The 57,671-nt window shown below is 52.0% G+C and carries 40 protein-coding genes (1 of these 40 running past the window's edge); 16 read left to right on the plus strand and 24 right to left on the minus strand.

The window, feature by feature from the left end; genetic code table 11:
- Nucleotides 1–154: 154 nt before the first annotated feature.
- From EYB48_RS06175 to EYB48_RS06195, 5 genes are all read right to left on the minus strand, one after another.
- Nucleotides 155–2,671: a DUF1631 family protein gene (locus tag EYB48_RS06175; RefSeq protein WP_162019453.1), complete on the minus strand. Its 2,517-nt coding sequence runs from the start codon at nt 2,669–2,671 to the stop codon at nt 155–157.
- A gap of 175 nt (nt 2,672–2,846) precedes the next feature.
- The gene (locus tag EYB48_RS06180) at nt 2,847–5,426 is read right to left on the minus strand and encodes a DNA topoisomerase III (protein ID WP_162019454.1); all 2,580 of its coding nucleotides are present in this window, start codon (nt 5,424–5,426) and stop codon (nt 2,847–2,849) included.
- Nucleotides 5,427–5,590: 164 nt separating this feature from the next.
- Entirely contained in the window at nt 5,591–6,055 is a 465-nt protein-coding gene (locus EYB48_RS06185; protein ID WP_162019455.1) for a Smg family protein, read from the minus strand.
- A 106-nt stretch (nt 6,056–6,161) separates the two neighbouring features.
- Nucleotides 6,162–7,262: a DNA-processing protein DprA gene (gene dprA / locus EYB48_RS06190; protein ID WP_235934944.1), complete on the minus strand. Its 1,101-nt coding sequence runs from the start codon at nt 7,260–7,262 to the stop codon at nt 6,162–6,164.
- Between the two features lie 20 nt (nt 7,263–7,282).
- The gene (locus tag EYB48_RS06195; protein ID WP_162019456.1) at nt 7,283–8,398 is read right to left on the minus strand and encodes a LysM peptidoglycan-binding domain-containing protein; all 1,116 of its coding nucleotides are present in this window, start codon (nt 8,396–8,398) and stop codon (nt 7,283–7,285) included.
- 154 nt (nt 8,399–8,552) lie between these two features.
- Here EYB48_RS06195 and def point away from each other — a divergent pair, with 154 nt between their 5' ends.
- The 4 genes from def to EYB48_RS06215 all read left to right on the plus strand — a co-directional run bounded on the left by def (nt 8,553) and on the right by EYB48_RS06215 (nt 11,423).
- Nucleotides 8,553–9,080 (plus strand): peptide deformylase, encoded by a 528-nt coding sequence (gene def, locus EYB48_RS06200; RefSeq protein WP_162019457.1) that lies wholly within the window; start codon nt 8,553–8,555, stop codon nt 9,078–9,080.
- Nucleotides 9,077–10,033 (plus strand): methionyl-tRNA formyltransferase, encoded by a 957-nt coding sequence (fmt, locus tag EYB48_RS06205; RefSeq protein WP_162019458.1) that lies wholly within the window; start codon nt 9,077–9,079, stop codon nt 10,031–10,033. The genes def and fmt overlap by 4 nt, the downstream gene beginning before the upstream one ends.
- Nucleotides 10,034–10,293: 260 nt before the next feature.
- Nucleotides 10,294–10,857: a hypothetical protein gene (locus tag EYB48_RS06210; RefSeq protein WP_162019459.1), complete on the plus strand. Its 564-nt coding sequence runs from the start codon at nt 10,294–10,296 to the stop codon at nt 10,855–10,857.
- Entirely contained in the window at nt 10,854–11,423 is a 570-nt protein-coding gene (locus EYB48_RS06215; protein ID WP_162019460.1) for a FlgO family outer membrane protein, read from the plus strand. The genes EYB48_RS06210 and EYB48_RS06215 overlap by 4 nt, the downstream gene beginning before the upstream one ends.
- An 80-nt stretch (nt 11,424–11,503) precedes the next feature.
- On the opposite strand, the gene nhaR is transcribed toward EYB48_RS06215, so the two are convergent.
- The gene (gene nhaR / locus EYB48_RS06220) at nt 11,504–12,397 is read right to left on the minus strand and encodes a transcriptional activator NhaR (protein ID WP_162019461.1); all 894 of its coding nucleotides are present in this window, start codon (nt 12,395–12,397) and stop codon (nt 11,504–11,506) included.
- A 256-nt stretch (nt 12,398–12,653) separates the two neighbouring features.
- On the opposite strand from nhaR, the gene EYB48_RS06225 reads away from it, so the two are divergent.
- From EYB48_RS06225 to EYB48_RS06240, 4 genes are all read left to right on the plus strand, one after another.
- Entirely contained in the window at nt 12,654–13,340 is a 687-nt protein-coding gene (locus tag EYB48_RS06225) for a Bax inhibitor-1/YccA family protein (protein ID WP_162019462.1), read from the plus strand.
- Nucleotides 13,341–13,343: 3 nt separating this feature from the next.
- Complete coding sequence (locus EYB48_RS06230) at nt 13,344–14,303, plus strand: TerC family protein (RefSeq protein WP_202927700.1); 960 nt, start codon at nt 13,344–13,346, stop codon at nt 14,301–14,303.
- 492 nt (nt 14,304–14,795) lie between these two features.
- A complete protein-coding gene (gene metH / locus EYB48_RS06235) occupies nt 14,796–18,548 on the plus strand; it encodes a methionine synthase (protein WP_162019463.1) in 3,753 nt (1,250 codons plus the stop codon).
- Between the two features lie 151 nt (nt 18,549–18,699).
- Nucleotides 18,700–19,803 (plus strand): DUF342 domain-containing protein, encoded by a 1,104-nt coding sequence (locus EYB48_RS06240; RefSeq protein WP_162019464.1) that lies wholly within the window; start codon nt 18,700–18,702, stop codon nt 19,801–19,803.
- A 189-nt stretch (nt 19,804–19,992) separates the two neighbouring features.
- Here the strand turns inward: EYB48_RS06240 and EYB48_RS06245 are convergent, their stop codons facing one another.
- From EYB48_RS06245 to EYB48_RS06255, 3 genes are all read right to left on the minus strand, one after another.
- A complete protein-coding gene (locus EYB48_RS06245) occupies nt 19,993–20,157 on the minus strand; it encodes an addiction module protein (RefSeq protein WP_162019465.1) in 165 nt (54 codons plus the stop codon).
- A gap of 87 nt (nt 20,158–20,244) precedes the next feature.
- Nucleotides 20,245–20,985 (minus strand): AAA family ATPase, encoded by a 741-nt coding sequence (locus EYB48_RS06250; RefSeq protein ID WP_162019466.1) that lies wholly within the window; start codon nt 20,983–20,985, stop codon nt 20,245–20,247.
- A gap of 140 nt (nt 20,986–21,125) precedes the next feature.
- Entirely contained in the window at nt 21,126–21,857 is a 732-nt protein-coding gene (locus tag EYB48_RS06255) for a hypothetical protein (RefSeq protein ID WP_162019467.1), read from the minus strand.
- 421 nt (nt 21,858–22,278) lie between these two features.
- Between EYB48_RS06255 and EYB48_RS06260 the strand changes: the two genes are divergently transcribed.
- Nucleotides 22,279–24,414, plus strand: coding sequence for a S46 family peptidase (locus EYB48_RS06260; protein ID WP_408058271.1), 2,136 nt, complete (start codon nt 22,279–22,281; stop codon nt 24,412–24,414).
- A gap of 377 nt (nt 24,415–24,791) precedes the next feature.
- Nucleotides 24,792–26,177, plus strand: a complete 1,386-nt coding sequence (dbpA, locus tag EYB48_RS06265; RefSeq protein ID WP_162019468.1) for an ATP-dependent RNA helicase DbpA — start codon at nt 24,792–24,794, stop codon at nt 26,175–26,177.
- On the opposite strand, the gene EYB48_RS06270 is transcribed toward dbpA, so the two are convergent.
- From EYB48_RS06270 to EYB48_RS06290, 5 genes are all read right to left on the minus strand, one after another.
- The gene (locus tag EYB48_RS06270) at nt 26,174–26,962 is read right to left on the minus strand and encodes an arylamine N-acetyltransferase family protein (RefSeq protein ID WP_162019469.1); all 789 of its coding nucleotides are present in this window, start codon (nt 26,960–26,962) and stop codon (nt 26,174–26,176) included. The genes dbpA and EYB48_RS06270 overlap by 4 nt on opposite strands.
- A gap of 90 nt (nt 26,963–27,052) precedes the next feature.
- Nucleotides 27,053–27,454 (minus strand): hypothetical protein, encoded by a 402-nt coding sequence (locus tag EYB48_RS06275; RefSeq protein WP_162019470.1) that lies wholly within the window; start codon nt 27,452–27,454, stop codon nt 27,053–27,055.
- 327 nt (nt 27,455–27,781) lie between these two features.
- Nucleotides 27,782–30,118 carry a penicillin-binding protein 1C gene (gene pbpC / locus EYB48_RS06280; protein ID WP_162019471.1) on the minus strand — a complete coding sequence of 779 codons (2,337 nt, stop codon included), beginning with the start codon at nt 30,116–30,118 and terminating at the stop codon, nt 27,782–27,784.
- Nucleotides 30,115–35,880, minus strand: a complete 5,766-nt coding sequence (locus tag EYB48_RS06285; RefSeq protein ID WP_162019472.1) for an alpha-2-macroglobulin — start codon at nt 35,878–35,880, stop codon at nt 30,115–30,117. Before EYB48_RS06285 ends, pbpC begins: the two co-directional genes overlap by 4 nt.
- A gap of 1,049 nt (nt 35,881–36,929) precedes the next feature.
- The gene (locus EYB48_RS06290; RefSeq protein WP_162019473.1) at nt 36,930–42,461 is read right to left on the minus strand and encodes a fibronectin type III domain-containing protein; all 5,532 of its coding nucleotides are present in this window, start codon (nt 42,459–42,461) and stop codon (nt 36,930–36,932) included.
- A gap of 722 nt (nt 42,462–43,183) precedes the next feature.
- On the opposite strand from EYB48_RS06290, the gene EYB48_RS06295 reads away from it, so the two are divergent.
- From EYB48_RS06295 to EYB48_RS06320, 6 genes are all read left to right on the plus strand, one after another.
- Complete coding sequence (locus EYB48_RS06295; RefSeq protein ID WP_202927701.1) at nt 43,184–43,726, plus strand: phage tail protein; 543 nt, start codon at nt 43,184–43,186, stop codon at nt 43,724–43,726.
- A 10-nt stretch (nt 43,727–43,736) separates the two neighbouring features.
- On the plus strand, nt 43,737–44,273 hold the full coding sequence (locus tag EYB48_RS06300) for a phage tail protein (RefSeq protein WP_162019475.1): 537 nt from the start codon (nt 43,737–43,739) through the stop codon (nt 44,271–44,273).
- 17 nt (nt 44,274–44,290) lie between these two features.
- Nucleotides 44,291–44,803 carry a phage tail protein gene (locus EYB48_RS06305; RefSeq protein WP_162019476.1) on the plus strand — a complete coding sequence of 171 codons (513 nt, stop codon included), beginning with the start codon at nt 44,291–44,293 and terminating at the stop codon, nt 44,801–44,803.
- Between the two features lie 51 nt (nt 44,804–44,854).
- Nucleotides 44,855–45,157 carry a DUF6916 family protein gene (locus tag EYB48_RS06310; protein WP_162019477.1) on the plus strand — a complete coding sequence of 101 codons (303 nt, stop codon included), beginning with the start codon at nt 44,855–44,857 and terminating at the stop codon, nt 45,155–45,157.
- Nucleotides 45,154–45,651, plus strand: coding sequence for a GNAT family N-acetyltransferase (locus EYB48_RS06315; RefSeq protein ID WP_162019478.1), 498 nt, complete (start codon nt 45,154–45,156; stop codon nt 45,649–45,651). The genes EYB48_RS06310 and EYB48_RS06315 overlap by 4 nt, the downstream gene beginning before the upstream one ends.
- 142 nt (nt 45,652–45,793) lie before the next feature.
- Nucleotides 45,794–46,468, plus strand: coding sequence for a Bax inhibitor-1/YccA family protein (locus EYB48_RS06320; RefSeq protein WP_162019479.1), 675 nt, complete (start codon nt 45,794–45,796; stop codon nt 46,466–46,468).
- 64 nt (nt 46,469–46,532) lie between these two features.
- On the opposite strand, the gene EYB48_RS06325 is transcribed toward EYB48_RS06320, so the two are convergent.
- The 10 genes from EYB48_RS06325 to atpA form a co-directional block, all read right to left on the minus strand.
- On the minus strand, nt 46,533–46,880 hold the full coding sequence (locus EYB48_RS06325; RefSeq protein ID WP_162019480.1) for a YkvA family protein: 348 nt from the start codon (nt 46,878–46,880) through the stop codon (nt 46,533–46,535).
- 249 nt (nt 46,881–47,129) lie between these two features.
- Nucleotides 47,130–49,181: a primosomal protein N' gene (locus EYB48_RS06330; RefSeq protein WP_162019481.1), complete on the minus strand. Its 2,052-nt coding sequence runs from the start codon at nt 49,179–49,181 to the stop codon at nt 47,130–47,132.
- A gap of 542 nt (nt 49,182–49,723) precedes the next feature.
- Nucleotides 49,724–50,812 carry a uroporphyrinogen decarboxylase gene (gene hemE / locus EYB48_RS06335; protein WP_162019482.1) on the minus strand — a complete coding sequence of 363 codons (1,089 nt, stop codon included), beginning with the start codon at nt 50,810–50,812 and terminating at the stop codon, nt 49,724–49,726.
- A gap of 415 nt (nt 50,813–51,227) precedes the next feature.
- Complete coding sequence (locus tag EYB48_RS06340; protein WP_235934946.1) at nt 51,228–52,007, minus strand: SGNH/GDSL hydrolase family protein; 780 nt, start codon at nt 52,005–52,007, stop codon at nt 51,228–51,230.
- Between the two features lie 3 nt (nt 52,008–52,010).
- Nucleotides 52,011–52,835, minus strand: a complete 825-nt coding sequence (locus EYB48_RS06345; RefSeq protein WP_162019483.1) for a PPK2 family polyphosphate kinase — start codon at nt 52,833–52,835, stop codon at nt 52,011–52,013.
- A 24-nt stretch (nt 52,836–52,859) separates the two neighbouring features.
- Entirely contained in the window at nt 52,860–53,294 is a 435-nt protein-coding gene (locus tag EYB48_RS06350) for a CoA-binding protein (RefSeq protein ID WP_162019484.1), read from the minus strand.
- Nucleotides 53,295–53,376: 82 nt separating this feature from the next.
- Complete coding sequence (locus tag EYB48_RS06355) at nt 53,377–53,799, minus strand: F0F1 ATP synthase subunit epsilon (protein ID WP_162019485.1); 423 nt, start codon at nt 53,797–53,799, stop codon at nt 53,377–53,379.
- Nucleotides 53,800–53,870: 71 nt separating this feature from the next.
- Nucleotides 53,871–55,274 carry a F0F1 ATP synthase subunit beta gene (atpD, locus tag EYB48_RS06360; protein WP_162019486.1) on the minus strand — a complete coding sequence of 468 codons (1,404 nt, stop codon included), beginning with the start codon at nt 55,272–55,274 and terminating at the stop codon, nt 53,871–53,873.
- 30 nt (nt 55,275–55,304) lie between these two features.
- The gene (gene atpG, locus EYB48_RS06365) at nt 55,305–56,174 is read right to left on the minus strand and encodes a F0F1 ATP synthase subunit gamma (RefSeq protein ID WP_162019487.1); all 870 of its coding nucleotides are present in this window, start codon (nt 56,172–56,174) and stop codon (nt 55,305–55,307) included.
- A gap of 29 nt (nt 56,175–56,203) precedes the next feature.
- Nucleotides 56,204–57,671, minus strand: the 3' portion of a protein-coding gene (gene atpA / locus EYB48_RS06370) for a F0F1 ATP synthase subunit alpha (protein ID WP_162019488.1). Its footprint extends 74 nt past the window's final position; the window shows 1,468 of its 1,542 coding nt (coding positions 75–1,542); its start codon lies beyond the right edge, outside the window — the gene reads right to left on this strand; the stop codon is at nt 56,204–56,206.

A 57,671-nucleotide genomic window follows, 5' to 3' on the forward strand; every position in this document is an offset into this window, starting at 1 on the left:
GATTATGAAGCTTAGCCCGCTTTGTGTCAACACCCTTCGATGAATTATGCTGAAATCCCTTAAAAGCAGGTGTTGAGTGTCTCGTCTTTGTTGAAATCGCAGGTTTGAGATACGCCGCTATAGTTGCTATATATAAGAAAGATTTCGGTAGGGATTAACTACTCTGTCCATGCGACTCAAGGTGATCTGCAGTCCGTATCATCATCGTAATGACCCGCTCAAACGCGGGACCAGGTTCAATCAGTCTTGCCTGACTGCGGCTAACTTGTTGCAGCAGATACTTCTGCTCTGCGATGACAGGTTCGCTCACGCCTGAAACACTGAGCACCAAAGCGCAAGCCTGAGGGTCGATCCAGTGCAGGCAGGCACGTCTGGCATTTCCCCCATACTGTATTTCCAGCGGTGTACCGGAAACCAGTTTTTCCAGTATTGGCTTGGGATTGAATGATTTGCCTGGCCTCGAGGCGGCAGGAATTGATGAGGCGTCGGCATTGTGCACTTCTGATTCCACATAACGGATAGTCAAATCAATTTCTTCGGTCACAGCACTCAGAAAAGGACGGATCGCTGCATATTCTCCGCTCAGGTCTCCTTCACTACATAACAGCGGTATATGTCTGAGTAATAGCGCAAACCGGTTCTGCAACTCCACCTGGCTAAGTACCGCCCCGCCTGCCGTCGCCGTGTTCAGGGCTTTTTGATGTGCATCGTTCAGCCAGCCATATAATGCATTTTGCTTAAAATTATTCCAGTTAAGCAATTCCAGTCCCTGCTGCAGGCAACTTTTCAGTTCTGGCAGCTTATCAGCCAGCAGTTGCCTGTCCTCATCCCCAGGCTTGGGCTGGATACTCCAGATGACATCCGGAACAAAGGCACAAAAGCGCTGCATTTGGGCTTCACTCTGCCGTGCCGCCAGCAAAATTGCTCTTGCCCACTCCAGTTCCAGAAAATTTTTGAATTGCTGCGCAAGCGGAATATCCGCCAATGGCCGGGCAATCAGCAAAGAAAGCCGGCTCTGCTCCTGATAACGCAGCTGGGCTTCTTCTACCGACTTAACAGCACGCCGGATCGCTTTATCCTGGACGCGTAGTTCTTTCTCTACATAAATTTCAAACCGTGAATGAATTCTTTCGAATAAACCCGGCACTTCACAGTCATGTCGCGCCAGCGTCTTAAAGATTTTCGCAATTTCTGCTTCGAATTCACGCTCAGTGGCACGATGGGCAGTGACTGCCAGCATCACGCTTGCGATGCGGCTCAGTAGCAATCTGGCGGGATGCCGTGGAGCGAGCACAAAACTGCTATCCATCAAGGCTAATTGCAAGAACAAAAATTGCAGTCTGGCAAAGCTCTGCTTGAGCTCAGGTGTAATCAGCGTGTCGGCGAACATACTCTCAAACAGCATGCTGATCACATCTATCATCATTCGCTGCTCAGGTTTGTCTGTTAGCGCAAGCAAATTCTGACGTTGCTCGACAAGCAAATTACGCAGATCTCCGCGTGCATTGCGTAAGTCAGTCGTATCCGTTATCCATTGCTTATGCATCTTACCCAGAAGCTTCAGCAACACCGACTGGCTGGCAAAACGTTCCGACGCCAACATGCCGGATGTCGCCGTTTCAGACTGTAATTCTTTAAGTAAAGGAAGGAGTGCAGAAGGAAAACTTAAATCCTGAGTTTTGGTACTTCCAGTCGGGCTCAGAAACTGGGTATAACCAGACCCCTCGGGGAAGCGTCCATCATCTTTACCGAAAATTCTTCGTAATACATCACCCAGTGCGAACTTGTCAGACTTCCAGCTAAACTCGCTGTCGTTCAACTGTCCCTCATTATTTAGTTCAGCACAGGCAGCTCGCCCACGCTGTAAGCTGATAAAGTCCTTGAGGCTGGGAATGGATGACATCGTCATCGAGGGAAAACCTGACGCTGCCGCAACCACCGCCGCCCGACCATAATGTGACGCCGTATTTGCAAATGCCGAATGTCCGAATCTGCCGCCTACTGTGTTCGAGACATCAGGCGTTTTATTCACCTTCAGCACCAGCTTTGCCTCCACACCCTGTCGTGCCAGATCTGCATTCACCTGTTGATAAATGTCGGCAATACTACGTCCCAATGCTTCACTGAGCTGTATCACCATCAGATTTGCAATGTCGGGCTCAAAGCGCATGCTCTCGATAGCTTGCTCTATACAACGTGCAAAGATATAGGGACGGAATGGATTTTCACGTTCGCGTATGTCTTCCTGACCAAACAATGTGGAAATACGCAGATTCAGTTCATTCAACTGCTGGTCCGCCTGATTGCGTAACAATGTGGTGATGCTGTTGAAACGCAGCGTTTCTTCGAAACTCAGAGAATCCAGCAAAGACAAGGAGTCCGCCTGCTGCGTAAGGATATTACTGGTTGGGCGGAAATGGGCGTAACTGGTTTCCAGACCCCGATCAAGCAACATACGCAGAAAGAACTGCATTTTTTCAAGGATAGCTTGCCGTTTTTCCTGCAAGTAATAGCGCGTTTGAAAAACGGTTGCCTGCTCGACTGCTGACGAGCTGGAGCTGGCCTTAGCAAACAAAGCCTCTATCGCGTGTGGAACCAGATTTTCTATGGCAGTCTGAAAAGACTGTTCAAGAACCTGTCGAGACGCACCCAATACTTCGCGCGGCACCATACATTTCCCAATGCAAAATTGTTATTGAGAACAATATACCGAACATGCTTAGGAATTAGCAAATTTTGCTGAGATAACTGTATGTTCTGAACTGCTTTAGCCGCGCGGCCGGGCCAGGCTGGAACGACAGTCGTCCGCAAGCTGACCGCTTGCGGACGACAGAGATGAAAGCGAATCAGGCCGCTTTCTTTTTACGTACGGCTGGTTTCTTGACTGTGGCTGGCGCGTCGGTCTCAGCCGTCGCTGCTTTCGCCTTGGCTGTTTTTGCAGGTGCTTTAGCTTTGCGCTCTTCAAATTCAAAACCTATCTTGCCATCTTTAGCGCGCACCAAAAACGCCTTGAATGGCCGACGCGTACGTTGGGAAATGAAGCCAGGTAATAAATCGGTTTTTCCATCCACCAGCAATTTCACCATTTGTTCCGGCAAAATTTCCTGTTGCAAAATAATCCGGCCACTGCGGAAATCGCAGGCCTTAGGCTTGGCCACGGTTTTTTCACAAACGTACGCCAGACCCATTTCATACACACCACTAGCGCATTTAGGGCAAGGTCCCAAAGCTGTCTGCTGGGAAAAATCAACGCCTTCGGCATCTTCGTCGTCGTCCTGACTTTGACCAAAGTCGAATTCCAGCTTCAGATTATTGTGCTCGGTATCAGCGACAATTTTCAAAATCGCAGCAAACGGTCTGCCCATTTTTGAGCGGAAGCCTTGCAAAGGTCCGATCTCCCGCTTAGCCAGCAGCTCTTCCACTTCCGCAACCTCAAACTGACGGCTGCCCGGTACTTTACTCATAGAGAAACTACATTGGGTACAGGCAAAGCGACGGTAATTCTCTTTGACCACGCCACCACAATGTGGGCAAGGTGTCTGCAAAGTCGCATAATCACCAGGTATGGTGTCGTTGTCATATTCTTTGGCACGCTTGACGATGATCTGCGTCATCTGGGCAATTTCGCGCATGAATTCATCACGGCTGATTTTGCCTTTTTCCATTTGCGACAGCTTGTATTCCCATTCACCGGTCAGCTCTGGCGACGTCAGCTCATCCACACCTAAGCCACGCAGCAAGGTCATCAACTGAAATGCCTTGGCCGTCGGCATCAGTTCGCGTCCTTCACGCAGCAAGTATTTTTCAGTGAGTAAACCTTCAATAATGGCGGCACGCGTGGCTGGTGTACCCAGACCCTTACCTGCCATGGCCTCACGTAACTCACCATCATCTACCAGCTTACCCGCACCTTCCATTGCGGACAGTAAAGTCGCTTCTGAATAACGGGCTGGCGGCTTGGTGAACAGGCCGTGCGCCTGGACTTCTTCGGTAATGACTTTCTCACCTTTAGCAACCGGCACCAGCGTACCTTTGCCATCACCGTCTTTTTCTTCCAGCGCTTCTTTGCCGTAAATTGCCAGCCAGCCAGCCTGGGTCATGACCTTGCCTTCAGTTTTGAACTGATGGCCGGATACCTCAGTAATACGAGTCGTGACCTGGAATTCTGCCGCCGGGAAGAAGACCGCCATAAAGCGGCGTGTGACTAAGTCATACAATTTCTGTTCAGGCTCAGACAGATTTTTCGGTGCCTGGCCAGTCGGGATAATCGCAAAGTGATCACTGATCTTGCTGTTATCAAAAATCCGCTTATTCGGCTTGACCCAGCTATTTTTCAAAATCTGTGCCGCAAATTGCTGATAATTATGATTTTCTGAAATATTTTCCAGTGTCTGCCTGATGGTCGGCAGATAGTCTTCCGGCAAATGACGGGAATCGGTACGCGGATAAGTTAATACCTTATGCTTTTCATACAAGGCCTGCGCCAGCCCCAGCGTGTTTTTTGCGGAGAAGCCGAATTTGGCATTCGCTTCACGTTGCAAGCTGGTCAGATCAAACAAAGCCGGCGCCATCTGGGTTGCCGGTTTAGATTCTTCACTGACATTACCCTGGCGACTACGGCAAGCGGCGACGATAGACTCTGCTGCCGCTTTACTCCACAAACGCTCGGCTTTCTTTTCCGTATCGTGCTCGTCTTTTTTGAAATTCGGATCGAGCCAGCGGCCTTCGTAAATACCGGCGGCACAGACAAATTCCGCACGTACTTCCCAAAAATCACGGGAGACGAATTTCTTAATCTTTTCTTCGCGTTCCACCACGATGGACAGCGTTGGCGTCTGCACGCGGCCGACCGTAGTCAGATAAAAGCCGCCTTCTTTTGAATTAAAGGCCGTCATCGCACGGGTACCATTGATACCAATCAGCCAGTCAGACTCGGAACGGCAGCGCGCCGCATCCGCCAGCGGCAACATGTCGGCATCACTGCGTAACTTGTGAAAGCCATCGCGTATCGCGGTTGGCGTCATCGATTGCAGCCACAAGCGCTGCACTGGCTGTTTGGCCTTGGCATGCTGGGCGATCAGACGAAAAATTAACTCACCTTCGCGGCCCGCGTCACAGGCGTTGATGAGTTGGCTGACATCTTTACGCTTGATCAGCTTAGTCAGCACTTTCAGGCGCGACTCGGTTTTTGCAATCGGGTTCAGCGCGAAATGCGGGGGAATCATCGGCAAATGGGTGAAGCTCCATTTACCGCGTTTGACGTCATATTCTTCCGGGACCGTAATTTCCAGCAAATGACCGACTGCTGAAGACAAGACATAATCATCAGATTCAAAAAAGTCATCATGCTTGGTAAATCCCCCCAAAGCTTTCGCTATGTCAGCGGCGACAGAAGGTTTTTCGGCAATGATGAGCGTTTTTGTCATTTCGGAATTCTCGGATGGTTTGGTACTGCAAATGTCGAATTTGCAACATTTATTGCAAAATAAGCGTAAGACTAACCTAAATTAGCGCGCAATAATAATCGGAGCTGGCAAGAAACCGCAATGCAGACCAGATTTTTGCGGGAAATCTTTCGTAAAAGAAAGGATTAATGTAAAAGCCGGGGTTCATTGTCGTCATCTGACAACAATAACTCGTCAAACATTAACATGTCGGGCTCTGCGCCCTGACTCCACAGCATCATCAGCACGATAATGCGCAGCTTTTCCAAAGGCAGGGGGGATTCATTCACTGCCAGCGCACGCTCAATCACAATCTCACGCTGATGGAAACTTAATAAGCCTGCAGATTCCAGAAACTGTATAAATCCTATCGCCTGAGGACCCAACACCCGCATCTCCGATTGCGCATAGATACGGAATCCGGTTGAGGTCTGTACCGGCATCTGTGCTTTATCGGAGGTGGTGGCGAGTCCGGTCAGCCAGTCTATCGCCTCAGAAATTTCATCTTCAGGGAAACCAACCGCAGAGAGTTTTTTGACCAGCGCCACCGTATCGGGGCAAGCTTCGGGCCGATAATACGTTTCGTAGAGGTATACAAGAATATCAAACATGCGTCTACTGTATCTGTTGCTTTGCTTGGGCACAAGTCCCTGTGCGCAGATTATACGTATCAAGTCAGCGCTACCCGGCGCACAGCGGCAGCTTGCTTCCAAAAAATCAACACAAACGTCGTACCAGCCCACCTGGTAAAGTCTCAACCATACCGGATAATTCCAGCTCCAGTAACTGCGCCTGTAAGCTGGCTAAATCCATCCCTGTTCTTACCCCCAGCTCGTCCAGCGGTACCGGGTCATAGGCAAGCTGCTGCAATAGCGCGCTGGCAGGTTCCGAATCACACGAGTCCGGATTCAGCGGCGCTTGAGCACCTGAGCCTGCAACCGCATCAAACCAGGCCAGCTCTTCCAGAATGTCTTGCGCGGACTCCACCAGTTTCGCCCCCTGTTTAATCAATTGATGGCAGCCCTTGGCCAGCGGAGAATGTATCGAGCCAGGTATCGCAAAGACTTCCCGCCCCTGCTCTGCTGCCAGCCTGGCCGTGATCAGTGAACCCGATTGGGCGGCGGCCTCCACCACCAGTACCCCGGCCGATAAACCAGAGATGAGTCGGTTACGGCGTGGAAAATTCCCGGCGATGGCAGGCGTTCCAAGTGAGTATTCACTAATGACGCATCCTTTATCTGCTATGGATTTTTCTAAATTCATATGGCGGGCAGGATAAACAATGTCGACACCGGTACCGACTACCGCAATGGTGGACCCGCGATGTGCTAAGGCCGCCTCGTGCGCTGCTGCATCGATGCCGGCCGCCATGCCGGAACTGATACAAATTCCTGCCTGCGAAAGATGCTCAGCAAACCAGCCGGCATTGCGCACTCCCTGCACGCTGGCGTTGCGACTGCCCACGACACCCAGGCTGCGTGCGGATAACAGTTCGATACGGCCTTTCACATACAGCAGCAGCGGAGGATCAGGAATTTCGAGTAAAGCCGCCGGATAAGCGGCATCCGCGAGTGTAATCAGGTGATGGGAAGTTTGCTGCAGCCAGGTTTCAGTTTGCTCGGCCAGACGTAGCAAGGAAGCTGAGGCCGGTGCCAGTAATGCATCTGCAAGCCTGGGAGAGACGATAGCAGTCAGCTGTGTTGTGCTGGCATTAAAAATTTGTGAGGGTAAGCCAAATGCTGCCAGTAAGCGTCGCGCTGTTTCCAGCCCGACGCCCTTGGTATGCTGCAAACGTAACCAGTAAAACCAGTCTGGCAACAAAGCTCCTCCATTGATGCTTACTGCGGAGACTGCGCGATATCTCCTACTTTCACAAAGTCTGTGACTTGCATGACCAGGCCATAAGAAATCGTATCGAACACGCGGAAAATAAACACATGACCATATTGCTCATTCGGCAGTTTGATGAGGCGGTTAGCATCGGTACGGTCTTTCACAGTCGCACCATAACGCTGCAATGATAAAACGGTTCCCAGATCTAAGCCATGTTCGCGGCCACGGTTAATCGTCACAATCTGATTTTGACCGGCGACCGATACGCCGCCATAAACACTGACTATCCTGGCCTTAATTTCATCATAGGGTGGATGTGGCACATAACTCAGAATAGGCGTCGGTGGAATCGGCAACAAGCGGTCACCGACCGACATTTCCTCTTTCGAATTAACGACCATAAAGGTATGCACATCACCATTTTCATCCCCCTCGCGGTCCAGCTTGACCGTACCAACGAAGGCCGCTTCGTAACCAATAATATTGCCGTTTTCCGGGTCTTTCAGAGGAGTGCCGGGACGAAACACCTGGAATGAGGTGCCGCCATCCAAATCACCACGCACATAGGCTTTTTCATTCTGGCCCAGATTGACTCGGCTTTCCGGGGCCGCCACGATACGCGGCGTGCGTTCCAGCGTGTTGATGTCAACCACCATAGGTTGCGATAAAAATGGCTCAATCGCCGAAGCCGGTATAGAGCGAATCGCATTCGCACCCAGTCCCTGCACACGTGCACGCGGCGATAATTTGATCGTCGCCAGGCCGCCCACCGTTCCATCACCGGAAGCATTCGCCAGACGCAAACGCTGGTTGACGCGATCAAAATAGACTATCTGTCCCGGATAGATCCAGTGCGGGTTGCGGATATCCTCTTTGTTCATGCCCCAAACCTGTGGCCAGCACCACGGATTCTGCAAGAAACGCGAAGAAATACCCCACAGCGTATCGCCGTTGACGACCACATGTTTGTCGGGCGCATCCGGCAGAAAGCTACATTTACTCTTGGCAGCGACGGCCTGAGCCTGTGCAATCGTCGCATCAGCCGGAGCCGCATGAGCAACTGCGGAGACGAGAGGAATGCCCGCAACGAGGAAGGCGGCGATTGTGCTAAACTTTTTCATGAACATTATCCGATGCAAAATGCTGCAATCCGCAAACTGGCGAGTAGGCACTAGCTTGCAAAACTTGCCAAATTGAATCAAATTCTGCCCATAAATCCTTGAACTAGCAAGAAAAACCGCGTAAACCTGTTTCCGGCTTGTTGCGAAAAATCTTATGTCTATACTAAATATATTGTGTTATCCCGATCCACGTCTGCACACTGTGGCGAAACCTGTCACCGTATTCGATGACAAGCTGAAACAATTCATCGCGGACATGGCTGAGACTATGTACGACGCACCAGGTGTTGGCCTTGCAGCATCGCAGGTCGATGTGCATGAACAAGTCGTCGTTATCGATGTTTCAGAGTCAAATGACCAGTTACAGGTGTTTATTAACCCTGAAATCACCTGGGCCAGCGAAGAAAAACGGGTTTACGACGAAGGTTGTCTGTCCGTTCCTGGCATCTATGATGGCGTCGAGCGCCCGGCGGAAGTCAAGGTTAAAGCGCTTGATGGCGAGGGGAAACCGTTTGAAATTCATTGCAAAGACTTGCTCGCAGTCTGTATTCAACACGAAATGGACCACTTAAAAGGCAAGGTTTTTGTTGAATATTTATCCCCGCTAAAACGTAACCGTATTAAAACAAAGTTACAAAAAGAAGAGCGCGAAAAACAACGGAATCAGGCTGGTCGTCGATGAAAGTCATTTTTGCAGGCACCCCGGAGTTTGCCGCAAGCGCGCTGGCGGCCATACACGCAGCAGGTTTTGAGATCCCGCTGGTACTGACTCAACCCGATCGTCCGGCTGGACGGGGCATGCAATTGCAGGCCTCTGCCGTCAAACAGTTTGCGCTCAGTCACAATTTGCCAGTGGCCCAGCCAGTCTCGCTGAAACTGGATGGAAAATATCCGGATGTGGCGCAAAGCGCACATGAATTGCTGCGCACTACCCCGCACGATGTGATGGTGGTTGCGGCCTACGGACTGATTTTACCTGTGTCGGTACTCAGCATTCCTCGCTTAGGCTGCCTGAATATTCATGGTTCTCTGTTACCGCGCTGGCGCGGTGCAGCGCCGATACATCGTGCTATAGAAGCTGGCGATGCAGAGACCGGCATCACAATCATGCAGATGGAAGCTGGGCTGGACACCGGTCCTATGCTGCTGAAACAAAGTATGCCAATACTGGACAGCGACACCACTGGCAGCCTGCATGACAAACTCGCCGGGCTGGGTGCGCAAATGATCGTCGATGCCTTACGTGCCTTACAACAAGATGGTCTGACTGCTACGGTTCAGCCTGAAGAAGGCGTCAACTATGCGGCTAAAATCAGCAAGGAAGAAGCAGCGCTGAACTTTGCACTGCCAGCCACAGAACTGGCACGTAAAATCCGCGCTTTTACGCCCTTCCCTGGTACCCATGCGCAATGCGCGGGTCAGACCATCAAAATCTGGGCTGCCAGGGTACTTCCGCTTCGGGGTAATCTGGCACCGGGCAGCATACTGAGTGCCCATCCTCAGCAAGGTATCGTTGTCGCTTGTGGCAAGGACGCATTGCAACTGACCGAATTGCAAAAACCTGGCGGCAAACGCTTACCTGCCCAGGAATTTTTGCAGGGATTTCAATTCCCGACTGATGCAGTCTTTGCCTGATCCCTGGCGTCAAAGGCGGTGCAGCAGCCATGCAGCAACCGCCCCGTTTATTGCAGATGCAGCAAAAAAACGACAAAAGCAAGCAGAAAAGTCCCGCTTCACGCTTTGTTCCCTTTAAAAAATTTGTTTATTTCTTAGTGGACCGCAAAATATTTCGCCGAGGATACTACTTGTTGTATTCTTCAAGACGAATTTAGCGTTTGCACCCTGTGTGGACGCGCATTAATGATTTCAGTTCTCTCAGGAATAAAGGTAAGGAAATGAAGAAACTTCTTCCCGTTGCCATTGCAGGTATGCTGCTGGCGGGTTGCGCAAGTTCTAAATTCAGCAGCTATGCTGAAGCCGGTGCCACCAGAAATACGGATATTCAAGCCAATGCATCTAACTGGTTACTGGTCGCCAAAGACGTAGCAGATAAGATCAAGCTGAACACGGATAAAATTGGCGCGCCGGTCTATGTCACGCCACCAGCCAATTCCAGCAAGTTCGGCCAAACTTTTTATGAACAAGTTGTAACATCGCTGGTCAATCAGGGCGTGACTGTGCGTAAATTTAATGATGGCACGGCTCAAATTATTGATATCGACACACAGTTAGTGCGTTTTGTCCCGGAAAAACAAGCCAACCGACGCATTTTCGGTCTGACTTTAGGTTCTGGAAACGAAGTTCACGCTAACTATGAAGTGATTATTACGACTTCGCTGGTGAAGAACTCACAATTTGTCGCGCGCCGCACTGATGCATATCCAGTCAATGAATACGATGCGTCTTTATACAACAAAGATACGGATTTCAAATTTAAAGTTATCGGGGGCCAATTATGATGAAAAAAATCGCACTTGTTGTCGGTTGTGGCGTAATGCTGAGCGCATGCTCCAACATGAACCTGCTGGGCAACCAGTCCGCCAGCTCTTCCACAGCGCTGTCCTGGAAAGAAGCGGAAACCAATGAATTTATCCCAACCAACCAGAAAGCGGCAGCAGCGCTGATCGCAGCAGCTGGTCCGGCGCTGGATAAATCGCGTCCGCTGATCGTGGCGACACTGGCCAATATCAATGCACTGGAAGAATCATCCCCATTCGGCCGTATCGTAGCTGAACAGGTATCCGGCCAGTTTTCACGTTCCGGCTACCAGATGGTAGAAATGAAGTTCCGCGATAAAGTATTCATCAAACAAAACGTCGGTGAATTGCTGCTGACCCGCGAGATCAAAGAAGTCGCAAGCAACCACAGCGCTCAGGCGGTCATCGTCGGTACCTATGCGGAAAGCGAAAAACTGGTGTTTGTGAATCTGAAACTGATACGTCCGGGCGACAATATCGTGCTGAGCACCTACGACTATGCGGTTCCTATGGATCGCACCGTCAAATCCCTGTTAGGCCGCCGCTGATACGACGCGCTGCACAAGGATGAAAGCCCGCCATGATGGTGGGCTTTTTTTATGCTGCAGCGAAGATCAGGCGATCAGGGCTACACCGCTGAACGGGCCGCCTCGCTGATGGCGAGTACCGCGGGATGGGTGATCTTACGCTGGATAGATATTGCGTAAAACTGTTCCTGAATCTCAGGCGTTTGTCCTATCAATTCCACATCATACTGACGCATCACCCTGTCCATGATCACCGTTGGCGCAGCAAACACCCCGGCGCCAGCCTGACCAAATGCACTCATGAGCGCACTGTCATCAAATTCCCCTGTCACCTTAGGGTGCAGTTGTTGCTGGTCCAGCCATTGCAACAAACGCCCGCGTAAGGCCGCATCTTCGCCGGGTAACAGAAATGGCGCACCATCCAGTAAAGCCGGAAAGCTGTCCGGCAGGCTGGCGCGTAAGGCAGACGTAGCAAAAAAACTGATGCCGGATTCCGCCAGCAAATGACTATAACCGCGAACATTGGCGGTGACTGGCATAGGGCTATCTGACAACACCACATCCAGCTTATGCATCGCCAGTTCCGCCAACAGCAATTCCAGCTTGCCCTCGCGGCAGTTAATGCGCAGGGTCTGCGGCAGACTCATGGCTGGTTCCAGCAATTGGTAGGCCACTGTCTTGGGCACCGCATCGGACACCCCGACCCGCAGCTGCACGGTACGCGCAGTCGGTCTGTGATGCAGCACTTCTTCCAATTCACGGCCCAGCGCGAAAATATCTTCCGCATAGCTGAATACCAGACGCCCCGCCTCGGTCAGCTCCAGATTGCGGCCCTGCTTGCGGAATAAGGCTTCACCCTGCATTTCTTCAAACAGCGCGAGCTGGCCGCTGATCGTTTGCGGTGTCAGGTGCAGTTGCTCACTGGCGCGCGCGATGCTGCCGGATTTCGCCACCATCCAAAAGTAGTGCAAATGTTTGTAATTTAAAGCTGGCATAAACGGGCAACGGAAGACCGGCAAATATGGGGCAACATCGGGCAAAAAAAATCAGAAAGATCAGAAAAATCAAATGATTCGCAGTGCTGATTGATGAAACAGGCGCTAAACATCGAATTTTACGAAGTATTTATCAAGTATATTCGACTTTTCTTTCAAATTGCTTGCAACTAGACTGTAGCTACCTTCTGTTGGGAAGGGGAAGTCCTGTTCTTGGGAATATATTTGAGAGACTTCAACATTTCAGGAGAAAAGCATGAAAATCTTGAGCCGTTCGACTGCACGTGATGTGCAATCTGTCGACTATACCGATACCACCGCGAGTGACAGCCATAAGGTATTACGCAATACCTATATGCTGCTGTCGATGACGCTGCTGTTTTCCGCGCTGACCGCTGGGCTCAGTGTGGCGTTTGCAGTACCGGGGCCGGGTATCATCATCACCCTGGTCGCCTATTTCGGCCTGCTGTTTGCGGTGACTAAATTACGTAACAGTGGCTGGGGCATCGCTGCCGTATTTGCGCTGACTGGTTTCCTGGGTTACACCCTGGGACCTATCCTGAGTGTGTATCTGAAGATGCCAGGCGGCTCTTCCATCGTGATGACAGCCATGGGTCTGACCGGCCTGATTTTCATGGGTCTGTCCGCCTACGTACTGGTCAGCAAGCGTGATTTCAGCTTCATGGGCGGTTTCCTGATGGCGGGCATGATCGTGGCACTGGTCGCGAGTCTGGGTGCGATTTTCTTCCAGATTCCAGCTTTGTCTCTGGCAATTTCCGGTGTGATGGTGCTGCTGATGTCGGGCATGATCCTGTTTGAAACCAGCAATATCATCCGTGGTGGTGAAACTAACTACATCATGGCAACCGTCAGCCTGTACATCACTATTTTCAACTTATTCACCAGCCTGTTGCAGTTGCTGGGATTTATGGAAAAAGAGTAAGCCATGATACATTCCGTCGCACAGCCCTGGATGTGGGCAGTATTTATCGTTTTTGTGTTAGCTATGTTAGCCGTCGACGTGTTCGCGCTGGGCGGCTCCAAGGCACATAAAGTCAGCGTCCGGGAAGCGGCGGGCTGGTCCATCGTCTGGGTGGCACTGGCACTGGCCTTCGATTTCGGTCTGTGGATATATCTGAGCGAAACCGTGGGCCGTGAGCTGGCGACCGTCAAGGCGATGGAATTTTTGACCGGCTATGTGATAGAAAAATCTCTGTCGGTCGACAATGTCTTCGTGTTCCTGATGATCTTCGCGCATTTCAATGTGCCACCGCAATATCAGCGTAAAGTCTTGCTGTACGGCGTGCTGGGCGCGATCATCATGCGCATCATCATGGTGTTGGCGGGCAGCTGGGTCGTAACACAGTTTTCCTGGGTACTGTATCTGTTTGGTGTATTCCTGCTGATTACCGGTTTCCGTATGCTGGTCAGCGTTGAACAGGAACCGGATATCGAAGCCAATCCGGTACTGCGTCTGGCAAAGAAAATACTGCCTTTTACCAAAGAATTTCATGGTGAAAAATTCAGCATCAAAGAAAACGGTAAACGCGTTTTCACACCCTTGCTGCTGGTACTGATACTGATAGAAATTTCAGATGTAATTTTTGCGGTAGATTCGATTCCGGCGATTTTTGCAGTGACGACCGATCCCTTCATCGTATTCACCTCGAATATCTTTGCCATCATGGGACTGCGTGCTTTGTACTTCCTGCTGGCAGATATGGCGGATCGCTTCCATCTGTTGAAATTCGGTCTGGCTTTTGTGCTGATGTTCGTCGGTATCAAGATGCTCATCGTCGAATGGATGCATGTACCGACCGGTATCTCTTTAATGGTTATCGGTACCATCCTGGGCGGGTCTATCATCGCCAGCCTGTTTGTGACACGTCATAAAAAACACAACTAAGTTCTGCCCATCCACGCTCGCCGCACATTGGCGGGCGTGGCGCCTGATTCGCTTTAGATTCCATGTAGATTCCCTTTTGGCATATCTCTCTGTTGAGGATATGCCTTTTTTTTCGCTGAAGTTCTGCTCCCTGACAGCGCAGATGATCGCGCCCGCAGCAGCGGAATTGTGTGAACTGCTTGCAAACAGTCTGTGGTTTTTCGCATAAAGATCATAAGCATCTGCCCAAAATGTATAAACAAAATCCTGCAAACACCGGGCCTGACGGGTCCAAGCCCTTGATTTGACGTATAATTTCTCCTCAGCGCCGATTTGAGATTCAGATTGCGGGCGCATAATAAATGCTGCTAAAAGGACCCGACCCGATCCGCATGCATGCATCAGCCGATCGGGTTTTTTATTATCAGGACGCAGAGCGCCGCAGTCTGGATGACTGACACTGGCGATCAAACGCCGCGCAGCTCCCGCCTCCTTGTTGAACGAGTAAACATCATGACTACAACTGTGCCTGTCTCTGCTACCGAAACCCGCTTGCGCACCCTGCTGCAACAACGCATCCTGATCCTGGATGGCGCGATGGGCACCATGATCCAGCGTTACAAACTGACCGAAGCCGATTACCGTGGCGAGCGTTTTCAACACTTCACCGGTCCCGAAGGCGTGCGCGAATTATTCGTCAAAGGGAATAATGAATTGCTGTCGCTGACCCGTCCCGATGTGATCGCTGAAATCCATGAACAATACCTGGCGGCCGGTGCGGATCTGATCGAGACCAATACCTTCGGTGCGACCACGGTCGCGCAGGACGACTACCATATGGCCCATCTGGCGTATGAGATGAACGTGGCATCGGCCAGAATTGCACGCGCAGCCTGCGATAAATACTCGACCCCGGACAAGCCACGCTTTGTCGCGGGCGCACTGGGGCCAACCCCTAAGACCGCCTCCATCTCACCCGATGTGAATGATCCGGCGGCGCGTAATGTCACCTTTGACCAACTGGTCACGGCTTACCACGAGCAGGTGCGTGGCCTGATTGAAGGCGGCGCTGATGTGCTGCTGGTCGAAACCATCTTCGATACGCTCAACTGTAAAGCCGCGCTGTTCGCCATCGATCAGTATTTCGAAGAAAGCGGCCAGCGGCTGCCTATCATGATTTCCGGTACCGTCACCGATGCCTCCGGCCGTATCCTGTCGGGACAAACGGTACCCGCTTTCTGGAATTCAGTACGCCATGCCAAACCGCTCACCATCGGTCTGAACTGTGCGCTCGGTGCCACGCTGATGCGTCCGTATGCTGAAGAATTATCCAAAATCGCCGACACCTTTGTCTGTATTTATCCGAATGCGGGTTTGCCTAACCCCATGAGCGACACCGGCTTTGACGAACTGCCGGCGGATACCTCGGCCCTGCTCAAAGAATTCGCCGAAGCCGGCTTCATCAACATCGCCGGTGGCTGCTGCGGCACCACGCCAGCGCATATCAAGGCCATCGCCGATCTGTTGCAAACCCAGGCGCCACGCCAGTTGCCACAAATCGCAGCAGCCATGCGCCTGTCCGGGCTGGAGCCTTTCACCATCGATCAGGACAGCCTGTTCGTCAATGTCGGTGAGCGTACTAACGTCACCGGCTCCAAAGCCTTTGCGCGTCTGATCCTGAACGAGCAATACGATGAAGCGCTGGCGGTTGCGCGTCAGCAGGTAGAAAACGGTGCGCAAATCATCGACATCAATATGGATGAAGCGATGCTCGACTCGCTGGCAGCGATGACACGCTTCCTGAATCTAATCGCCTCGGAACCTGATATTGCGCGCGTCCCTATCATGATCGATTCCTCCAAATGGTCGGTGATCGAAGCGGGTCTGAAATGCGTACAGGGTAAGGCGATCGTGAACTCGATCTCCATGAAAGAAGGCGAAGCCGAATTCCTGCGTCAGGCCACCCTGTGCAAACGCTATGGTGCAGCCGTGATCGTGATGGCATTCGACGAAACCGGTCAGGCCGATACCTATGCGCGTAAGACGGAAATCTGCGAACGCGCTTACCGTCTGCTGGTCGATCAGATTCAGTTCGATCCTCAGGATATTATTTTTGATCCGAATATCTTTGCGGTCGCGACCGGTATCGAAGAACACAATAACTACGCGGTAGACTTTATTGAAGCGACGCGCTGGATACATCAAAATCTGCCGGGCGCAAAAATCAGCGGCGGCGTATCGAATGTGAGCTTCTCTTTCCGTGGCAATGATCCGGCACGCGAAGCCATCCATACCGTGTTCCTGTATCACGCGATTCAGGCTGGCATGACTATGGGCATCGTGAATGCGGGCATGATAGGGGTGTATAGCGAGCTCGATCCTGAACTGCGCGAACGGGTCGAGGACGTCGTGCTGAACCGGCGCGATGATGCGACTGAGCGCATGATCGAATTTGCCGCCACCCTCAAAGCTGGCGGTAAAAAAGAAGAAGCGACGCTGGAATGGCGCAATGACCCGGTTGAAAAACGTCTGGCCCATGCGCTGGTGCACGGCATCACACAATGGATAGTGGAAGACACCGAACAGGCACGCCAGCAATTTGAACGCCCTATCCAGGTCATCGAAGGACCGCTGATGGATGGTATGAACATCGTCGGTGATCTGTTCGGACAAGGCAAAATGTTCTTGCCGCAGGTGGTCAAATCGGCGCGTGTGATGAAGCAGGCCGTGGCGCATCTGGTACCCTTTATCGAAGAAGAAAAGAAACGCAGCGGCGATCACAAACCGAAGGGAAAAATCGTGATTGCCACCGTCAAAGGCGACGTGCATGACATCGGCAAAAACATCGTGACCGTGGTCCTGCAATGTAATAACTTTGAAGTGGTGAACATGGGCGTGATGGTGCCCTGCTCAGAAATCCTGGCCAAAGCCAAAGCGGAAAATGCCGACATCATCGGCTTGTCCGGTCTGATCACGCCATCGCTGGAAGAAATGGCCTATGTCGCCAAAGAGATGCAACGCGATCCGCATTTCCGCATGATGAAGATCCCGCTGCTGATCGGCGGCGCCACCACCAGCCGCGCCCATACCGCCGTCAAGATAGCGCCGAATTATGAAGGTCCGGTGGTCTATGTACCGGATGCCTCGCGCTCCGTATCAGTCGCGCAGTCGCTGCTGACACCGGAAAGCCGCGAGCAATACATCGCTGAACTTGGCAACGATTACGAACGTATCCGGATTCAGCATGCGAATAAAAAAGCCACGCCTATGCTGACGCTGGAACAGGCGCGCGCCAATAAGATGCGGGTTTCGTTCAGTGGCGCAGAAGCACCGGTGAAACCGAAATTCATCGGCCGCCGTGTGTTTAAAAATGTCGATCTGGCCACCATCGCTAACTACATAGACTGGGGCCCGTTCTTCCAGACCTGGGATCTGGCCGGACCTTTCCCAGCCATCCTGAGCGATGAAATCGTCGGCGATGCCGCGACCAAGGTGTATGCCGAAGGTCAGGCTATGCTGAAAAAAATCATCGAAGGCCGCTGGCTCACTGCCAATGGCATCGTCTCTCTGCTGCCAGCTAACAGCGTGAATGAAGACGATATAGAAATCTATACCGATGACAGCCGCAGCGAAGTTGCGTTCACCTATTACGGCGTGCGCCAGCAAACTGAAAAACCGGTGGTCGATGGCCCCGATGGACAAAAAATCCAGCGCCCAAATCAATGTCTGGCCGACTTCATTGCGCCTAAAGCCAGCGGTGTCGCAGACTACATAGGGATGTTCGCCGTGACTGCCGGTCTGGGTATAGAAAAACACGAAAAACGCTTTGAAGATGCGCATGACGACTACAGCAGCATCATGCTGAAATCGCTGGCTGACCGTCTGGCTGAAGCCTTTGCCGAGTACCTGCATGAGCGCGTGCGTACCGATTTGTGGGGATATGCGGCCAACGAGCAACTGAGCAATGAAGAGCTGATACGCGAAAATTATCGCGGCATCCGCCCTGCTCCCGGCTATCCGGCCTGCCCGGAACACACCGTGAAAACCGAGATGTTTGCGCAAATGCAGTGTCAGGATATCGAGATGTATGTGACCGAATCCTGGGCCATGATCCCTGGCGCTGCCGTGTCCGGTTTCTACTTCGCGCACCCTGATTCCAAATACTTCAGCGTCGGCAAAATCGGTGATGACCAGGTCAGCGACATGGCCGCCCGCCGTGGCGTTGCCAAGCTTGATGTAGAACGCTGGCTGGCACCGAATCTGTAATTTCCGGACTGGGATCAAGCGGGCAGGCAGAACAGCGCCAGCCCGGTTTTGCTTAAGTCCTGAGGGTCTGGGATAATGCCGGCTATGCGCTGGCTTGCTCTGTTATCCGCCGCTGACTCTTTCACCCGCCTCACTTCTCTTAAGGTCCGTCATGACGAAAATCGCTGCCACCTCCCGCACCAGAAAAACTGCCAAGCCTGCAGCGCCAGTGTTAACTGCGCCGGAACCGGTACAGGCAAAAAGCCTGAAGCGCAAACAATTTGCCAGCACCGGTGATGTGCATATCCTGGGCGATGTCACCATCACCACCCAGCTGATCGTCGGCGGTGACTTGCTGATCGATGGCGACCTGATCGCAGAAGAAGTTTTTTGCCTCGGCAAACTGACCGTGACCGGCGACGTGCAGGTACAGTCCTTATACGTCGGCCATACGCTGGACGTAGGCGGACATATCGATGTGGAATTCCTCATCAAAACCGGCTGCAGCGCCGAATGGATGGCGCGTGTATTAGAGCTGGATCAGCGCAAACTGGCTGAAGGCCAGAGCTTCATTGATCTGCTGGTCCATCCGGCGATTGCTGCACGCCAGGCACATCACGATGTGTTCGGCGGCTTTGGCGATATTCAATGCCTGGGCTATCTGTCCTGCGCCGATCTGGATTGCCACGGCAACCTGCAACTGGATGAAGATCTGGAAGCCTCAGAAGTACAGTTCGTCGGTGGCCATCTGGCCGCAGCCAGCATCCATGTGGCAGGCGATTGCAACTGCCAGGGTGAAGTATTCAGCGAAACCCATATCGAGGTCGAAGGCAGCCTGTTCGCCGGTGAAATCATCAGCCAGGGCAATATCGAAGCGGGCGCAATCGGCAGCCAGGGCGACATCACCGCCTGGGGCAGCATACGCGCCAAAGGTGAAATCAGCGCCTTGTTCGGTGAAATCCATGCGGGCCGCTGGATCGCGACGGCAGCCACTTTGTATGCCGCAAAATACATCAAGGCCGGTGAATCGGTGGTCGGTGAAAAAGGCATCAGCTGCGGTAAAGACTATGGCATCTTCGCAGGCTCCGTGCTGCCACGTTCTGCCTGGGCCACACAGGGCATGATTTCTGCGGCGACCAAGCCACGCCTGATTTTGTCGGGTGAATTTGTCGAAGGCAAAAAACTGCGTCATATCGACGCGCTGGAAAAAAAGCGCAATAAAGAACTGGACTGGGAAATCAGCCGCCGCGTGAAACGCGAGATGCTGGCGGAGTAAGCCTGTAGCGCACAGCGCAGCTTTGCCTGCCTGTGCGCTGTTTGAAGGTCAGCGCTGCTTCCAATAGCCGGGGCGACGACGCTTATGGGCTACCGCCAAGACCACGACACATGAGGATACGCTGGGCTTCGTAAAACACAACAGCCTCCGCAAGTTCTGCTTCAGCTTCAGTATGAAATTGAACGGAGATCAATTGACGCGCCGCTGCAAACGATCGAACACATCGGCAGCAGACACCAGTTGCGCTTCGCCACGTTCAATTTGCAACAATCTGGCTTCGGCCTCCTGACGCCAGATATCTTCAGCGGATAAAAGGGAAGCTTTTTGTTCTGATTCTGAGAGGTCGTCAGACATATGCGCCACCTTTCAAACGACAAAAGAGAACATTCATTCTACGTCACATCCTGCTCTGCACCATTGGCACGGCACAGCGGGCATTCCCTATACATCCTCATCCTGTAGCAACTGCTGTAACCGTCTCGGGTAGTGATTCAGAAAATCCCGCGTCACCGCATAGTGCTCAGTGTCTTCGTAAGCGACTTCGCTGATGCCACTGCGGTCGAACTGGAAAATTGTGGCATGTGGATACGACAGCAGGATTGGCGAATGGGTGGCGATGATGAATTGCGACTGATCCTCGACCAGCTGGTGTATCGCACTCAGCGCCGCGAGCTGGCGGTTAGGCGATAAAGCAGCTTCCGGTTCGTCCAGCAGATAAATCCCATTACCCTTCAGTTTATTAAGTAGTACCGCCATAAACGCTTCGCCGTGCGACTGGGTATGCAAAGACTTGCCGCCATATTCGCCCAGATAGCTGAGTTCATCCATATAGGTCGCCACATTGAAAAAACTTTCAGCCCGCAGAAAGTAACCATCGCGCGGCACCGGCACACCACGCGCCAGCCGCAACTTTTCGTGCAGCGAAGAGACCGACTCTGCGGTGCGGAACTGCACATTGCGGGTACCGCCCTCAGGACCGAATCCCAGCGCCAGCGCAATCGCATCCAGCACAGTGGACTTACCGCTGCCATTCTCACCGACAAAGAAACTCACATTCGGATGAAAGCGGATATTCGCAAGCTCGCGTACTGCGGGTATGCAATACGGATAGCTGGCAAAGTCCGGATCGACATCGGGTCGTAAGCCTGCCTGTCTCAGATAGGGTTGTTGGCGTCTGGCCATATCAGCCTCAGCAAATGATGCGCGGCGCGCATCTGGGTTGTTGGGGGTGCAATAGATCTAATTGTGGATCGCGAGAAATTTGGGTTGACTTACATAAAGCCAACCGTATGCTTTTATTTTAAGTAATCTGTTTTTTGGGCCTACTTTAAACGAACTACCGTAGATATTGGATAACAAACATCAGCTTCACTTTGTCTTAAAAATGCTCTTACTCCATCTGTTGAAGTCATAAATTCTGGTTCGACAACATTAATTGAATAATCCCAATCACCACAGATCAATCCAGATGAATCAATGAATGCTGTTTTGTTCTCATTGTTCGCTTTATACACAATTGCATAAATTATTTTTTCATTGCTATAGACGACACCGTTAAATGTCATTGTTGTTTTACTGGCTAATTTAAGATGACTAAATTTCTCAATAAATTTTACTTTTGGAATTGGAAATTTTTTGCATTTAATAATGTCGCCAGATGTCACCAAATAAACATCTAACTTGCCATTAAGAAGAAAAAGTGGATCTGGCTCCCATAAGCTGCCATTTACGTACAGTGATGAATAAGGGTCAGCTGGAACTGAAATTGTTTCTAACGGTTTGAGAACAAGAGGTGGGTCACATTTTTGGATAATTAAAGCAATATCATTATTTAAAACAGCACTAATTTCGAATATCGTAACGGGTCTGTCTTTATGATTAGCCAAAACAATGTTTGTAAACTGATTGGCACTAATACGATTCGATTTATGTTCAACAGAACATGAAACATTCGTACCAAATTTTTTCCACGTGAGATAAAAAGTAAGAGGGAAAATTACCAGCCCGGGAACTATTTTCAGAAATTCTTGAAATGAAAATACGAGATCACACATGTTTAAATACTCACAAAATTTATGAAAAAACCAAAGAATTTTAAATTGTTATACAACAATTAATCTCAAATTTCATTAGAGCAGAAAAATCAACTCTATTACGCGGTAGCAAACGCCACACAAAACCAAGTCAAAATGTAAATAACTTTTCTTTTTTTCTTTACGCACGTAAGGATATCTGTCAAATTTCATCCTTTACCGGAACTTTTCCTGCGGCGGCGGGTCTGGAAACCGGGTTCTGACATGATCTCAGGATGGGCAAGTGTGTGGTGTTGTTGCCGTCCTGCATAATTAAGAGCAGAGTACAGCGTGCTGCATTGGCGTCTGTCGCGCTGCCCCACCGCAATCGGCTGGCCTCAGGATGGGGCCGGGCTGTTGACCACTGACGGAGAAAAAGTTGAAACAATCGTATGCATGGAGTCTGGCACTGGCCGGACTGACTTTGGCCAGCAGCCCGCTGGTACTGGCGGATGAAGGACAATGGCAGCCGCATCAGTTGCCGCAATTGAAGGCAGAACTGAAGCGTATCGGTATCGCCATTCCGGCTGAAAAACTGGCGGATTTGTCCAAACATCCGATGACGGCGATCGTTTCGCTGGGTGGTTGCTCGGCGTCGTTTGTGTCGCCAACCGGTCTGGTGGTGACCAATCATCACTGCGCGTATGGCGCGGTACAGCGCAATTCCAGCGCAGAAAAAAACTATATCGCCAATGGCTTCCTGGCGAAATCACCGGCTCAGGAATTACCGGCCGGTCCGGATTCGCGCATGTATATCACCGACAAGGTGGAGAATGTGACGGAACAAATCATGCGCGGCATCACGCCTGCCATGAGCGGCAAGCAAAGACATGAGCATGTGGAAAACCGCATCAAAAACCTGATCGCGGAATGTGAACAGGCAGATGGAAAAAACCAGGCCTACCGCTGCTCTATCCCTAGTTTTCACCGTGGGCTGGAGTACTACCGTATCCGTCAGATGATGATACGTGATGTGCGTCTGGTGTATGCACCTTCGGACAAGATAGGCAATTACGGTGGTGAGGTGGATAACTTTGAATGGCCACGTCACACCGGCGACTATGCCTTCCTGCGCGCCTATGTAGGCAAGGATGGCCGCCCGGCTGATCCATCGCCCGACAATGTGCCATATCAGTCTAAAGATTTTCTGACGGTCTCGGCTCAGGGTCTGAAAAATGGCGATCCTATTCTGCTGGCGGGCTATCCTGGCCTCACCAGCCGTTACAAGCTGCCGGAAGAAATCCGTTATGCGCGCGATGTCAGCTATCCGGCCCGCGCATTTGAATCGCGTTCCGATATTTCCGTGATCGAGGCGGCCACCGCAGGCAATGCTGAAGGCAAAGTGCGCTATGCGAGCGTGGTCAAGGGCATACAAAATCGCTTGAAAAAAACCGAGGGTTTGCTGGCTGGTTTTGCACGTAAAGATATCGCTGCCATCAAGGATGCGCAGGATGCAGAATTCCGCAGCTGGGTGGCGCAGCATTATGCCGATAAAGACTTCCTCAAAGATCTGGATGCGGTGATCGCCAGCGATATGGCACTGACCGAAGAAGAGTTTGCCTATAGCGTGGCCACTAACAGCGATTTGCTGAAAAGCGCACGCACGCTGTACCGTCTGGCACTGGAAAACCAAAAACCGGACGCGGAACGCAAAGCTGGCTTCCAGCAGCGTGACCTGCCTTTCATCACAGCGCGTCTGAGCCGTCTGGAGCAATCCTATCTGCCGAACGTGGATCAGGCCCGCTTCACGGCTGGCTTACAACGCTATAACAAACTGGCTGCCAAAACCCATCCGCAGGGTCTGGATGTGTTGCTGCCTTTGCCGGAATCGGTGTCTGCGTTTTATCCTATGACGGAACTGGGTGATACCGCAAAACGCCTGGCCTGGCTGAAAAAAGATGCGGCAGAATTCCGCGCTTCCCAGGATGCCTTTATCCATCTGGCCGTCAAATTGCATGACATCGGTATGCAACTCGAAGATCGTCGTCAGGAAGTCGATGGCAATCTGGAGCGTGTGATTCCAAAGTATATGCAGGCTGTGATCGCCTGGAAGCAATCCCAGGGCAAGCCGGTGTATCCGGATGCGAACTCCACGTTGCGTGTGACTTACGGCACCGTGGCACCATACAGCCCGCGCGATGGCGTGACTAAGGGCCCGTTCACGACCGTGGAAGGGATCGCCGAAAAACACACAGGCAAAACGCCTTTCATCGCACCGGACAATTTGCTGGCAGCGATTAAAGACAAGCGCTACGGTGTGTATAAAGACCCGGTGCTGGGTACGGTACCGGTGAATTTCCTGTCCAGTGCGGATACCACCGGTGGCAATTCCGGTTCTGCGGTGCTGAATAAAAACGGCGAGCTGATCGGTCTGAATTTCGATTCCACGTATGAATCGATCACCAAGGACTGGTACTTCGACAGCGCCATCACCCGCGCCATCCATGTGGATATCCGCTACATGCTGTGGGTCATGCAGGAAGTCGATCATGCCGACAATCTGCTCAAGGAAATGCGTATCCGCTATCCGGCAAAATAAGTCGTTCGGTCTTCAGAAAACTTCAGAAGACTTCAGAAGACTTGAAGTAACTTGAAAGAGCGTGGTTCCTGTTCACACAGGGACCACGTTTTTTTTGTACAGACTACACTGAAAAGCTGCAGTCAAAAACCAAGGTCCGCATCCTTATTGGGCTGCAGCCCGAAAAACGGCTGCACGCCTTATTCCATGCGGACTTTTGTTTTGTATGTTGCATCATTTAGCTGAACAATCAGTTCAACAATCAGCGCAACATGCAGACCTGGCCAGCCTGCTCAGCCAGCAGCGCCAGCAATCTTGCTGAGGCTAAGTGGGCCTACATCGCCTACAATACGGCTTCCGGCGGGCGGTTTGCCTGCTCACTTCTGTAAAGCCACACCATGTCTGATACCCTCTCTTTTTCCTCCCTCCCCTTAGCGCCTGCGCTGCTGGATAATCTGGCCAGTCTTGGCTATCAGCAGATGACGCCGATTCAGGCTGCCAGTCTGCCCATCATCCTGCAGCAACGCGATCTGATTGCGCAAGCCAAAACCGGCAGCGGTAAAACTGCTGCATTCGGACTGGGGATGCTGGCGAAGCTGAATCCCACTTACTTTGCGGTACAGGGACTGGTGATTTGCCCGACGCGCGAGCTGGCCGACCAGGTCGCCAATGAATTACGCCGTCTGGCGCGCCGTATCGAAAACGTCAAAATCGTGACCTTGTGCGGCGGCACACCGATGCGGCCGCAAATGGCTTCTTTGGAATTTGGTGCTCACATCGTGGTCGGCACACCGGGCCGCCTGATCGATCACATCAGCCGCGGCAGCCTGCAACTGAATGCGGTGCAAACTCTGGTCCTGGATGAGGCCGACCGCATGGTGGATATGGGCTTCTACGATGATATTTACGAGATCGTCGGCGCCTGTTCACCACGCCGTCAAACCCTGCTGTTTTCTGCCACCTATCCGGATGATATCCGTGCCGCCAGCGAGCAATTGCTGCGCGATCCGGAAGAGATACAGATCGAGGCGCAGCACAGCAGCAATCAGATCGAACAGCATTTTTTCCATGTCAGTCAGGAAGGCCGCAATCAGGCGGTCGCACGCCTGTTACTGCATTACCAGCCCAGCTCCAGCATCGCATTCTGTAATACCAAAATCCATTGCCGCGAACTGACAGAAGAATTGAATGCCCAGGGCATCAGCGCACTGGCGCTGCATGGCGACATGGAACAACGCGACCGCGATGAAGTGCTGATACGCTTTGCCAATCAAAGCTGCTCGGTGCTGGTGGCGACCGATGTGGCGGCACGCGGACTGGATATTCAAAATCTGGGCGCCGTCATCAATGTCGATATTTCCAAAGACAGCGAAGTACACATCCACCGCATAGGACGTACCGGGCGCGCCGGAGAGCAAGGACTGGCGCTGAGTCTGGCCACCTCTGGTGAAAAAAAATGGGTCAGGCTGATCGAAGAATATTCAGGTATCAGCGCGCAATGGCTGGAACTGGACAGTCTCAGCGATGCGACTGAGAGTCTGCTGCAGGCACCGATGATGACGATCTGCATCCAGGGCGGTAAGAAAGACAAGCTGCGTCCCGGCGATCTGTTAGGTGCCTTGTGTGCGGATCTGGGTTTGCAAAAAGCCCAGGTCGGTAAAATCAATGTGTCTGAATTCGTGACCTATGTGGCGATAGAACGCGCCATCGCCCACGACACGCTGCAGCGTTTATCACGCAGCCAGATCAAGGGCCGTCAATTCAAAATGCGCATGATAGACTAAGGCGAAGATGCAGACTCAGCCTGGGCATGGACGCGGGCCCGGAACGGCGGCAGCTGCTGCGCTGACATCCCCATCTTCTGCTGTAACAGTGCATGGTATTCGGCCTCGCTGTCTATGCTGTGCACGCTGCGTTTGCCATGTTGGGTCACGATCATTTTCTGATCAGCGATGCTGATGCGGCCGTCTGCAGTCGGCAATGAGCAGATGGTCTTTTGCGTGAAATGTGAGTTTGGCGAAGTCTGCTGATAAGCGAACATGGGCAGGAAATCGTCAAGCTGAAACGCCTGAGTCTGAAAGCGGTACTGTGGTGTGGCGGCATGTCCGGCTTTCTGCTGCAGCAGTATCCAGTCAGCGCCATCAGCCTCGCAGCGATACGTGACACCCAGCTCCTGATTCCCCGCGCCAGCAGGCAGTAAAGGCTGGCGAAAGCTGTCGCCAAATCCGACATCTGCGATCCAGCATTGCGCCTCCAGCTGCACGGCCAACAGCATGTGGTCAAATTCCGGTCCATAGGCTTTGCCATCCCACACCCGTGCCGACCAGAAGCGGGTCTGAAAACCCAGAGTCTGTAATAACCAGGAAAACGCCAGATTCAGTTCGTAGCAAAAGCCACCGCGCCGGCGCAGCAGAATTTTTTCCAGCAAGGCGTCCTGCTCCAGGCTGATGGGCAGACCGGCACGGATGTCCAGATTTTCAAATGGAATCTGCATCAGATGCGCCAGATGCAGCGTGCGCAAACCCTGCAGATCGGGCGGCGGCGCCTGATCCAGCTGCAGACGTTGCAAATACAATCCAGTGTGATATGGACTTAACATCCTTACCCCCTTCATAGAAACTGTCTGATTTTTTCTGGTATCTTTGGTCGCTGCTACATCTCAGGACTGACCGATAAAACCAAGTCGGCGAAAGCGCAGTGCGGACCAGTCTTCATCAAAAGCGACCTGACGCACCGTATCCCAGCCCGCCGCCCGCAGGCTGTCCCAGCCATGATCCCGGCTCAGCTCACCTGCATACAAAGCTGAACTCTTTTTAGGATAGACCATCCATAAAATCGCATCACCTTCTGCCTGCGGCAGGATAGCGCTCAGTGCCTGCTCCAGACGCTGCCGGGTCGCCGCGAATACGATGAAAAACCGCGCAGGCTGCAGCGCTTCCACTTGCAATAGGCAGGGATGAGCGGCAGGTATATCCAGCAGCGCCAGCTGGGCTGCATCCGCGTGCAGAATCACAGTCGGCACCTGCTGTTTCCAGTTGAGTTTTTTCAGCAGCGTATGCATGCTTGTCCTTGTTGGCGAACGATGTCAGCACTACAGTGCCATAGCACCAAAAAAAACACCAGCCCGTGAGCTGGTGTTTTGTCTGACACGGCACGGTTCAGACCAGATCATAATCCGAAGCGCAGATCTACATTGAAGCTGTTTGCACGATAAGCGCGTGCGCCCATCGGTCCCAGCCAGCTCATATAATGGTGGACTAACACAATAGCCAAGCAATCGCTCTAGCCCAGCCCTGTCATAAAAAATGTATTTACTGGAATATCTTGAATCGCCATCCTGCGAATTCTCATCAAGTACCGATTTGAACAGAATGAGTACGATTCCAACTCAATCGCTAGCTACCACCGAGACTTGTCGACTGTCGGATAATCCATCGCCATCCAAGACACGTATCGTATAGCGCCCTGCTTTCGGCGGTATCCACGCCAATGCCTCACCGGGTTTAGTTTGCCCAAGCGGAGAATCATCGACAAACCAAATCAATTTTCCGCCCAAAGATCCCGACTCAGCGCGCAGATAGATAGCCTCTTGACGTGTCGCACGTTGCACATGGCTGACGCCGCGTAAGGGGCTGATAATGCTAGGCGCGGCATCTTGCGCCAGGTTGACCTCGTCATTGGGGCAACTTCCTTCCGGTAATTTGCGCAAAGGCATACCGGCTTTCTTAAACAGGCTCAGCATGTCCGAGGTCCAGAATTCAAACACCTCTTCCCGCGTGAATGGACCAGCTTGACAAGCGCGTTTGCCGGTACGGGAATCGATCAAAACTTTGCGATGCAAATTGCTTTGTCGTATCGGTGATTTACCGGTGATGAACCATGCTGGCCCCGTGACCGGACATTCGGCATTCGGCAAATCACCGCTAGCGACGCAGACTTCAAGTTTCTTGAGATTTTCCGGCTGCGTACTCGCCATTTCGCCTTTATCGAGTTTTTCAGCACGCAAGGCATCGACGATACGCAGAAATAAAGGCGCGGCAGCTTCGACGCCGATTAAGGCAGGATTGCTGCTGCCATCGAAATTCCCTAACCATACTACCAAGACATAGCGCCCAAACACACCAGCAGTCCAGGCATCGCGAAAACCCCACGAGGTACCGGTTTTCCAAGCGATTGCCGGGCGCGCCGGCGCATAGGTATCAGGACGTGGATTTTGCCGTAGCATATCGACCGTAATGAACGCGGCCTCTGGACTCAACAGCGTGATCGGCATACTTTTTTCTAATGCCTTGTCCGCGAAATAATGCAGCCCGCGCCACTCGCCTTGATTGAGAAAACTGGCATACAAGACCGCCAATTCCTCCATACTAATTTCCACGCCACCGAGCGCTAAGGCCAAACCATAGTGCGATTCTGATGCCAACTTTTGCACGCCGCCGAGTTTTAAAAAATCGTATAAATTAGGGCGACTCAATCGTGAGGCCAAATCAACCGCTGGAATATTTCGACTGCGAATTAAGGCTTGATGTGCCGGTATCGGGCCACTAAATCGACCATCGAAATTTTCTGGCGCGAAGGCACCAAAATTACTCTGTGCGTCTTTCAGGACTGAAGCAGAATGGATCAAACCTTGATCGAGCGCCAAGGCATAAATGAAGGGCTTCAAGGCCGAACCTGGTGAGCGTCGCGCTAGCACGCCATTGACCTGACCTGCGATTGTCGAGTCATGATAGTCGACCGAGCCAACCAGCGCCTTGACTTGCATTTGACTGGCGTCGATCAAGATCGCGCTGGCGTTACGGATGCCCATATCCGCGCGCGCTTTGACATAGTCGCGCATCAAGCTTTCCATCAGCTTCTGTGTTTTGACATCGAGCGTGGTGTGCAAGCTAGTTTGCTTAGTTTCTTGCAACACATAGTCGACAAAATGCGGCGCCAAAAACGGCAAACTGGCACGTCGCTGATAGGGCAATGCGAGCGCATTTGCATTAAACAGTCGGGCATCAGCGGGATGGCGTTGTTGCCATAAATCGGCTAAGCGCTGTCGAGCCGCAATCAGTGCAGGGGTGTCGATATTTTGCGCTTCGCTGGTTCGCATATTGCCTACCCGTTTGCGCGGATTTTGTGGAATCACCGCCAAATTCAGCGCCTCTGGCACGGTTAAATCACGCACCGATTTGTGCCAATAGATCATGCTAGCCGCACCGACGCCTTCGACATTGCCGCCATATGGCACGCTATTCAAATAGGCTTCGAGAATATCACGTTTGCTATAGCACAGCTCTAGCCATACCGCGCCAAGCACTTGCTTTAACTTCCCCGTAATACTGCGACTATCGATGTGATACACACGTCGCGCCAATTGCATGCTAATGCCGGAACCGCCGATGCGACGCGACCCGGTCGCAGTCGAAACACTGGCGCGCAATAAAGACCACGGATTGACACCCGGGTGCCAATAGAACCAGCGATCTTCGTAAAGCAAAGTTGCTTCTTGCATAGGCGACGCAATCTGCGTCAGCGGCGTCCATAAACGATATTGTTCATCGTAGGCCAAAGTCAGCCGCAACAATTCCCCATCCGCCGCGAACACGGTACGCGAGGATGGAAAATGCTGCGCCAATGGGTCTTTCGGCCACAGTCGAATTACGCACAAAGTCAGCGCGATGACGACGGCACAAAATCCTATGCGCCGCCACCGGGTGTTAAAAAAAAGTAGACTCATTGACTCGCTGGCGTGACCTTGAAGGATGCACCTGCTGATCGTCCAAACACGCGATGCTCGTACATCGCTTCGCCGTACGCCGCCGGCACCACAAAATTACCGATGTTGGTGGCACGCGCCTTATAGGTCACTTCCATCCAGTCACCATAGACATTGCCGTAGAAGACCACGCGGTCTTCACGAATATCGGCGTAGTCAATATTCCAGCTACTCTTACCACCTAAACGGCGACGCCACAGTGGTGTATCTGGGGAGTCATCATCCGACGGTGAACTCAAGACTGGCTCTAAGCCGCCGGGCAAAATGTCGACCAAGGCGACCGATGGCAAACTGCGTTTTTCAGTGGAACGTACCCGCACCCGCACAGTCACTTCCTCGCCCAATTGCGCTTGATCGACCACCACACCTTTGGCATTCAAAAACTCATGAATGATTTCCATACCCTGCGACTTGGCTTCTTTCGGCAATGCGCGTTCGTAACCAGATTCTGCCCATGAATAGAACAAAGGCAAATCACCTTGATTACCCAACTTCACTTTCGCTGTATCAGGTGGCAATTTCAATGCGGCCAACGCAAATTGTTTCGGCAATTCCATGGCCTTGCTGACACCTTTGGCATCGACTGCAGCTAGTTCCACTTTACCCGCAGCAGATTGTGCTGCAGCCGTAGCATAGGCATCGACCGCTAACATCACGACTGAAGCAGAATGCGATTGATAGTAACCATCACGCACGATATTGCCTAGGCGTTCCCAATAAGCTCGCGGCAAATCTTTGACTTTCTGTGGGAAGTGTTTGGCGATGATCGCCACCGTCGACGCGCTATGCACCAGCGGATCGTAGTAGTAATCCCAATACCAACTGCGGCGATAATCAGACGCATCTTGAAGCTTGGTAATTGCAGGTTCCACCAATTCCTTGGCAAGCGCATCTTGTTTCAACATCTGATAACTCGCTGCCAGATACACAGCCCCGAGATCACTGAGGATCTCATTGCGTTCCCGACTGTCACGTGCACTCTGCAAATCTTTCCGCTGTGCTTCACGTAAATTCGTCAATGCTGCGGTGGTGACGATACCTTGGCGCGTCAACAAATACGCTGAGTAAGCTTGGGTGCGCCAAATGTATCGATAGCTAGAATTTTGCGCCAAGCTATTTTGCAAATACTGATTGGCTCGTTGAAGCAAATCATTCGGTATCGCGAGTTGATGCGCCTTCGCTTCTAATAACAGATTCACGACATAGGTCGTCGCAAACATATCCGAACCCGCGCCCGGCCACATCGCAAATCCACCGTCGGCAGTTTGACGTGCCCTGACCAATGCGAGGTAGCGATCCAAGCTCTTACGCGGATCGGGCAATGACACGTTACCAGACCCACGCAATAATTCCTTGGCCAAGGCAGCCTGCGTACCGATCAAGACAGCTGGGAAAATCTGACTAGTGATTTGCTCGGTACAACCGTGAGGATAGACATCTAAGTACTGCACCAAACCGCTAGTGAACGCCCACGGTGAAGCAGAAATCGCCGCTTCGCTGCGTTTGAAATTGACATACATATTGGCTTGTGAAGTCAACTCACCTTTGCCTTTGAAAATACCGGTTTGCACTAGCGTGACGAAGGGCGAAGCAGGTCGCACGCTGACATCCGTCGACAGTCGCGCCTTGGCGTCTTTGACTTGTGCAGTGAAGATCACGCTGGCCGACCCGAGTACCGCTTTTTCTCCTGCTTTGGCGCGCACGACAAATTTAGTCGACGCTTCCGATTTTTCCGAAATCTTCAACACTTGCTGCGCATTGCCAATGACTTCTAAACCATCGGTCACGGTCAAGCCCAATGTGACCGGCGCATCTTTCCCTGCACCGACATAATTATTCGCAACACCAATACCGATCTCCACTTCATCGCCAGGTGTGATCGCCACCGGCAAATTCGGCAGCAAGATCACATCGCCGCGAACTGCTGTTCTGGTGGTCGCCGCACCTGCGGTATCGTCATTAATTACCACCGCCATGACGCGCAAACTGCCGTTGAAGTTCTCTGGCACGGTATAGCTGAACTCTTTACTGCCATTAACATCGACCACTCCTGACCAATACACCACAGGTTTATCGGTTTTGCGTTTGAATGGATTGAGATTTTTACCGACGGCACTTTCCGCATCACCACCTGGCGCGGCCGAGTTCATCAGTTTTTTAAATTCTGGCAGGATCAAATCTAAGGTCTGCTGCGTGCTAACTTCCAAGGCTTTTTTCTGGAAGAAGAATTTGAGCGGATCAGGATTTTGATAACGCGCCACTTGCAAGATACCCTCATCCACCGCAAACACCACGGCGCGTGAAGGCACTTTCGATTCGAGTACCATCTTCACCGTTTGCCCTGGTTTGACCAAAGCAGGCGCAGTTAATTTGATCGGGTTGGTGCGTGCACCGAGGTTGGTCACAAATGGCACCACGCCATAACTCATGGGACTCATAAAGATTTCATTTGAAGCGAGGTCACGCGCAAACTGTACCGAGACGTACCCATTCCCTTCAAAATCTTTGGGCAAGGTGATTTTTTGCAGCGATGCGGTACCGGTGGCGCGGAACCATTTATGCGTAACGACTTTCTCGCGTTCTATCGTGATCAAGCCCGCCCCTACATAAGGCGCGCGGATGCTGATTTCGATCTCTTCACCCGGCTTGTAATCTTTTTTGTTTAAAGATAATTGCAGCTCAGCATTACGATCCAAAGAACGCGACACATTTGCCGTACCCGCCACGCTGTACTCGACACGCGACAACACCAAGTCATCGGCATCACGTACCTGCAATACAAAATTGCCTGGTGTTTGCGTCGCTAACAAAGTGCTCTTACCAGTATTCGCAATGTCAAAAGGGGCTTCACTCAATACGGTTTCTGTCGGTTTCGACTCATAGCGATACAAACCATTCAGCTGCTTCACCAAGACCGATACCACACGCCTTTCCAAACGCACCAATTTCAATTTACCGACGGCGGTGCGTTTTGCTTTAGAGTCGATCGCGATGAAGTTCACGCTACGCGAACTATTGCGATTTACAAAACTCAAATCACCATCGGCTTTATAGCCGACCAGGTAAGCGCGATCCGATACCAGAGCCGTGGTCTCTGCTGCGACACTGCGACCACCTTCTGGCTCAAAAGCTTTCACCAACAAATGCAATTGATAAGTCGCTTGCGCATAACGTTCCAGACCAAGTGCGATTTGCGCATTACCTTGCGCGTCGCTGCTAGCTTTGGCTAGGTCAGTTTGGAATTTTTCTTTGGCACGACTAGGATCGAAGAAATTGTAATCAGCAAAGCTACCAAACGCTGGATAAGCTGGCGACAAACTCAAGCTAGCTTCGACACGTCGTTGCGGTGCGGGCGTACCAAATAAATTTTGTACATTGACGCTTGCGTTCAATTCTTTTGGTGAAATCCAACCCTCGCTGCCATTTTCGCGTGACAAATGTACCGCCACTTTCATACGGTCTGGCATAAATTCTTGCACCTTCACCGTCAAGCTACCCAAACGCAGTGCAGGCGATTCCGCATTACTTAGCGCGGCAGCAGTCGTCTCGCGTGCCAAATTCAAATTGATAGTGTAGTTACCGGTCGGCGAACTATCTTGCGTCGCATGCGAAAATTCTGCCATGCCGCCCACACCAAGTTTTAGTTTTTGACGACGCACGACCAAACCACGCGCATCGATCACTTCAGCCTCGACCGGCAAGTCGGTCAGCTTCTGCGCCCAACCGGAAGACTTGGCAACGATGCCGATGTTCATGGTATCGCCAGGACGATACATGCCACGATCTGAAAACAGATAGGCCGTCATTTGATTTGGCAAACCGCTGGAATGCAAACCACCCACATCAAAGCGTGATAAGTCCAGATTACGATCTTGTCGATTCAGCGGCAAGAAACTCAAGTCACCTGCTTTTTTCACCACCAACACTACCGGCATTTTTTCGCGCATAAATCCAGCCAGGCTAGGAAGATGTGTGCTGCCATTAGTATCTGTGGTTTGGCTCACTAACACTGAACCATTGCGCCCCCAAATTTCCACGCTAGCATTGGCCACCGCAGTGCCATCTTGAATCGACTGCACGAACACATCACGACTACCATCCAGTGCTTGTTTTGCGATAATGCCTAGGTCAGTCACAATCACCAAGCGACGATCACGCATGGTGGTCGGGTTAACTCTTTCGACATCGGCATCGAGGTTTTCACCTTCCCGTTCGTAACCTTCATAACCGTCATATTTGGGTTGATCAAGCGCTTCGCTACTGCCCGCGCTAGTATCGGCCGGATCGTACCCCTGCACCGTCAAAATAAAAATGCCGCGTCGATCCGTATTGTCGGCTTTCAAATACTCCGAAAAATTCACGCTTTCGTAATGGGTTTTTCCTGACTTTAAACTGAGTGGAATCTTCTTCTCGAAACGCTCGGTCAAACTATCGGGTGTGACACCAGAATAAAACTCAGGCTTGGTCATATCTCCACCCGATTGCGTAACCAAATGCTGCAATTGTTGTGGCAATAAACGACCAATCTCAACACGCACACCAGGTAAATCTCGAATGATGAGCGGCAGTTTTTTTTCACCTGATAAAGCCAGCAAAGAGCCTTTACTCATGATGCTAAGTTCCGGCGCTGAGCGTTTGATACGGAACAGTTCATCGCGCTGGACGCCAAGTTGATAACCGCCAGCGGAGCGCAGGCCTTTCTTAATTCTGACGAACAAAGTACGACCTGGTTCAGCTACGAATTTGAAGGCATGCGTTTCATGATTCTCGCGCTCCGATGGCAGCACCTGCAAAGCGACCGCTGGTGCTTTTTTCAAGATTGCTTCAGTCACCTCTGTCGGATCGCCCCAAACTTGCGTCTCACCTTCAGGACCCTCATGCGATTCTGGCAGCAACCACGCATTGATCGAACGCGCCATTTCTTTTTCGTTGACCGCCATGCCTGTCGTTATCTGTAGTACATTTTCTGGGTCGCCATTATCACCGGTCACGATCAACTGCTTCATTTCAGCGATATCTAAACTATACAAACCAGGTATCGACACGTCTCTGAGCGTGTCGTCTTTGATTGCATTGCCACCCGCTTGCGCCCGCACACCAGACTTGATTTTTAGTGCCATGCTCAGGGTCTGTGCGGGTATACGCAAGGATTCGGACATCACGGTTGCACGCAAACGAAATTTATCAAAATTGACGATCAGCTTTTTCCCATCTTCTGGTTTTTGAAAAATCGATTTCGCATCGCCATCGACAATCAATTCCAAATTTTTTTCCAAACTTTCTGGCATCACCGGATGTGAAAAAATCAGTTCAAACACTGCCTTGCGCGAACTCAATTGCACCGGATCTTGGTAAAAACTCGCCTCGTTGATTTTCATCTCAAAGCGCGGCGAATGAAACGACACTTCCGATTGACTTCGCACATGGGCCGCCAAGGCTTTGCTACCTATGCTGACATGGTATTCCACATCAACGGGCCATTCTTCATTCGGCGTAAACTCCAAACGATTGGTAGCAACCCACATCCACTTGCCTTTGATCTCTGGAGAAATGCTGATGTCTTTCGCTTCTTTTCCGATCAGACTCAAGGGCGCGACCGGGCCAGAAAACCGCAAAGCCACCGGCTGCGATTTGCCACCATTCTCCAGATCTGCGGGCGTTGGATCACTAACTGAAACATCAGAATTGAGAATTTGCGCACGATCTGGTTGCACGCTTTGCATAGACAACCATTTGCCGCGCCAATCAATTTTTTGTAAGCGCGGAAATGCTGCCGCCGTTAGAAGGAACAACACAATCAAAAATGAGGCCGCAGCATGTTGCGCAGACCAATTCCCTACCCGTCTAGCGGTCGGGGCAACTCTATCGCTAACTGCGTGTAGCCAGTTGGGCGCTTGCCAACGTCCAATCAGTGCACCGAGTAAACCCAGCAATGGCTCAGCAATCAAAAGGATGCCAAACCACAGCATCCCGGCCACACGTCTTACGATTTGGTTGAGCCGATTCATAGGAAAGAGCCTCAGTTAAAAATTAAACTATTGTCAATTCAGTGTACCAGTATGCTCTCTGTGCGAGTGTTGTTTTCTCATCGCCTGCATATCGATTTTTTCCAGGAATAGGTCTTTCTCACTCGCGGAGCGACTGAGAAAGACCTCTGTGCACAGAGAGGAAACTCAAGGCACCTAACCAGAGTATTCTTCCGCATCTTATCAGCACAATCACAATTTTCACCCTAATTACATGAAATTATTGCAACATCAGTAGTACAACACTTTTCCCAGAAAAAACAAAAAATCCCCCAAGAACCCAGCACCTATTTACCGCAAACATCGCCTCATGATGCGCAGGCACAAAAAGAGCCCTGATGTGCCAAACTGACCAAAGTTAAATAAGTTGGGACAGCAAGAACCAGATTTTAGAAACCAAATCGGCACGTCAAAACTCGAAGTTTCGTCATACCTTGCCGTAAGTATCCTCGGGTGATTGCCAATATGAGGCGGAAATCATTCCTAATGATGAGGTAGTCATTGTGTGCATCGATGAAGTGTTTGATCGCGACCAAGAGTGAATAATTTTGGCGGGAAAGCGCAGAATGCTGAGGGTCTTTGATGAATTTTCAATGTTGCTATTGATTGCGTCGACGCCTTCGTTAAGCAAGTCTGCAGGAGTTTGGTTTTCGCATACCTGTTGGCGAACGATGTCAGCACTACAGTGCCATAGCACCAAAAAAAACACCAGCCCGTGAGCTGGTGTTTTTATTGGCTTTGCTACCTCAGAACCCGAGTCGGAAATCCACCCGGAAGCTGTTGGCACGATAGGTGTGGGCACCCATAGAACCCAGCCAGCTGAAGTTGGTCGTGATGCCACGGCGCGATTTCACATTCAGTCCCAGACCAACAGACTGTATGTCTTCCGGCAAACCGACTACCAGTACATTGTAGTTGGTGCTGCCGGCACCCAGATCCGTGTAATACATAGACTGGTTCATTTCGCCGCTGGTACGGTGACGCCATTGCAGTTTCAGCGATGGTGTGATCTGGCCAAAGTCCAGGTAGAAATCTTTGGCGAAGTTCAGACCACCGGTAAATGCCGTCGTTACACTGCTGGTGTTATTCAGTGTCAGTGCCAGCACGCTGCCGCGTTCTGTGTATGCATCCAGTTTGGTATGCAATACATCGAAACGTCCGAATGGCTGAATATGCAGATCTTTAGCGACCTTCAGATCACGGGTCAGCGTCAGCGACATGAAACTGACCTGTCCGGTACGCTCACCTGCCAACAGCTGACTATTCACGTCATCCCAGCGGTGATTATCGTAATTGACCTTACCGATACCACCCATACCATCGATAAACCATTCCTTCTCTGGTTTATACGTTCCGTACAACATACCCGACCATTGCTTGGATTTACTTTCACTGCCAAAGTTATCCATAGTGGCCTTATCGCGTGCATAGCCAACGGACAGACCAACGATCAGTTTAGGATTCCACATCATGTCCATACCGATAGTCAGACCCGAGCTGGAGAACTTGGTACGGCTGCCATCAGCGGCATCAATACCACCGAAGTCGATATTCCCCGCAGTCCACATGCCAACTGGTTTGCCAGCGATCTGGAACCACTCGTCATTCTTAGGTGCTTCTTCTTCCTCGCTGTCGGTCAGTTTATGCACGGCTTCATCTTTGGCAAACGGTGCCTTGGCCAGACGTACATCGGCCGGATTGAGGCGATACAAATCGTTGCCGAAGCTGTCTTTATTAGCAGTCAGGTTTTCAGAGATTTTGTTGGCCGCCATGCGGAACATATCCAGACCCGGAGCACTAAAGCTGATACCAAAACGGTTCTTGATCGAAAAGTCATGGTGCAGAACCTGAACGTGGCTGTAAATATTCGTCATCTGTGCCTGAGTAAAGCGCTGACTGATATTGGCTGCCGCGACTGCTGTGTTTTTCACCACTGGATCAACCGCCGGATCAGGACGCTTACCGACCGTCACCGTGATGGCTACACTATTGCCTGGCGCAGTAACCGCATCACCCGAGTACACCGCAGTGATGGTATGCACACCAACGGCCAGGTTTTTCGCGACCAGCAAGGCTGAACCATTCGTCAACGTGACCGTTGCCAGGTTCACCGATCCATCCATAAAGCTGATGGTACCGGTAGAAGCTGCCGGCGTAACCGCTGCCGTCAGTGTGACTGGCACCCCATCCAGTACCTGAGACTGCGTAGTACCTATCGTTACGCTGGCTGCCGTCAGATTCTGAATCTGTATCGTGAGGCTGGCCGAGACCGCACTGAAATTCGCATCAGCGTCTTTGGTCGCAGTCACCACACAGTTACCTGCTGTACTACCAGCCGACAAGACATTACCGGACAAACTGCAGGCACCGGAGCTGATGGCAAAACTGACCGCACCGCTGCCAGAACCGCCGGAAGCAGTCAGCGTAGCTTTACCTGTAACTTTGAAGATCGCCAGTTTGTCTGCTGTCAGAGTCAATGCAGCTTGCGCATTTTTACCCACTGTCAGACTATAACTGGCCACAGCCTGCGCGTTGATGCCGGTCACTGCCGCTTGCGTTGCGGTGATCACGACGCTGCCTGCGGCAACCGGTGTTACTTTGCCAGTTGCATCGACGGTCGCAACCGCTGCATTGCTGCTGCTGTAGCTAATTGCACCGTAGCTGCCACCGCTCAAAGTCGATGTCACTGCATTGTTCAGGCTATTGCCTAAAGTGATTTGCACAGGACCTGCCTGAGCGAAGCTCAGCACTGGGACTGGCATAGAACCTACCGTGAAAGAACGGCTAACCTGGCTTGCAGCTGTGAAGCTTGCATTACCACTCTGATCTGCATTGATCGTACATGTACCGGCTGCGATCAGATTGACGCTGGAGCCTGTCACTGTACAAACCGGCAAAGTCACAGAACTAAAGCTGACCGGCAAACCGGAACTGGCCGTTGCCGTCACATTCACCACGCCACCCACAACACCATTGGCCGGCGCAGTGAAGCTGATCGTCTGGCTGGCTTTAGGTGTGATCGCACCGGATGCAGCCGATGCACTGCTGCTACCTGCGCTGTTGGTCGCTTTAACGGTAAAGGTATATGCGGTACCGTTAGTCAGACCCGTCACGTTGATTGGGCTGGCGGCGGCGGTGAAGGTCGCACCTGTCTCTACCACGGTAACGGTGTAGCCGGTGATCGCCGCACCACCGGTAAATACCGGTGCCGTGAATGTGACCGTTGCTGCAGCATTCCCCGCAGTTGCGCTAACGGCGGTCGGTGCACCTGCTACCACGGCAGTAATCGCAAAAGTTTGCTGTACCTGTGCCGCGGCATTGTAACTGGCATTACCAGCCTGATTCGCGTTAATCGTACAGTTGCCAGCGCTGACCAGATTCAGTGTGTTGCCACTGATCGTACATACGGCAGGCGTGGCGCTGGTGAAGCTCACACTCAGGCCGGAACTGGCGCTTGCCGTCAGCGTCGGTGTCGTACCAAAGTTCTGGCTGCCGGGATTGTTAAAAGTAATGGTCTGTACGACTTGCGGTGTCACTGCGGCCGATGCACTTGATGCCGCGCCAGTACCCGCGCTGTTAGTCGCTTTCACGGTGAAGGTATACGCAGTACCGTTAGTCAGACCGGTCACATTGATCGGACTCGCTGCACCGCTGAAGGTCGCACCTGTTTCCACCACTGTGACGGTATAGCCAGTAATAGCTGCACCACCATTTGAGGCTGGCGCAGTAAATGCGACGCTGGCAGAAGTATTGCCCACGGTTGCTGTCGCGCCAGTTGGTGCACCCGGCACCACGGCGGCAACCGCAAAAGTGCGCTGTACCTGCGCCGCGGCATTGTAGCTGCCATTGCCAGCCTGATTCGCCTCAATGGTACAAGTGCCAGCCGTGACCAGCGTCAGCGTAGTACCACTGACGGTACACACACCGGTCGTAGCGCTGGTAAACGTCACCGGCAAAGTCGAGCTGGCGCTGGCACTCAGCGTCGGTGTGCTGCCAAAGTTCTGGCTACCTGGATTCGTAAAGCTTATCGTTTGATTACCTTTAGGCGTCACCGCAGCCGAGGCGCCCGAGGTCAGACTTGTGCCGCTGCTGTTAGTCGCTGTCACGGTAAAGGTATAGGCGCTACCGTTAGTCAGACCGGATACATTGATCGGACTCGCCGCACCGCTGAAGGTCGCACCGCCCGGGCTCACTGTCACGGTATAGCCGGTGATGGTCGCACCACCGTTCGATGCCGGTGCCGTAAAGCTCACGCTGGCGGTGGTATCACCCGCTGTCGCGCTCACGCCGCTTGGCGCGCCCGGTACTGTTTTTGGTGTGACCGCTGTTGAGGCGGTCGATGCCGTGCCGGTTCCTGCTGTATTAGTCGCTGTTACAGTAAATGTATACGCAGTACCGTTGGTCAGACCCGTCACACTGATCGGGCTGGACGTGCCAGTTGCCGTTGCGCCGCCAGGGCTGGCTGTGACGGTATAGCCCGTGATCGCGGCACCACCATTGGATGCCGGTGCGCTAAAGCTGACGCTGGCTGTGGTATCACCTGCAGTTGCGCTTACTCCGGTCGGTGCACCCGGTAAGGCGAGTGGTGTGACCGCATTCGTTGCGGTCGATGCCGTACCGTTACCTGCGCTATTAGTCGCTTTGACGGTAAAGGTATAGGTCGTACCGTTAATCAGACCAGTCACATTGATCGGACTCGTTGCACCGCTGAAGGTCGCGCCACCCGGACTCACAGTGACGGTATAGCCGGTGATGGCTGCGCCACCGGTAAATGCCGGAGCGGTAAATGTGACCGTTGCAGATGTATTTCCTGCCGTTGCACTGGCAGCTGTTGGTACGCCTGGTACCACAGCGGCAATCGCAAACGTCTGTTGTACCTGGGTTGCAGCGCCGAAGGCGGCATCACCAGCCTGATTCGCATTGATGGTACAAGTGCCAGCCGTCACCAGCGTCAGTGTAGTACCACTGACGGTACACACACCGGTCGTGGCGCTGGTAAACGTCACCGGCAAAGTCGAGCTGGCGCTGGCACTCAGCGTTGGTGTCGTACCAAAGTTCTGGCTGCCTGGATTATTGAAGGTAATAGTCTGTGCGGCCTTCGGTGTGACTGCCGTCGAAGCGGTCGACGCCGTGCCTGTGCCCGCGCTGTTGGTTGCCTTCACCGTAAACGTATACGCAGTACCGTTCGTCAGGCCCGTCACACTGATCGGGCTGCTGGCACCAACAAAGGTCGCGCCAGTCTCTACCACGGTCACGGTGTAACCGGTAATCGCCGCACCACCATTCGATGCCGGTGCGCTAAAGCTCACGCTGGCTGTGGTACTACCCGCTGTTGCCGTTGGTGCAGCCGGTGCACCCGGTACGACGGCGTTGACAGTAAAGCTTTGCTGTACCTGAGTTGCGGCTGCGAAGACGCTATTACCTGCCTGATTCGCATTGATTGTACAGGTACCTGCTGTCACGAAAGTCAATGTGCTGCCGCTGACAGTACACACGCCAGTGGTAGCGCTGGTAAAAGTCACCGGGTAAAACGAGCTGGCACTGGCACTCAGCGTCGGTGTCGTACCAAAGTTCTGGGTGCCTGGATTATTGAAGGTAATGGTCTGTGCTGTCTTTGGTGTCACTGCCGTCGATGCGGCCGAGGCTGTACCGGTACCCGCGACATTGGTTGCCTTGACTGTAAACGTATACGCAGTACCATTGGTCAGACCTGTCACACTGATCGGGCTGCTGGCGGCGACGAAGGTCGCACCAGTCTCAACCACGGTCACGGTATAGCTGGTGATCGCTGAACCGCCAGTCGAAGCCGGTGCGGTAAAACTCACGCTGGCGGTAGTACTACCTGCGGTCGCTGTTGGTGTAGCAGGCGCACCCGGCGCGATAGCGTTGACAGCAAAGCTTTGCTGTACCTGCGTTGCGGCATTGTAACTGCCATTACCAGCCTGATTCGCATTGATCGTACAGGTACCTGCTGTCACGAAAGTCAACGTGCTGCCGCTGACGGTGCACACGCCAGTAGTGGTGCTGCTGAAAGTGACCGGCAAACCCGAGTCGGCGCTCGCGCTCAGCGTCTGCGTTGTACCAAAATTCTTGGTACCGGGATTATTAAAGGTAATGGTCTGGTTGGATTTCGGTGCAGACACGATCACGTGCACGGTAACCAGATTGACCCAGCTGCCTCCGTTATAGGTATAGTAATCAAAATACTGATCGGTGGTCGCGTTACCGATGGTGAATTCAAAATAATCGAAATTCGTAGTCTCTAGATTAAGATACAAACTTGACCCGTTGTTACCAGCGACAGGAGAGGGATCGAAACCACCGCTTGCCGATGAGATACCCCATCGGTCATTATGATTATTAAGTGAATCGCGCGGATCGCAATTTGCATACTCCGTGGGTGTAAACTCACGCCTATAAACTGTACCCGCACCCGATCCTAAGGTCGTTACATTTGCATCACCAGTGATGTTAAAGGTCAGGGTACAAACCGCCGCGGCATCGTTCACAGCCATCAGATTAAATAACATCACCATCATGCATAAACACAGGCACTGTGAAAATGACTTGAACAAGTGGACGGATCTGCGCAGGAGCTGATTCATAAACGGGTATCTCTCTATGACCAAAATAAGGGTGGAGCTGGGACAGGAATTGGTACTGCCCAAAAGTTATGCCTTTAAGCAACTTTTAATTGTCTATTGGGAAATGCGATTTCACAATTTTTGACAATGCACATTATCCCTTAGTTTGGCAATGCTTCTGCGCTTAGCCAGGCAAAAATATTTCTTATTTACATGTTAAATACTTATCGTCTATGCAAAACACAGGAAAACACTGTGAATCCCGGACATCACGCTGACATGTCAAATTTTATTTTTTTAGGGAAATGTTGTTTATTTGAACGTTTAGCAATCTGCGATTGACGCCACCCGGTTTTTTTTGAATGATCACAGCCAGAACTTGCAAAATTAAATATTTTTTACATTTGGAGGTCAATGTGGATCCATTTATTGGAGAAATCAGACTCAGTGCGCTGAACTTTGCCCCCAGAGGTTGGGCTTTTTGTGATGGCTCATTGATGCCAGTCCAAAATAATGCAGCTTTATATGCATTATTGGGAACCACCTTTGGCGGCACTGCCGGCGTTAGTTTTGCTTTGCCCGACCTGCGCGGAAGAACAGCGGTGCACATGGGTACCAATCCTGTCAGTAATACCCAGTATCCGTTTGCAAAAAAGCTTGGTGTAGAAAGTGTGAGCCTGACGAACACACAGGTGCCATCGCACAGTCATGTACTGAATGTGAGTGATGCTCCCGGAACCAAAACGTCAATTAGTACAAATATCAACGTGTTGGCAACGGAGATAGGCAGTCCGACCAGCCCGGCGCTGCCTATCTATGCCAATGCCAAGAATCTCATTCCGATGGCAGCAACAATGTGCAAACCCCAGGGTGGCAGCGCAGCACACAATAATATGCAGCAGTCCCTGGTATTAAATTACATCATTGCTATCGTGGGAATTTTCCCTCAAAGAGATTAAGGAGCACAACATGGCTGATCCGTATTTGGGTGAAATTCGTATTTTTGCTGGAAATTTTGCACCGTCAGAATGGGCGATTTGCGATGGACGCGAGTTAAATATTAATGGCAATGAAGCCTTATTTAGCCTGATCAACACAATTTATGGTGGAGATGGTGTTACCACGTTCAGGATACCTGACCTCCAATCCAAACTGCCTATAGGCATGGGAGCCGGACCCGGACTCACTGCACGTGTGCTGGGACAAAAAGTGGGTGCCGATACGGTAACTATCACCGAGAATCAGATGCCGGCTCATACACATACCATTTTCGGATCTGGTGACGCTGCGACTGACATCAAACCAGGCAAGGACAGCACCTTGGGCTCTACCAATGCCAGTGCGCCGTTTTACTTTAAGTCAGATACAACATCGACTGAAAATACATTTGCCAGCGAAATGATGTCTGCCAGCGATGGCGGTTCGCAGGCTCACGACAATACCATGCCTAGCCTTGCGCTGACTTACATCATCTCTTTGAATGGTATTTACCCATCGCAAAATTAAATCTAAAGGCTTTTATTATGGCAGACCCATTTATTGGCGAGATCCGGGCATTCGGCTTCCCTTTTGCACCTATGTATTGGGCGTTTTGCTCTGGAAACACTCTCTCTATCATGCAACATCAGGTTTTGTACGCCGTATTGAATACGCAATATGGTGGGGATGGTAAAACTACGTTTAATTTGCCGGATTTGCGCGGCCTGGCAATACGCGGTCTGACGGGTAAGTTTGTCAACAAACCATCGGGCAGTGAAACCGTAGCACTAAGTACCAGGCAGGTTCCACCACATACCCATACCCTTAAGGGCTTTAATGGCAGGGCATCAGAAACCAATGCAGCAGGTAATTTACCAGGTCAGTTCGCCAAACCGACCAAAGTGTACACGGTGGCCAGTGCCACTAACCTGACCCTGCCGACTACACTGGTTTCGCCGTTTGCGGGAGGCACCGATGCCCACGAAAACCGTCAGCCTTTACTGGTACTGAATTTCTGTATCTGCATGGATAATGGCATATTCCCAACCCGTGACTGACATGGAAAAACAGGTGGTCTGGACAGGCCACCTTACCCAGCTTGAATAAACATGACTTTATCCACAGAACTATTCCATCCCCATATAGGCAGCTACTTCGATATATATTTTGATAATCAGCAACAGCTCCGGCTGCTACTGCAGAGTGTCGATGACCATGGTCGTTCAGGGCAAGGCTATCATTCTTTTTCCCTGATGTTTTTTTGTGACGGAGAATATCAGTTAGTTCAAAATACTTACCCCTTACAACATCCTGTGCTGGGTGAGTTAAACATTTTTTTAGTTCCGGTCGCCCGTAAGGATCAGGGCATCTGTTATCAGGCCAGTTTCACCCTGAAAGTGGTCAACCCGTGATACCACTGTTGAATCCCGATTTACAGCTGCGTTCCGTCAGCGATGCTGATCAGTCCTTTCTGTTGGCGCTGTATGGCTCGGTGCGTGAACCTGAACTGGCACAGACTGACTGGAACACAGATCAGAAAAAAGCCTTTCTACAGAGTCAGTTCGCTGCACAATCCCAGGCTTACGCGCAATACAACAATAGCGATTTTTATATCGTCTGTTATCAGGGTCAGGACATTGGACGGCTGTACCTGCAATACCGGTCCGATGCGGTGTCCATTGTGGATATCTCACTCATGAGCGACTATCGTTCGCAAGGTCTGGGCAGCAGTCTGCTGGCTTCTGTGATTGCGCTGGCAAATACCCGCCGTCTGCCAGTGCAGATTCATGTGGAAAAATTCAATCCCGCGCTGAGCTTGTATCAAAGACTAGGCTTCCGTGCCATCAAGGACAAAGAAGTGTATCTGCAACTGGAACGGGCGGCAGACATCACTGAATATTTGTAATAAGATACACACAAGCCCCCGCCGCAAAGACCTGATGACGTACGCTGTGCCAAACGTATGACAAGAAGGCATTCAGCGGCGAGGTGCATTTTGCGTCCTTTCCGTATCAGATAACTCACTTAAAAAACTTATTGGAGTCCCTATGCAATTAGCTGGCAGCGAACATTCTTTCGGCGGCTCGCGTGAGCGCTTTATCGCAAAAGTATTTAATCATCTGGGTGGTGCTATCCTGGCTTTCACTGCGGTGGAAGTCCTGATTTTCAGCTCAGGCCTGTCGGTAGCGATTAATCAGGCCATGCGTGCACTGCCCTGGATCGCTATCATGGGTGCATTTATTCTGATCAGCTGGCTGGCCTCACGCGCAGCGCATCAGGTAGAAAGTCTGGCGGCGCAGTATGCAGCGCTGGGTGTGTTTATTGTGGCGGAAGCGATTATTTTTGTGCCGCTGCTGACCATCGCCAATCAGGTCGCACCGGGTGCAATTTCGAATGCAGGCCTGATCACGGTATTGGCCACGCTGGGTCTGGTTGGTATCGCTTATGTGTCGCGTAAAGATTTTTCTTTCCTGGGCAGCATATTGAAATGGGGTGGTCTGCTGGCACTGGTGACTATCCTGTGCGGTGCGATTTTCGGTTTCCAGCTGGGTATGTTTTTCAGTATCGCGATGATCGGTCTGGCAGGTGGCGCGATTCTGTATGACGCGTCCAATATCATTCATCATTATCCGGAAGACCGTTATGTCGGTGCGGCGCTGGAATTGTTCGCGTCGGTAGCGATGATGTTCTGGTACGTACTGCGCCTGTTCCTGCGCCGTTAAGACGGTTTTATTCGCTACAAATTGCTATAAGCGAGCCGCTGTCAGAATTCGACAGCGGCTTTTTTTATTTCAGTTTGCCAGGGTCGCCGAACCATTTTTGTAATTGATCGCCAGCGCGTTGCTTCACTTCATCATTGATGTAATAACCAACGGTAACCAGCGCTGCAGCCAGTATCCCCAGATCATCGGTATAACCGACACCGGGTAAGACATCGGGCACGGCATCCAGCGGGGAAATAAAATACGCCAGCGCGCCGAAAATCGCGGTTTTGGCCCACAGCGGGGTATCCGGTCTTTGCGCAGCGTAGTACAGGCACAGCGCTTTTTCCACCACCTCACGTCCTGCCTTGCTGGCAAAAGCGCGTAGCTTGGCCCAGAAACCGGCATCGCTATAGGATTCAGCAGCTTTCATCGTGCACCTCACTTATTCAAAATATAGTTTAGGACTGACGCAAAATTGTCCCGGCAAGGCTAAAACCCCTTTGGTGCTGTGGGAAACATCGCTGGTAAGCGATGTCCGTTACGCCAGCAGGCAACATGTTGCCTGCAACCCTGGCTACACCTTGGCGACGCAGGCAGTACGCCTAGTACAAGGTGTGCAACTTGGAGCCATAACGCCGCTGGGGCGGTTTTGCGTCAGTTCTATCAGTGGATAAGCCTATCATATATCCACCGGATCAATTTCCAGACTCCATTTGACGCGGCTCTTCCAGCTGCGTAACTCCGTGATCCAGAGCCGGGCAAATGCCTGTAATGCCGGGCGCGAGGCAGATTCGATCAATAACTGGGCGCGGTCGCGATTTGCCACGCGTGTCATGGTCATAGGAATAGGATCATTGATGGTGATCATGGGATGCGGCATACAGGCGGCCGCCTGTTGCAGAAAGTCCAGCGCGGTTTGTAATTCACGCGCTTCCGCCCTCAGCAGCGCCTGATACATATACGGCGGCAATTGTGCCTGTTCGCGCTCGGCCAGCATGTCGGCCGCGAAATGGCGGTAATTGTGCGCCATCAGCGCGTGATACAGCGGATGATCGGGATAACGGGTCTGGACATAGACTTCAGACGCATTGCCACCTTCAGCCTGAGCGCGGCGTCCGGCGCGGCCTGCGACCTGCATCAGTTGCGCAAACAAGCGTTCGCTGGCGCGGTAATCCTGAGAAAACAGGGCCGCATCCGGATTCAGTGCCGCCACCAGCGTCAGGCGCTGGAAATCATGGCCTTTGGCGACCATCTGGGTGCCGATCAGAATATCCACCTCGCCCTCGTGCACCCGTTCAAACGCAGCAGCGGCGCTGCCTTTAAGGCGGGTAGAGTCGGCATCGATGCGGAATACCCGCGCCTCGGGGAACATGGTGGCCAGAGTTTCCTCCAGCCTTTGCGTGCCGCGTCCCAACGGTTGTAAATCGATATTGCCGCAAGTCGGACAGGCGCGCGGTATGCGCTGTTCCAAACCGCAATGGTGGCAACGCAAGCGATGATCGCCTTTGTGCATGACCAGATTAGCAGTACAGCGTGTGCACTGGCTGATCCAGCCACAGGCATCGCAGGACAATACCGGCGCATAGCCGCGCCGGTTCAGGAACAGCAGGGATTGCTCGCCCTTCTCCAGCCTGAGCCGGATGGCGGCGATCAGGCGCTGACTCAGACCCTCGCTGGGTTTTTCTTTTTCCAGATTGATGATTTTAACGATGGGCAAGACAGCATCCTGTACCGCACGCTGACTGAGCTCCGACAACTGATAACGCCCATGCTGAACCGCATGCCAGCTTTCCAGCGAAGGGGTGGCCGAGCCCAGCAATACCGGTATCTGACGCTGACGTGCACGCCACACCGCGAGGTCGCGCGCCGAGTAGCGTAAGCCTTCCTGCTGTTTATACGAGGGGTCATGCTCTTCATCGACGATCAGCAATTGCAGATCTGGCAGCGAGGCAAAAATCGCCAGCCGGGTACCCAGGATAATCCGCGCAGCACCAGTGTGTGCAGATAGCCAGTGTAGCAGGCGCTCACCTTCAGCCAGACCGCTATGCAGCGTGGCCAGCATTACGCCCGGAAAACGATGGCGGATATGAGTTTCAAACTGGGGAGTCAGATTGATTTCCGGAACCAGGATCAAGACCTGTGCGGTGGCTGACTGTGCCAGGATGCGCGCGGCGGCCTGCAGATAGACTTCGGTTTTACCGCTACCGGTAACGCCGAACAATAATCGGGGTACAAAGCCTTTACCCTCGGTCACAGCCGCCACCGCCGCAGCCTGTTCTGCATTCAGGCTGGCTTCCTGCTGCGCCACCGGTGCGGAAGCTGGGCCGGCAGTCAGTTTGCTGAGCTTTTTAAGTGCACGATCGAGGGCGACGGTTTTGATCGCTTTGAGGTTCTTGGGCAGCGAGGGTAACACCACCTCACCCAGCGGGCGTTGGTAATACTCTGCGGCAAAACGGGCTAAGGCCAGCCATTCCTCACCCAGCGGTGGCAACTGTGGCCGCACAGCCAGCACATCGCGGATTTTTTCGGCTGGCACCGTGGTTTCCTGCAGTATCTGCAGCACGATACCAGTGATTTGTTGGCTGCCAAACGGGATCAACACCAGACTGCCGACGGCTGGAACCGGCAACAAGGCACCCGCCTCATCGCATAAGGAAAAACGGTAATCAAAAAAACTGTCAAGTGGGGTATCGATCGCAACCCGCAGAAAGACTGGTGCAGACAAGCTCATTCCCGTTGTCCGGCCACGCTAAGTATTGGTTTCATAAGCAGTTTTTGAGATATCCACAATTCCTGTGGACAACTTTGTGGAGAAAGCCCTATTGACAAACGTTTTGACTAGTAGCGGCGCGGGTTTCCAGCCAGTCAGCGATCTGCAAGACAATATTTTACCCTTTTAAAATCAATGACTTACAAATACTCACAAATAAAAACAAAAATATTTCGGACTTTTTTTCCTGTGCCCAGATTTTGTGCATAAGTAAGTAAAGACAAATGAAAATTTGAAAACAAATGTCCGCATCTAATCTGCATTTCCAGCCCATTTTGCCCTGAAAAGCGCATGAAATATGCGTTTTGCATCGCAACATGGCGAATGAAGGCGCTGGTGAGGCAAAGACTACGCTTCTAGCCTGATACGGACAGGGATTTCATACCGAAGCGGGCAGGCCACAAGGGTGAACCGGGCTTAGATCCTATGATTCTGCCAGCGGAACCACCTTGTGCGGCCAGCACTGCACTCTTTTACCGTGCAGTGCTGGCCGGGGTCTGGAATCAGCCTGCCTGACGCTGGCTGCGGCTGTAACTATGGACGGCTTCCACCAGCACGCTGACCGCTTCCGGCGGTGTGAACTGGGAAATACCATGGCCCAGATTAAATACATGGCCCTGACCCGCTGCTGGCTTGCCATAGGCATCCAGCGTGGCGATGACTTGCGCCTTGATTTGTTCTGGCTCAGCAAACAACACTGCCGGGTCCAGATTGCCTTGCAAAGCGACCTGATGGCCGACGCGTGCACGCGCCTGACCCAGGTTCACCGTCCAGTCCAGGCCAACTGCATCCGCGCCAATAGCGGCGATCTGTTCCAGCCATAAACCGCCGCCTTTAGTGAACACGATGGCAGGAATACGCTGGCCGTTTTTCTCTTTTTGTAATTGCTGAATGATGTCCTGCATGTACTTGAGCGAGAATGCATGGTATTCCGCATCCGCCAGCGCGCCACCCCAGCTGTCGAAGATCATCACGGCCTGGGCACCGGCATCGATCTGCGCATTCAGATAGCTGGCGACCGCATCGGCATTGGTTTTCAGGATATGGTGCATCAGGTCAGGACGCTGATACATCATCTTCTTCACGGTATGGAATTCACGCGAGCCCTGCCCCTCCACCATATAGCAGGCCAGTGTCCACGGACTGCCGGAAAAACCGATCAGCGGTACCCGGCCATTCAGTGCATGGCGGATCTGGGTCACGGCATCAAATACATACTGCAGGCTGCCTGCCTCAGGCACGCGCAAGGCCAGCACATCTTTTTCATCGGCCAGACGGCGCTCAAACTTCGGTCCTTCACCTTCTTCAAAATACAGACCCAGGCCCATCGCATCCGGGACGGTCAGGATGTCAGAAAACAGGATGGCGGCATCCAGTGGATAGCGGTCTATCGGCTGTAAGGTGACTTCGGTGGCGAAATCCGGATTTTTTGCCAGCCCCATGAACGAACCTGCCCCTTTACGGGTCGCGCGGTATTCAGGCAGGTAACGCCCCGCCTGACGCATCAGCCACAGCGGTGTGTACTCGGTTTCCTGACGCAACAAGGCTTTGAGGAAAGTGTCATTTTTTAAAGGAGCAAAGGATGTGGACATGTCAGCTTTCTAAGAGGCATTTTCTTTAAGACTTACGCAAAATTGTCTCAACAAGGCATGGCCGCAGGCAGTACGCAGTACAAGGTTCACTACCTGGAACCATAACGCAGCTGGGACAGTTTTGCGTAAATCCTATTCTTTTATGATCAGAACAGGCAGCATTATCGCTTAAGCTGCCGTGATCAGCATCTGATCTCGCGCAAGACTGGCGCGTCAGACAGAAACGGATAAGACCGTAGCTGTGGATAACTTTGTGGACAGCTTTTACTTATTTGAGGTTTACTTCGATTTTATCATCACAGTTAACAAATAATTCGCATAACTATATGATTTCATTGACTTTATTTATGTTAACTAATTTTTCAAATTTAAATTGCTTAAAATTTGTGCTTGACAGACTGTGCATAAGTAACATTCATGCAGGCAAATTTTTGTGTTTCTCTGTATAAATTGTGAGTAATTGCTCCGCCCACAGCGCTGCGCCCATCGCGGAAGGATGATAGCCATCTGACGCCATACAACGCTTATCGCGCATGACAGGCATGGCAATATGACAAAGTTTCGACTGGTTCAGTGGCAGTTTCACAACAAACTGCGCCAAGAGTCCTGCCACGGCACTATCCAGGCTTGCCGCCTTATAGCCGAGTACATGGCGTAAAGGCGAGGGTAAGGCTGGAAATTCTGCCAGCTTAGGCACGCCGGAGATCAGTATCTGTGCTGCTGGCCAGCGTGTTTGCAATTGTTGCAATAAAGCCGACATCTGACGCCGGTATGTGGCCACTGATGCAAACGCGGTCGTATCGTTCACCCCGAAGCTCAGCAAAATGATATCCACCGTATCGGTAGGCGACGCTGGCAACTGCTGCAACCAGGACGATGCAGCCGCCAGTCTGGCACCATTTTCAGCCAGCACCTGCCAATGTACCTGGCAGGCTTGCTGTTGCGCGAGCAATGCCGCAAAACGGGCACACAGGCTGTCATCGTAATGGGTGACACCGACACCTGCCATCGGCGATTCACCTATGCCTAACACCCGCAAAGTACGGCTGGCGTTGCTCTGCCCGGCCAGTCCAAACGGTTGACCTGTGGCTATCGGCAGACGCGGCGTGATACGACGGGTACGCCTGCCCTGCCACCACAGCAAGGGAAACAAGGCAGCAGCCAGTAACTCTGGTGCGTAGTCGCGCAGTGCCAAGATTTACTCGACTTTCAGTTTGCTGAATTCGGGATTGCCTGGAGGAAAACTCAATTTCAGACTTTCCAACTTTTCCAGCACGATGCTGGCGATTACCAGATTACGCTGGGTCTTAGAGTCAGATGGAATCACATACCAGGGCGCATAAGGCGTATCGGTCGCTTTCAGTGCACGTTCATAGGCGTCCTGATATGCATCCCAGTGCGCGCGCTCGGCCAGATCCTGCGGATCAAATTTCCAGTGCTTGGCGGGGTCAGCCAGCCTTTCCTGCAGACGCGACTTTTGTTCGTCTTTCGAGATATGCAGGAAAAACTTGAGGATGATGGTACCGGTCTCGCTCAGCATGCGTTCAAAATCACAGATATGGGCGTAACGCTGTTCACATTCCGCCGTAGTAATCCAGTCATGCACACGCGCGATCAGCACTTCTTCATAATGGCTGCGGTTAAAGATCACCATTTCGCCCTTGGCCGGGACTTCCTGATGCACGCGCCACAGATAATCATGGTCTTTCTCGGCATTACTGGGGGCTTTAAACGCGACGGTACGCGCACCGAGCGGATTGACCTGCCCGAATACGGCTTTCACGGTACCGTCTTTGCCTGAGGTATCCATGCCTTGCAGAATAATCAGGAGTTTCGGGGCATGCGCTGCGACAAAGATTTCTTGCAGATCAGAGATTTTCTCACCGATACGCAGGGTCTGTAACTTATCCACAGCCTTGGCATCGGGCTGGCCTGCTGCGGCGGCACCGATTAACTTACGGTTGGCATCACTGTCTTTGAGTTTGAAGCCTTCAGGCAAATGGAATAATTCGGCAATGCTCATGCACAGAACTCCTGATCAGTTGGGTTAAAGCTGGAAAAAACGGTTGCGGTGTTCAATTTTCAGACACAGATCCATCACCACCAGCAAACCCGCCGCCTGCGCGGTGGCTGCCGCCTGGGGATGAGTGATGCCGGATTGCATCCACAGGCAGCGCGCACCTATCTGTATCGCTTGCTGCGCGAGTTCTGGCATATAGCTGGCCTGCCGGAAGCAATCGACGATATCTATCGTATGTGCCTGCCCTGCCGCCAGCAAATCGGGATACACCCGTTCACCGAGCAAAGTTTGTCCGGCCAAACCGGGATTCACCGGCACGATGCGATAGCCATGTTGCTGCATGTATGCAGCCACCTGATGGCTGGGGCGCTCAGGATTAGCGGAAAAGCCAGGCACAGCGATCGTACGGCTGTGCGCGAGGCAAGCGCTGATTGCATCACTGCTGTTCGTATCGGTGGGCATCTGTGCTCCCGGAAAAATAAAAAGGCAGCCTGAGCTGCCTTTTTACTGTAGTGCTTTCGTCGCCAGGACTGCTGCGGACGAATTAACGTTTCTGACGCAATTTTTGAATCGCTGCCAATTGGGCGATCGCCGATGCCAGTTCCGCCTGTGCTTGCGCATAGTCGATTTTGGAATCACGATTAACCAAAGCCTGCTCAGCCAGTTTCTTGGCTTCACTTGCTTTCGCTTCGTCCAGATCGTGCCCGCGAATCGCGGTATCAGCCAGAACAGTCACGCCGTTCGGTTGCACTTCGAGGATACCGCCAGCAACGAAGACGAATTCGTCTTCAGCCTGACCAGCTACCTTGATGCGCACCGCACCCGGTTTGATACGGGTAATCAGCGGAGTATGTTTTGGATAAATACCCAATTCACCAGCCTCACCTGGCAACGCGACGAATTCGGCTTCACCAGAAAAGATAGACTCTTCTGCAGAAACCACGTCAACGTGAATAGTGTGTGCCATGTCGGACCCTTTGTGTACGCTTGAAAAAGCTGTGCTGCGGTGGTTCACACCGCAGCGCTAGCGCTTAAAAATTAAGCAGCCAGTTTTTTCGCTTTTTCGATTGCTTCGTCGATAGTACCTACCATGTAGAACGCTTGTTCTGGCAGGTGATCGAGTTCACCGGAAGCGATCATTTTGAAGCCCTTGATCGTGTCTTTCAGTGAAACGTATTTGCCTGGTGCGCCAGTAAATACTTCAGCAACGTGGAAAGGCTGAGACAGGAAACGTTGCATTTTACGTGCACGTGCAACGATCAGTTTGTCTTCAGGTGCCAGTTCGTCCATACCCAGAATCGCGATAATGTCACGCAATTCTTTGTAGCGTTGCAGCGTACCCTGAACAGCGCGTGCTGTTTCGTAGTGCTCTTGACCCACAACTTGTGGATCCAGCTGACGGGATGTGGAATCCAGTGGATCAACCGCTGGGTAAATACCCAGGGAAGCGATGTCACGGGACAGAACAACGGTGGAATCCAAGTGAGCGAAAGTTGTCGCTGGGGATGGATCGGTCAAGTCATCCGCTGGAACATACACGGCCTGGATCGAAGTAATCGAACCGGTTTTTGTGGATGTAATACGTTCTTGCAGACGGCCCATTTCTTCCGCCAGCGTAGGCTGATAACCCACCGCGGAAGGCATACGACCCAGCAACGCGGATACTTCAGTACCGGCCAGTGTATAACGGTAGATGTTATCCACAAAGAACAGAACGTCTTTACCTTCGTCGCGGAAGCCTTCAGCGATAGTCAGACCTGTCAACGCAACGCGCAGACGGTTACCAGGCGGTTCATTCATCTGACCGTACACCATCGCAACTTTGGAGTTTTCTGGGTTTTCCAGATCAACCACTTTTGCGTCAGCCATTTCGTGATAGAAGTCATTACCTTCACGAGTACGCTCACCAACACCGGCAAACACGGACAAGCCGCTGTGTGCTTTAGCGATGTTGTTGATCAGTTCCATCATGTTAACGGTTTTACCTACACCCGCACCACCGAACAGACCGACCTTACCACCTTTAGCGAATGGGCAAACCAGATCAATAACTTTGATACCGGTTTCCAGCAATTCCTGGGATGGGGACAGTTCGTCGTAAGCAGGCGCTTTACGGTGGATCGATGCTGTCTGCTCGTGGCTGACCGGACCGCATTCATCGATAGGGTTACCCAATACGTCCATAATACGACCCAGCGTTGCTTTGCCGGTTGGTACCATGATAGGCTTGCCTGTGTTGGTAATAGTCATGCCACGACGCAGACCGTCAGAAGTACCCAGAGCAATGGTACGGACGATGCCGTCACCCAATTGCTGCTGTACTTCCAGCGTCAGCTCGGAGCCTTCCATTTTCAAGGCGTCATAAATCTTAGGCATCGCGTCACGTGGGAATTCAACGTCCACCACAGCGCCGATACACTGAACGATTTTGCCATTAGCCATGTTCGTTCCTTCAATAATTTTAAATTTCGTTTAGACCGCTGCCGCACCGGCGACGATCTCGGAGAGCTCTTTGGTAATCGCGGCCTGACGGGTTTTGTTATAAACCAGTTTCAGTTCGCCGATCACATTACCTGCGTTATCACTTGCCGACTTCATCGCCACCATACGTGCCGATTGTTCAGACGCCATGTTTTCAGCCACTGCCTGATAAATCAGTGCTTCTACATAACGGATCAGCAATTCATCAATCACGGTATTCGCATCTGGTTCATAGATGTAATCCCAGGAATGGGAAGACTTATCTGCGACCATTTTGTCGGTTGTCAGAGGCAGTAACTGCTCGAACACCGGCTCTTGCTTCATCGTGTTGATAAACTTGGTATAACTCAGGTAAACCGCGTCGAGTTTGCCTTCCTGATAGGCGTCCAGTAACACTTTTACCGGGCCAATCAACTTATCGAGGTGCGGAGTGTCGCCCAGCTGGATAGCGTGGGAAACGACCGGAGCACCGATACGATTCAGGAAGCCGAGACCTTTATTACCAATTGCAACTGCTTCTACTTTTGAACCCTTACCTTCGAGTTCACGCAATTTGTTGGTGACCAGACGTAAAACGTTGGTATTCAAGCCACCGCACAAACCTTTATCTGTTGTTACAACGATCAGACCAACTTTCTTGGCCTGATCCTGTTGAACCATGAAAGGATGCGTGTACTCTGGGTTGGCCTGTGACAAGTTAGCAGCGATATTACGAATTTTTTCACTGTATGGGCGGGCTGCACGCATCCGGTCCTGCGCTTTACGCATTTTGGATGCGGCGACCATTTCCATCGCCTTAGTGATCTTCTTCGTATTTTCTACGCTTTTGATCTTGCCACGTATCTCTTTGCCTGCAGCCATGAGTATTGACTCCTTCTAGCTACAGTAAATTAATAGGCGCCGGATTTTTTGAAATCAGCAATTGCGGCAGCCATGGCAGCTTCGCCATCTTTGTCCAGTTGCTTGGTTTCTTCGATCTTCTGCAACAATGCAGCGTGGCTGGTTTTCATGAAGTTGTGTACGCCAGCTTCAAATGCCAGAACGCTCTTCACAGGTACGTCATCCAGGTAGCCCTTGTTGACAGCGAACAGAGTCACGGCCATCAGGGAAATCGACAGCGGTGCGTACTGAGCTTGTTTCAGCAATTCAGTCACACGTGCACCACGGTCCAGCTGCTTACGGGTTGCTTCGTCCAGATCGGAAGCAAACTGCGCAAACGCTGCCAGTTCACGATACTGCGCCAAGTCGGTACGGATACCGCCGGACAGGTTTTTGATAACCTTAGTCTGCGCTGCACCACCAACACGGGAAACCGAGATACCAGCGTTAATCGCTGGACGGATACCGGCGTTGAACAGGGAAGTTTCCAGGAAGATCTGACCGTCAGTAATCGAAATCACGTTAGTCGGAACGAAAGCGGAAACGTCACCAGCCTGAGTTTCAATAATTGGCAATGCAGTCAGGGAACCTGTTTTACCTTTAACTTCACCATTGGTGAATGCTTCAACGTAGTCAGGGTTCACGCGTGCAGCACGTTCCAACAGACGGGAGTGCAAATAGAACACGTCACCTGGGTAAGCTTCACGGCCTGGTGGGCGGCGCAGCAACAGGGAAACCTGACGGTAAGCAACCGCTTGTTTGGACAGATCGTCATACACGATCAGTGCATCTTCACCGCGGTCACGGAAGTATTCACCCATCGCGCAACCGGAGTAAGCGGAGACGTATTGCATCGCTGCGGATTCAGACGCTGTCGCTGCAACAACGATGGTGTATTCCATTGCGCCGTGGGCTTCGAGAGCGCGCACTACGTTTTTAACGGAAGAAGCTTTTTGACCGATCGCGACATAGATACATGTCACGCCCTGGCCTTTTTGATTGATGATGGAATCGATCGCAACTGCTGTTTTACCAGTTTGACGATCGCCAATGATCAATTCACGCTGACCACGACCAACCGGTACCATGGAGTCGATAGACTTCAGACCAGTTTGCAGTGGCTGGGAAACGGATTGACGTGCAATAACGCCTGGCGCGATCTTTTCGATAGGCGCAGTCAGTTTTGCATTGATAGGACCTTTACCATCGATAGGCTGACCCAGCGCGTTAACAACGCGGCCACGCAGTTCAGGACCGATAGGTACTTCCAGAATACGACCGGTACATTTGACGGTGTCGCCTTCGGAGATGTGTTCGTAGTCACCGAGAATAACGGCACCAACGGAATCACGTTCCAGGTTCAACGCCAGACCGAAAGTATTGCCTGGGAATTCCAGCATCTCACCTTGCATCGCGTCAGACAGACCGTGGATGCGGCAGATACCGTCGGTAACGGAGATAACCGTACCTTGATTACGA

The organism is Cognatundibacterium crateris (genome assembly GCF_010078235.1).
In the GTDB taxonomy this organism is placed as follows: Bacteria; Pseudomonadota; Gammaproteobacteria; order Burkholderiales; family Burkholderiaceae_D; genus Undibacterium; species Undibacterium crateris.

What these genes read in the sequence shown, in the direction of transcription:
- EYB48_RS06210 (WP_162019459.1), top strand. Translation starts at nt 10,294, where the DNA reads ATGAAGAAACTTCTTCCCGTTGCCATTGCAGGTATGCTGCTGGCGGGT.
- EYB48_RS06185 (WP_162019455.1), bottom strand. Translation starts at nt 6,055, where the DNA reads ATGTTTGATATTCTTGTATACCTCTACGAAACGTATTATCGGCCCGAA.
- EYB48_RS06255 (WP_162019467.1), bottom strand. Translation starts at nt 21,857, where the DNA reads ATGTGTGATCTCGTATTTTCATTTCAAGAATTTCTGAAAATAGTTCCC.
- EYB48_RS06240 (WP_162019464.1), top strand. Translation starts at nt 18,700, where the DNA reads ATGACGAAAATCGCTGCCACCTCCCGCACCAGAAAAACTGCCAAGCCT.
- EYB48_RS06300 (WP_162019475.1), top strand. Translation starts at nt 43,737, where the DNA reads ATGGCTGATCCGTATTTGGGTGAAATTCGTATTTTTGCTGGAAATTTT.
- EYB48_RS06305 (WP_162019476.1), top strand. Translation starts at nt 44,291, where the DNA reads ATGGCAGACCCATTTATTGGCGAGATCCGGGCATTCGGCTTCCCTTTT.
- EYB48_RS06355 (WP_162019485.1), bottom strand. Translation starts at nt 53,799, where the DNA reads ATGGCACACACTATTCACGTTGACGTGGTTTCTGCAGAAGAGTCTATC.
- EYB48_RS06180 (WP_162019454.1), bottom strand. Translation starts at nt 5,426, where the DNA reads ATGACAAAAACGCTCATCATTGCCGAAAAACCTTCTGTCGCCGCTGAC.
- EYB48_RS06245 (WP_162019465.1), bottom strand. Translation starts at nt 20,157, where the DNA reads ATGTCTGACGACCTCTCAGAATCAGAACAAAAAGCTTCCCTTTTATCC.
- atpG (WP_162019487.1), bottom strand. Translation starts at nt 56,174, where the DNA reads ATGGCTGCAGGCAAAGAGATACGTGGCAAGATCAAAAGCGTAGAAAAT.
- EYB48_RS06195 (WP_162019456.1), bottom strand. Translation starts at nt 8,398, where the DNA reads ATGAAAAAGTTTAGCACAATCGCCGCCTTCCTCGTTGCGGGCATTCCT.
- fmt (WP_162019458.1), top strand. Translation starts at nt 9,077, where the DNA reads ATGAAAGTCATTTTTGCAGGCACCCCGGAGTTTGCCGCAAGCGCGCTG.
- EYB48_RS06215 (WP_162019460.1), top strand. Translation starts at nt 10,854, where the DNA reads ATGATGAAAAAAATCGCACTTGTTGTCGGTTGTGGCGTAATGCTGAGC.
- dbpA (WP_162019468.1), top strand. Translation starts at nt 24,792, where the DNA reads ATGTCTGATACCCTCTCTTTTTCCTCCCTCCCCTTAGCGCCTGCGCTG.
- EYB48_RS06250 (WP_162019466.1), bottom strand. Translation starts at nt 20,985, where the DNA reads ATGGCCAGACGCCAACAACCCTATCTGAGACAGGCAGGCTTACGACCC.
- EYB48_RS06350 (WP_162019484.1), bottom strand. Translation starts at nt 53,294, where the DNA reads ATGCCCACCGATACGAACAGCAGTGATGCAATCAGCGCTTGCCTCGCG.
- EYB48_RS06285 (WP_162019472.1), bottom strand. Translation starts at nt 35,880, where the DNA reads ATGCAAAGCGTGCAACCAGATCGTGCGCAAATTCTCAATTCTGATGTT.
- EYB48_RS06275 (WP_162019470.1), bottom strand. Translation starts at nt 27,454, where the DNA reads ATGCATACGCTGCTGAAAAAACTCAACTGGAAACAGCAGGTGCCGACT.
- hemE (WP_162019482.1), bottom strand. Translation starts at nt 50,812, where the DNA reads ATGTCCACATCCTTTGCTCCTTTAAAAAATGACACTTTCCTCAAAGCC.
- EYB48_RS06175 (WP_162019453.1), bottom strand. Translation starts at nt 2,671, where the DNA reads ATGGTGCCGCGCGAAGTATTGGGTGCGTCTCGACAGGTTCTTGAACAG.
- EYB48_RS06345 (WP_162019483.1), bottom strand. Translation starts at nt 52,835, where the DNA reads ATGAGCATTGCCGAATTATTCCATTTGCCTGAAGGCTTCAAACTCAAA.
- atpD (WP_162019486.1), bottom strand. Translation starts at nt 55,274, where the DNA reads ATGGCTAATGGCAAAATCGTTCAGTGTATCGGCGCTGTGGTGGACGTT.
- metH (WP_162019463.1), top strand. Translation starts at nt 14,796, where the DNA reads ATGACTACAACTGTGCCTGTCTCTGCTACCGAAACCCGCTTGCGCACC.
- pbpC (WP_162019471.1), bottom strand. Translation starts at nt 30,118, where the DNA reads ATGAGTCTACTTTTTTTTAACACCCGGTGGCGGCGCATAGGATTTTGT.
- EYB48_RS06310 (WP_162019477.1), top strand. Translation starts at nt 44,855, where the DNA reads ATGACTTTATCCACAGAACTATTCCATCCCCATATAGGCAGCTACTTC.
- def (WP_162019457.1), top strand. Translation starts at nt 8,553, where the DNA reads ATGTCTATACTAAATATATTGTGTTATCCCGATCCACGTCTGCACACT.
- EYB48_RS06225 (WP_162019462.1), top strand. Translation starts at nt 12,654, where the DNA reads ATGAAAATCTTGAGCCGTTCGACTGCACGTGATGTGCAATCTGTCGAC.
- EYB48_RS06330 (WP_162019481.1), bottom strand. Translation starts at nt 49,181, where the DNA reads ATGAGCTTGTCTGCACCAGTCTTTCTGCGGGTTGCGATCGATACCCCA.
- nhaR (WP_162019461.1), bottom strand. Translation starts at nt 12,397, where the DNA reads ATGCCAGCTTTAAATTACAAACATTTGCACTACTTTTGGATGGTGGCG.
- EYB48_RS06325 (WP_162019480.1), bottom strand. Translation starts at nt 46,880, where the DNA reads ATGAAAGCTGCTGAATCCTATAGCGATGCCGGTTTCTGGGCCAAGCTA.
- EYB48_RS06320 (WP_162019479.1), top strand. Translation starts at nt 45,794, where the DNA reads ATGCAATTAGCTGGCAGCGAACATTCTTTCGGCGGCTCGCGTGAGCGC.
- EYB48_RS06230 (WP_202927700.1), top strand. Translation starts at nt 13,344, where the DNA reads ATGATACATTCCGTCGCACAGCCCTGGATGTGGGCAGTATTTATCGTT.